The organism is Plantactinospora sp. BB1 (genome assembly GCF_003030385.1).
Classification (GTDB): domain Bacteria; phylum Actinomycetota; class Actinomycetes; order Mycobacteriales; family Micromonosporaceae; genus Plantactinospora.
The window spans coordinates 2,353,083-2,410,753 of the sequence record NZ_CP028159.1 but is presented as its reverse complement, the minus strand read 5'-3'; the positions used below and the strand labels follow the sequence as shown (position 1 = coordinate 2,410,753).

The window sequence follows — 57,671 nt, the reverse complement described above, 5'->3', positions numbered from 1 at the left end:
ACCTCCGGGTGGTCCCGGGCCACCCGCGCCGCCCGGGCGAGCTGGTCGCCGAAGTCCATCGCCTCGAAGTCGTCCTTGCGCTGGGCGTACGCCCGGACCAGCGGCAGCAGCCGGAGCCGGAGCTGCTGGACGTGCAGCGCCTTGCGTACGTCGGCGTAGACCCGGCCGGGCCGGGACTGCACCTCGGCGAAGAACCGTCCCGTCCAGGCGGCCAACTCGTCCGGGGTGACCAGGTGCTCGGCCAGGTCTGCGGCGAGCGCCAGTACGGCGTCGGTGACAGTGCTCGGCTGCCGCTCCACCTCGGACATGTCGCCGTCGTGGTTGCGGACGATCGAGTCGACGATCTGCCAGCGGGACGCCTCGGTGAGCAGCCGGGTCGACGGCTCGTACCCGCCACGCAGGCCGTGCTCGGTGACGATCCGGGCCGCGTACGAGTGGTACGTCGCCACCGTCGGCTCGCCGCCGAACGGGTCGTCGTCGCTGTTGCGGCTGTTCCGGCCGAGCCGACGGACGAGTTGACCGAGCCGGGTCCGGATCCGGGTGCCGAGTTCCCCGGCCGCCTTCCGGGTGAAGGTGAGGCCGAGGACGTGCCCCGGTTCGACGTACCCGTTGGCGACCAGCCAGACCACCCGGGCGGCCATCGTCTCGGTCTTGCCGGAACCGGCCCCGGCGACCACCAGCAGCGGCTCGACCGGCGCCGAGATGATCGCGGCCTGCTCCAGCGTCGGTGCCGGCAGCCGGAGCAGCTTGGCCAGCTCGACCGGGGTGTAGCGCGGCCCGGCGTCGGCGACCCGCTGGGTCGGCGCCGGGCTGAACAGCGAGGGCTGGGTCATCGGGCGCCCCCGCCGCCGCGCTGGCCGGGCGGTTTCGGCGGGCTGTCCGGGCGGCGCCGGGTCGGCGGCTCGACGACCTGCCGGCCCTGCCCGGAGATCGGGCAGCTGCTGCGTACCGGGCAGACCCGGCACTTCGAGTTGGCAACCGCGGAGAAGGTGGCCGCGGCCATCGTGTCGGCGGTACGCCGGACCATCGCCCGCGCCCAGCCACCCGCGTCCTCGGCCGCGCCGGCCGGCGGCTGGACCTGCTCCCGGGCGTCCTGGGTCGAGGTGCCGAGCTGCACCAGCGCCGCCCCGCCGGACTCCGATCCGGCGCCGAGGTCGGCGAACGCGCCCGCCTCCACCGCCGCCTGGTAGGCACCGAGCTGCGGATGCTCGGCCAGCTCCGACGCGGTCACCGCCGTCGACTTGCCGGTCTTGAGGTCGATCACCACGAGCCGGCCCTCGGCGTCCACCTCCAGCCGGTCGACCCGGCCGGTCAGCTCGATCGGCCGCCTCGGATCGTCGAGGCGTACCGCGAACTCGTGTTCGATGGCGAGCAGCCGGCGCGGGTTGCCGGCCAGCCAGCGCAGCAGCTTGTCGACCATCACCTCGGCGCGGGCCCGTTCGGTGCCGGCCATCCAGCGGGCGGCGAGTTCGATCACGTCGAACCGCGCCGTCACGTACTCCAGCAGTTTGCCCCGGTCGGCGCTGGCGTCCTCGGCGAGCATCGCGGCGGCGTGCACCAGGTTGCCGACCCCCTGCGCGGAGCTGGCCGGCGCCTTGCCGCCGTGCCGTTCCAGCAGCCAGCGCAGGCTGCACCGCAGCGCACTCTCCATCCCGGACGGGGTGACCCGGACCGGTTCGCCCTCGTCGACCAGGGGCCGGTCGTCGGAGAGCGGCCGCAGCCCCCACCAGTCGTCGGGATGCGCCCCCGGCACCCCGGCGACGGCCAGCCGGGCCAGCTCCTCCGCCGCCGCGCGCCGCCGGGCCGGCGACGCCTCCGGGTCGGTGACGGCGGTACGCAGCTCGGCGACCAGCGCCGACAGCGTCAGCGCCCGGGGCGGCCGGGCGACGGGCAGCGTCGGTACGTCGTCGGCCACCCCGTCGGCCTCCTCGGCCGGCACCCCGTCCGGGTCCGGGGTCGCCCCGCCCCCGCCGCCGGGCCCGCCGCCGTTCTCCGGTCCGCCGCCGCTCTCCGGTCCGCCCTGGCCGGTGCGGCCGTCGCCGTCGTCCGGGCGTTCGACGGTGGGGCCGAGTTCGTAGAGGAAGCGACTCGGCTGCTCCTCGTGGTCGGCGACACCGACCGCCGCCGAGGCGACCGCGCTGACCAGCAGCCTGCGCCGGGCCCGGGTGGCGGCGACGTAGAAGAGCCGGCGTTCCTCGTCCAGCATCGCCGAACTCTGCCCGACCAGGGTGGCCGCGACACCGGCGCCCTCGCCCCGGCCGGCGAGCAGGTCGACCAGCCGTTCCGAGCCGAGCAGGCTGCCGCGCAGCCGCAGGTCCGGCCAGATCCCCTCCTGTACGCCGGCCAGCGCGACCAGGTCCCACTCCAGCCCCTTGGCCGCGTGCGCGGTGAGCAGGCGTACCGCCTCGCCCCGGTCGGCGCTCGGCGCGAGGGTGTCGGCCGGCAACTGCTGCCCGAGCACGTGGTCGAGGAAGACCTCGGTACGCGCCCCCGGCAACCGGTCGACGAACCGGGCCGCCGCGTCGAAGAGTACGACGATCGCGTCCAGGTCCCGGTCGGCGGCGGCGGCCCGCCAGCGCAGCCCGCTGTCCTGCGCCCCGGCGGCGGTACGGGCCCGGGCCAGTGCGCCGGACCAGCGCTCGGCGAGCCCGCTGGCCCGCCACACCGCCCAGAGCACGTCCTCGGCGGTGGCGGCGGGCACCGCGGCCGCCTCCCTGGCGGCGGCCAGCAGGTTCGCGACCGCCTGGGCCGGTGCCGCCCAGCGGCGCTCGATGGTGAGCAGGTCGCGCGGGTCCCGCAACGCCTCCACCAGCAGGTCCCCGGAGGGGCGCCGGTCGCCGCCGGCCAGCGCCAGCGCGCGCAGCCCCTGCCGGAGCCGCCGCTCGGCCAGCGGGTCGGCGCCGCCCAGCGGGGAGTGCAGCAGCGTCACCGCCGCCTCCTCGTCGAGCCGGTCCGGTTCGAGCGCGCAGCGCAGCAGCAGCAGGAACGGGGCCACCGCCGGTTGCAGGTGCAGCGGCAGGTCCTCGGCGTGCACCACGGTCGGCACCCCGACGGTGTGCAGGGCGCGCTGCAACGGCGGCAGTTGCAGCGTGGTGGAGCGGAGCAGCACCGCCATCCGCGACCAGGGCACCCCGTCGAGCAGGTGTGCCGAGCGCAGCGCGTGCGCCAGATAGGCGGCCTCGCTGGTGCCGGAACGGAAGGTGCGGATCTCCACCGTCCCAGGCTCGGCGTCCGGCACCGGGCGCAGGTCACGGTGGGCCACCGGCCCGCGCAGCCGCCGCGCCAACCGCCGGGTCGCGTCCAGCAGCCCCGGCCCGGCCCGGTACGACGTGTGCAGCACCAGCGTCCGGGCCACCGCCCCGGAGACGGTACGGAACCGGTGCGCGAAGTGGTGCACGATCTCCGGGTCGGCGCCCCGGAAGGCGTACGTGGACGAGTCCGGGTCGGCGAACGCGACCAGTGACTTGCCGCCGCCGCTCACCAGGTGCAGCAGGTCCACCTGGGCCGGGTCGGTGTCGGCCAGCTCGTCGACGTAGACGTGCGCCAGCCGGGCCCGTTCGGCGTCGAGCAGGTCGGGGTCGTCGGTGAGCAGCCCGGAGGCGGCCCGGACGAGTTCGGCGGGGTCGTAGGCGACCGAGCCCCGGGTGGTGACGTCGCGCAGGGCGAGCACGGCGACGTACTGCCGGAGGAAGCGGGCCGCCGCCGGCCAGTCGGCCCGGCCGAGCTTCTCGCCGAGCCGGGCCAGCTCCACCGGCCCGATCCCGCGCTCGGCGGCCCGCATCAGCAGATCGCGGAGCTGTTCGGCGAAGGCCCGGGTACGCAGCGCCGGCCGCAACTCCGCCGGCCAGCCGACCGGGTCGTCGATCTCGTCCCCGTCACCGGGTTCGGTCTCCTCGACCCCGACCACGCCGAGCAGTTCCCGGATGATCAGATCCTGTTCGGGGCCGGTGAGCAGTCGGGGGGACGGCTCGCCGCGTTCCGCCGCCGACCTGCGCAGCAGCCCGAAGGCGTACGCCGGGAAGGTGCGGACCAGCGGCTCGTGCAGTACCCGGTTGGTGGCCTCGGCGATCCGGGCCTCGATCCGGTGTCGCAGCGCGGTGGCGGAGCGGCGGCTGAAGGCGAGCACCAGGATGCGTTCCGGGTCGACACCCTCGGCCACCCGGGCGACCACCGCCTCGACCAGGGTGCTGGTCTTGCCGGTACCCGGTCCACCCAGGACCAGCAGCGGGCCGTCGGTGTGTCCGACCACCTCCCGCTGCACGGGGTCGTCGTGTCGCGCCGGTCCGGCCTCGGCCGGCCGACGGACCAGCCGGTACGCCTGCACGCCGCCCATCACACCACGCCGCCCCGACGAGCCACCCTCAGGTACGCCCCGCGCCACGCTCCCGTCGCACTCCCGGTACACCCAGCGGCTCCGACGGGTCGCCTGAGGGGGCAGGCGTGAGCGACCGGCGGCGCCCCGGGGGTAGGCGGCGCGGAGACTGTCGAGCTGGGTGCACAGGCGGGGCACGGAAGCCGGGGTTGCCGACGGCGTGCTGCGGTTCAGGTCGACCTGCGGCGGGACCGGGGTCCGGCAGCCCGGGAGGTGGGCGCACAAGCGGGGCAGCTCGACAGTCTCCTCGGCGAGTATCGCCACCCCGCTCCCCATCCGACGTCAGGAGATCCCGGCTCGGAGACACCTGGAAGCACCGGGTTACCCGGTCAACCTTCCAAAGACAGGGCACTAGTGAGAGTCGATGCGGTGCTGGGCCTCGACCAGTCGGCCCATCAGCTCGACGAGCGTACGGACCTCCGCCCGCGACCAGTCGGCCGTCAGGGTACGCAGCATCTCGTCCTGCCAGGCGTACGCGGCACGCAGCAGTTCCCGCCCCTCCCCCGTGACCGAGATCGCCGTCGTACCGCCGACGACCGAGGGTCGCACCCGGGAGAGCAGCCCGAGCCGCTCGGCCCGGGACACCATCCGGCTGGCGCCGGACTGGTCGACGCCGAGTTCCCGGGCCACGTCGTTGACCGACGCCACCACGCCGCGGCTGGTCAGCGCCGCCACCGCCTCCACCACCATCACGTCCCGGCCCCGCTCGGCGTCGACGCCGAGGCCGGCACCGGTCCAGCGCCGGGACCAGTAGCGCACGAACGAGAAGAGCACCCGCCCGCCCGAAGCCATCCCCAGCCCCTCTCTTGCAGCACTTATGCGAATCGCATACGGTGCATGCGAATCGCATAGCAGGACGCCACCTGGCCCGAGCGCACGGCGGCGGACGCCGGCCGTACCGCGCCGACCAGGGTGGCGACGCTGTTCCGGGTACGCGACGGCGTGGTGACCCTGGCACACCGCCACGACGACCTGCACGCCGCCCTGCGCGCCGCCGCCAACCTGCCCCGCTGAGCAGGTGCGGCGCGCCTCCCGCCTACTGCTGGGCGCTTGACTGCTGGGCCGCCGCCTCCTGGGCCGCCGACTGCTGGGCCGCCTCGGCCTGGGCGATCGCGGTCTCCTGGAGCGCCTCCTGCTCGGCGGCGAGCGCCGCGTCCGCCTCGATGATGTGCCGGACGGCGGCGTTCACGTCGTCGGTCACGATGATCAGTTCGAGGTCGGCGAGGCCGATCTTTCCGTCGGCGGCGAGGGTGTCCCGGAGCCAGTCGAGCAGCCCGCTCCAGTACGCCGTACCCATCAGGACCACCGGGAACCGGGTCACCTTGCCGGTCTGCACCAGCGTCAACGCCTCGAAGAGTTCGTCCAGGGTGCCGAAGCCACCGGGCAGCACCACGAACGCCTGGGCGTACTTGACGAACATGGTCTTGCGGGCGAAGAAGTACCGGAAGTCGATCGCCATGTCGACCCAGTCGTTGATGCCCTGCTCGAACGGCAGCTCGATGCCGAGCCCGACCGAGAGCCCGCCCGCCTCGGTGGCGCCCCGGTTGGCCGCCTCCATCACGCCCGGCCCGCCCCCGGTGATCACCGCGTAGCCGGCGGCTGCCAGCGCCGCACCCAGCTCCTCGGCCAGCTCACACTCCGGGCTGTCCGGCTTGCTCCGGGCCGAGCCGAAGACGCTGACCGCCGGGGGCAGATCGGCCAGGGTGTCGAAGCCCTCCACGAACTCGGACAGGATGCGCAGTGCCCGCCAGGCGTCCTTGGTCTTCCAGTCGCCCCGGCTGCGGGAGTCGAGCAGCCGCTGGTCGGCCGTACTCATCGGAATCGCCTCGCGACGCAGGGTGACCGCACCCCGGTGCCGTTCCGGTCCCGGACCCCGGCCGCCGTTTCGCCCCTCGCTGTGGTTCATGGGGTCCACGGTAATCCGGTGGACCACGGCCGGGGTGGCGTGATCCGGTACCTCACAGGACAAACATCCAGCGCCGACGCAACCAAACGGTGCTGGCGGGCGTCTACCAATCACAAAGGGGGAAAGCGCGGCGCCCACACCACGGCCGCGCACCTTCGGGGGGCAATGGTGATGACCAGCGGGGAGATCATCCGACTTCGACGGCAGATGCAGCGCCGGATCCGGGCGGTGGTTGCGGAGCGCCGGATGGCGCGCAACGCCGCGCCGGCCGGCGCCATCGACGACCCGGGGCCGGACCAGGAATCGCGTACGCAGCAGCACGTCGACGGCTAGCAGTCCGCCGACCGAATATCACGGGGAAACCGGTGCCGGCCGGCGGCAAAGGGGCCACCGCCGGCCGGCACCGGGCCGAGATCAGCCCGACGGCCGGGCCGCGTTCTGCCTGACGGCTCAGTGCGAGGCGAGCCAGCGGTGCAGGGTGGCCGCGCCGTCCCGAATCTTGCCGATCTCCACGTGCTCGTCGGGGGCGTGCGCCAGGTTCGGGTCGCCCGGCCCGAAGTTGAGCGCCGGAATGCCCAGCGCGGCGAAGCGCGACACGTCCGTCCAGCCCAGCTTGCCGACCGGTTCCGCGCCGACCGCCGCCAGGAACTCCCGGGCCGGCGCCTCGGTCAGCCCCGGCAGCGCACCCGGCGCCGACTCGATCACCCGGACCAGGTAGCCGTCGAAGACCTCGCGTACGTGTGCCTCCGCCTCCTCGACCGTCCGGTCCGGCGCGAACCGGTAGTTCACCTGCATCTCGCAGAGGTCCGGTACCACGTTGCCGGCGACGCCGCCGCTGATCCGGACCGCGTTCATCCCCTCGCGGTACACGCAGCCGTCGATGGTGACCATCCGGGCCTGGTACCCGGCCAGTCGGTTGAGCGCGCCGCCGATCCCGTGGATCGCGTTCACCCCGTTCCACGAGCGGGCCGAGTGTGCCCGCCGGCCGGTCGCGCTGACGATCGCCCCCATCGTGCCCTGGCAGCCCGCCTCCACCACCCCGTGGGTGGGCTCCAGCAACACCGCGAAGTCGGCGGTCAGCCACTCCGGATGCGCCTGCGCGACCAGGGTCAGCCCGTTGTAGCGGGACTCGATCTCCTCGGCCTCGTAGAAGAAGTAGGTGACGTCGTACCGGGGCTCGGGCACGCTCACCGCCAGGTGCAGCGCGTACGCCACCCCGGACTTCATGTCCGAGGTGCCGCAGCCGTAGATCAGGTCACCCTGCACGCTCGACGGGAAGTTGTTGTTCAACGGCACGGTGTCCAGGTGCCCCGCCAACACCACCCGCTGGGCCCGCCCGAGGTCGGTACGAGCCATGATCGTGTTGCTGTGCCGGGCCACGGTCAGGTGCGGGACGTTCCTGAGCACCTCCTCGACGCAGTCCGCGATTTCCTTCTCGTTGCGCGAGACGGACTCGATGTCGACCAGGGCACGGGTCAACGCCACCGGATCGGCCAACACCTCGGGGGTGAGCGGGTTCTCCATGGTGGGAGACGGTACCGTCAAGGTCGTATCGGCGGGACGCGTCCAAGGCTCGGAAATGACGTTCCACACTCACGGCTGAGCCGAGGTGCCAGACGGATGACGGAGAGGTAAACCGGGTGACGACCGCACAGCCCGCCTGGGGGATCGGAGTAGCCACGCTCGCCGGGGACCAGGTGCTCGACACGTGGTATCCGACCGGCAAGCTCGGCCTGGGTTCGTCCCCGCTCGTCGCGGGCGAGGACGGCGACGTGCTCGACCTGCCGCCGGGCGCGATCGGCGAGCGGGCGCTGCCGGGGCTGCGTACCGCCGTGGTGGCGACCGAGATCGGCTCGCTGGCCGACCCGATCAAGGACGCCGCCGACGCGTACCTCCGGTTGCACCTCCTCTCCCACCGCCTGGTCCGGCCCAACGAGCTGAACCTCGACGGCATCTTCGGGGTGCTGGCGAACGTCGCCTGGACCTCGGCCGGCCCGTGCCCGCCGGAGCGGGTCGACGAGCTGCGGGTGATCGAGCGGGCCGCCGGCCGGCACCTGGCCGTCTACGGGGTCGACAAGTTCCCCCGGATGACCGACTACGTCGTCCCGTCCGGGGTCCGGATCGCCGACGCCGACCGGGTACGCCTCGGCGCCCACCTGGCCAGCGGCACCACCGTGATGCACGAGGGCTTCTGCAACTTCAACGCCGGCACCCTCGGCGCCTCCATGGTGGAGGGGCGGATCGTCGCCGGGGTGGTGGTCGGGGACGGCTCCGACGTCGGTGCCGGCGCCTCGATCATGGGTACCCTCTCCGGCGGCGGCAAGGAGAAGGTCCGGATCGGCGAGCGGAGCCTGCTCGGCGCCAACGCCGGGATCGGGATCTCCCTCGGCGACGACTGCGTGGTCGAGGCGGGCTGCTACATCACGGCCGGCTCGAAGGTGACCCTGCCGGACGGCCGGGTGGTCAAGGCCCGGGAACTCTCCGGCGTCGACGGGTTGCTGTTCTGGCGCAACTCGGTGACCGGCGCCCTGGAGGCGAAGCCGCGTACCGGCCGGGGCATCGAGCTGAACGCGGCCCTGCACGCCAACGACTGAGGAAGCAGGTGCGGCGAGATGGTCACCGACGCGGATCCGCGCTCGCCCCGGGAGCGGATGCTCGCCGGTGACCTCTACCGGGCCGACGACCCGGAACTGACCGCGCTGACCCAGCGGGCCGCCCTGCTCGTGCAGCGTTACAACTCGACGCCGGCCGACCGGCCGGAGCAGCACCGGGAACTGCTGCGCGAGCTGCTCGGTGCGGTCGGCGACGGGGTGGTGGTCCGGCCGCCGTTCTACTGCGACTACGGCAGCCAGATCCGGATCGGCGACGGGTCGTTCCTGAACTTCAACACCGTACTGCTGGACGTCGCGGTGATCGAGATCGGCGCCGCCGTGCAGGTCGGGCCGAACGTGCAACTGCTGACCCCGCACCACCCGCTCGACCCGGGGCAGCGGCGGGCCGGCTGGGAGGCGGCCCGGCCGATCACCATCGGCGACAACGTCTGGCTCGGCGGCGGGGTGATCGTGCTCGGCGGGGTCACCATCGGCCCGGACACCGTGGTCGGTGCCGGCAGCGTGGTCACCCGGGACCTGCCGGCCGGGGTACTCGCCGTCGGAAACCCGGCCCGGGTCGTCCGCCCGCTGGCCGGCTGACCGTCGCCTCCGGCCGCGCCCCCGAACCGCCCGCGTCCCTCGGCGGCCAGCCGACATCCCACGCTGACAAACGGCGTCCTCGCGAAGGACGGCTTCCCACGGCGGCCGGGCGGCGTCACTCGGCGGAGGGGCGGGGCTTCGGCAGGGTGCCGGGTGCGGGGGCGTCGCCGAGCCAGCGCAGCACGTCGTGGTCCTTCAACGGCCGGGCGAAGAGATAGCCCTGCCCGGAGGCGCAGCCCATGTCGAGCAGGATGGTCCGGACCGCCTCCGTCTCCACCCCCTCGGCGATGATGTCCAGGCCGAGGGTGCCGGCGAGCCGGACGATCCCCTCCACCAGCAGCCGCTGCCGCCGCGACGACGCCACCGTCTCGGTGAACGACCGGTCGATCTTGAGTACGTCGGCCGGCATCTGCTGGAGATAGCTCAACGACGAGAAGCCGGTGCCGAAGTCGTCGATGGCGACCCGCAGCCCCAGGGTGCGCAGCTCGGACAGCTCGGCCCAGACCGGCTCCTGGTCCCGCAGCAGCAGGCTCTCGGTGATCTCCAGCATCACCCGGTCGGGTGGTACGTCGGCGGCGGTCAGCGCGGCACGCACGGTACCGACGAAACCCGGGGTACGCAGCTGTCGGGCCGAGACGTTGATGCTGACGTACGGCACACCCTCGTCGCCCCGCTCCGCGCGCCACCGGGCCACCGCACCGGCCGCCTGGCGCAGCACGTAGTCCCCGATCGGCTCGATCAGCCCGGTCTCCTCGGCCAGCCCGATGAACAGCTCCGGCGGCACCGGCCCCCGCGCCGGATGGTGCCACCGGGCCAGCGCCTCGAAGCCGACCGCCGCCCCGGTCCGCATGTCGACGATCGGCTGGTAGTCGACCGAGAAGCTGAGCTTCTGCACCGCCTCGGTCAGCGCCGCCCGCAGCTCCAGCCGCTCCACGATCGCGGTGTGCAGCTCGGACTGGTAGCGGCACCAGCGCCCCTTGCCGGCCCCCTTGGCGACATAGAGCGCGAGGTCGGCCCGTTGCAGCAGCTCGCCCGCGTCGCTGGCGTCGGCCGTGGTGGCCACCCCGACGCTGACCGAGCCGTTGACCACGGTGTCGCCGACCTCCAGCGGCTCGGCGAGCGCCCGGACCAGGTGGTCGGCGACCTGCTCGACCTGCTCCGGGTCGTCGGCGTCCGGGATGAGTACGGCGAACTCGTCGCCGCCGAGCCGGGCCACCAGGTCGTTCGGCCCGACGATCTCCCGCAGCCGCTGACCGGCGGCGACCAGCAGTGCGTCCCCGATCGCGTGCCCGTGGGTGTCGTTGACCGCAGTGAACTCGTCGAGGTCGATGGAGAGCGTGCCGACGGTACGGTCGCCGTCCCGGGCCTTCTCCACCGCCTCGTACACCTGGTCCTGGTAGGAGGCCCGGTTGGCCAGCCCGGTCAACGAGTCGTGCACCGACCGGTGGGTCAGCTCCTGCTCCAGCCGGACCCGTTCGGTGATGTCCCGCAACGTCAGCACGAAGCCGCGTACGGCCCGGTCCCGGCGCAGGTCCCGACAGGTCACCTCCAGCTGCACCCACTGCCCGTCGGGGCGCCGTACGCTCCAGTCGACCCCTCGACGGTCCGACTCGACCAGCGCCGTGTCGAGCAGGGCCGGGACCGAGAGCTGGTCCTCGGGCGAGAGCACCGTACCCAGATCGGTGCAGTCGGCCGGCTCGACGCCGAGCACGGGTCGGACCGACGGGCTGGCGTACCGGACCCGGTGGTCGTCGTCGACGATCAGGATCACGTCGGCCGCGTTCTGCACCAGGCTGCGGAAGTACGCCTCGCTGTCCCGGCGGTTGATCTCCTGGTTCAGGCTGATCCGTTCCAGCGCCATCGCCGCCTGCGCGGCCAGTACCTCCAGCGAGTCCCGCAGGGTCGGCAGCAGCCGGCTGTCGGTGGCGACCAGCAGCGCGCCGACCCGGGGTGCGCCGCTGGCCCCGCCGTCGACCCGGCCGTCACCGACCAGCGGGCAGAGCGCGACGCTCTCGAATCCGCGAAGCTGCTCGGCCAGCGCCGGTTGCAGGGTCCGGACCCGGAGCAGCCGGCTGCGCCGGGCCGCGGCCGTGGTCGGGGCGGGATAGAAGGGTGACGGGGTGGCCATCCCCGGCCCCCAGATGCTCACCGTGGTCGCCGGAACCCCGTCGGTGTGGTTGATCGTGAATACCATCCGGTGCGAGGAGTGCCGGGGCACCAGCCGGGCCACCGCGGTCCGTACCGCCCGGCGTACCTCGGCGGTATCGGTCGCGGCCACCAGCTCGGCGCCGGACTGCCGCAGGCTCCGCTCCCGGGCCACCGCCTGCCGGTGCCCGTCCACCGCGTCACCGAGCCGGCTCAGCACCAGCGCGAAGACCACGCCGCCGACCACGGCGATCACCGCGCCGTCCCGGACGTCGCCGTTGACCACCTCCAGCAGCAGCACCGCCGGGGCGAGCGTCGCGGCGATGCCCAGCAGTACCAGCCGGGTCTTGTCGATCTCGCTGTCCGGGGGCGCGGCCGGTTCGGTCAGCGTCGCCATCGACGGGTGCAGCGCGGCGGCCCCCCAGGCGACGTAGAAGGCGAGCCAGCCCAGCTCGTCCGGGCCGCCCGGCTGCCACGCGCCGCGCAGCAACGCGGCGCCGTAGCTGATGTCGGAGACCAGCATCCCGGCCGCGCCGGCCGCCAGCAGCAACCCGGCGACGCTGCCCCGCGAGGTCACCGCGACCCGCACGGCGGTGGCCAGCAAGAGCACGTCGAGCAGCGCGTACGCGGCCAGCACCGACTGCTCGAAGGTGCTCGGCCCCGGACCGACGAGGTACGGCCGGATCACCATCACCCAGAGCAGGAAGGCACCGGCGGTGGTGAAGATGAGAAAGTCGAGGAGTCCGGACCGGTCCCGCGCTCCGGTGGTGGAGCGGGTCAGCCCGAGCAGCCCCGCGCCGATCAGCGGCACCATCACCAGATAGAAGAGGTCGGAGACGAGCCCCGAGTCGGCCGGGGAGTCGCCGAGTGGCAGGTTCGCGGCGAGCAGATAGACGGTGTCACCCGCCGCGAAGACCCCGAGCGCCGCGACGAAGAGCCACCAGGCGTACGCCCGCTGCGGCCGGTATCGCCGGATCCCGACCGCCACCGCCACCATGCTGGTCAACCCGAACGCGGCGGTCACCACCGGACGCGGCACCGGCAGGGCGAAGAAGCCGACCACCAGCGCGGCGTTCACCCCGGCGTACCCGGCCAACAGTTTCCGAACTGACACAGCTCTCCTGCCGATCGTCGCTCCTGCCGATCGTCGCCGACGGCTGCACCACCGGTCCAAACAGCTTCGCCGATGGGTCTACCAGTCCTCGATGCGCTTCGCCATCGCCCCGGCGGGTAGTGGTGGCGCCCGATGGGCAGTGAGCAACCCGGAACCTCCGGCGTCCGGCCTGATCGGACCTGCCGGGTCAGGTCGGACTGGACTGTGCCATCCGGACGATCAGGTCGGATTGGACTGTGCCATCCGGACGATCAGGTCGGCCCGGTCGACGGTGCCGGCGATCAACTCGGCGTTGCGCTGGTCGGTGCCCCGGGCCCGGGCCGCCGCCTCCCGCGGCTGCCGGCCGAACGCGATGTGCCGCTCGGTCAGCCGGTTCAGCCGTTCGGACTCGTCGAGTTCGAGGAACCACACCTCGTCGAGGAGATCGCGCACCTCGCCCCAGGGCTGGTCGGGTACCAGCAGGTAGTTGCCCTCGACCACCACCAGCGGCACCGACGGCGGGACCGGGATCGCCCCGGCGACCGCCTCCTCCAGCTCCCGGCGGAACTCGGGCGCGTACACCGTCTCCGTGCCGGCCCGCAGCCGGCGCAGCAGCGCGACGAAGCCGGCACCGTCGAAGGTGTCCGGCGCGCCCTTGCGGGCGTGCCGGCCGAGCCGGTGCAGTTCGGAGTCGGCCAGGTGGAAGCCGTCCATCGGTACCAGCTCGGCGACGCCGCCCAGCGCCGTCACCAGCAGCCCGGCCAGGGTCGACTTGCCCGCCGCCGGCGCGCCGGTGATGCCGAGCAGCCGGCGCGACCCGGTCGACGCCAACGCGCGGGCCCGGGCCACCAACTGGTCCAGGGTGTGGGGAGACGGATCGGGGCGCACCCGGGAACTATCCCACCCCGCCGGCCGGCCGGGGTTCGCCGGCCGCGAGCCGGGGGGAAGAGCGGCGCCGCCCTGGTGACCCCGACGCCGCCCGGATAGCCGCCCCAGGCCAGGTCGTCGGGCACCCGTGGGGCGTACCCGTCGAGCCCGATCTGCCGCCAGATCCGCCCGGCGGTCTCCGGTACCGCCGGTGCGGCCAGTACGGCGACGATGCGCAGCGCCTCCAGCGCGTCGCCGAGTACCGTGGCCGCCTCGGTCGAGCCGGCCGGCGACCGCCACGGCTGCGCCGAGACCAGGTAGGAGTTGGTTGCCGCCACCAGCCGCCAGGCGGCGGCCAGCGCCTCGGAGGGCGCCCCGGCCGACCACCCGGCCGCACCGGCCTCGGCCCAGCGGGCGGCGGCCGGGGCGAGCGGCGAGGACGGGTCCGGAGCCGGGCCGGTTCCGGCACACCGGGACACCACCAGCGCGGTCACCCGGGAGAGCAGGTTGCCGAGGGTGTTGGCCAGGTCGGCGTTGTAGCGCGCCTCCACCGAGGCGAGCGAGAACTCCCCGTCCGGGCCGACCGGGTTGTCCCGGAGCAGGTGGTAGCGGAGCCCCTCCGGACCGAACCGGTCGAGCAGGTCGTCCAGGGCGACGGCCCGCTCCCCGGACTTCGCGATCTTGCTGCCGCGTTGCAGCAGGAAGCCGTGCACGGTGATCCGCTCCGGCAGCGGCAGCTCGGCGGCGAGCAGGATCGCCGGCCAGTAGACCGCGTGGAACCGCAGGATGTCCTTGCCGATGACGTGGCGGGCCGGCCACCAGCGGGAGTACTCCGGTGCGGGCCAGCCGGCGGCGGTGAGATAGCTGCCGAGGGCGTCGAACCAGACGTACGTCACCTGGCTGGGCTCCCAGGGCAGCGGGATGCCCCAGTCCAGGCCGGCCCGGCTGATCGAGAAGTCGGTCAGTCCCCGGCGCAGCCAGCCGAGCGCCTCGTTGCGGCGGGCGGCCGGCCGGACCGCCTCCGGGCACCGGTCGAACCACTCGGCGAGCGGCCGGGCGAACTCGGAGAGCCGGAAGAACCAGTTCTCCTCGCCGACCAGCTCGGTCGGCCGGCCGTGCACCGCACAGACCAGCTCCGTCGCGTACGCCTCACAGCCGACGCAGTACCGCCCGTCGTACCGGCCGGGGCGGAGGTGACCCGCCTCGTACACCCGGGTCAGCAGCTCGGTCACCGTCTCCCGGTGCCGTGCCGAGGTGGTACGGACGAACTCGTCGTACCCGATGCCGAGCCGGTCCCAGGTGGCCCGGAACCGGCCGGCGGTGCGGTCGGCGAACGTGGCCGGCGCGATCCCGGCCTCGGCCGCCGCCCGGCGGACCTTGGCGCCGTGCTCGTCGGTGCCGGTGACCAGCCGGACCGGTCGCCCGCAGAGCCGCTCCCACCGGGCCAGCGCGTCGGCGAGCACCGTCGAGTACGCGTGACCGACGTGCGGCAGGTCGTTGACGTAGTAGATCGGCGTGGTCAGGTAGCTCATGGCGTCCTCCACGGAGGTGTCGGGAGGGGCCCTGACCTGCGCACACGAAACGGGCCCCTCGAAGGATCGAGAGGCCCGTTCGACGCGGGCGGTGTGCGCCGCGACCTAGCTCCGGCCCCTCGGGGGCCGGCGCATCAGGCGGGTCTGGGTCGCGGCACTCATCGACGTCATCCTAGGGCGGCACGTCGCCCCCACGCACCGGCATTCAGCCGGCCGGCAAGGCATTGAGCCGGTCGGCAGGGCATTGAGCCGGCTATCAGGGCATTCGGTCGGGCGGCCTGCGTTCAGCCGGTGGCCAGCGGTGGCGGGGTGATCGCGAACCGGGCCTCGACGGTGGCGTGCACGGTCTGCACCTGCGGGTCGAGGTCGAGTTCGGGCGGGGCTCCGCCGGCCGCCCGGTAGCCCATGGCATGCCCGGCCCGGGTCATCATCAGCGGCTGCTCGGTCAGCCCGGCGTCGGAGAGGTGCAGCAGCGCGGTCACCTCGGCGTCGAGCGCGTCGGCGTACTCCCGGGCCCGGGCGATCGCCTCCGCGACGGCGGCCCGCCGGGCCTCCCGGTGAACCGGGCTGCCGGGCCGCAGCGCCCACCACGGGCCGGCGACGGTCGTCTGGTCCTGGTCGGCGAGCCGGAGCATCAGCTCGCCGAGCATCCCGAAATCGGTCACCGTCACGGTGGTGGTGGCACTGCCGGCGTAGCCGGTCACCTTCTCCCCGGAGCGCTTCAGCTCGGGGCGTACCCACAGGTCGCCGGTCTCCCGGCGCTCGATCGCGTCGCCGTACCCGTCAATCAGCGCCCGGACCGCCGCGGACCGCTCCGCCAGCCGGGCCAGCGCCGCCGGGCGGTTCTTGTCCCGAGCGACGACCGTCACCGAGAACCGGGCTATCTCCGGAGGGACCTCCCGGGCCACCTCACCACGCACCAGCACGAAGGGTTGCTCCGTCATCCGCCCACCCTAGTCCGCCTGCGACGCTGCGGCAGATCTCCGGAGCCGGCCCGGGCGGCGGTGCCATGGTTCCGGCCGACCGGTCGGCTCAGGACGATCACTATGCTGTGCCGGCGCCCTCGACCGGCAGAGATGGGGATCCGATGCAGGACGAGCTGTTCACCCCGACGATCCAGGAGCGACCCGCGCCCGGCAAACCGCCGTGGCGGCCCGAGTCGATCCTGTACCCCGCCGCCTTCGGTGGCCCGCTGGCCGCGACCGCGCTGGGCCTCCTCAACGGCCGCCGGCTGGGACTGCCCGGCAACCGTCTGCTCGCCATCGGTGCGGCCGGGCTGGTGGGTCTCTGCGCGCGGCTCGTGGTCAGCGCGGCCATCGACGGCAACTCCGGGGTACGGGTGGCCGGCATGGTCACCGGCGCACTCGTCTGGCTGGTCGTACTCTTCTTCCAGCGTTCGCCGTTCCGGGTGTACACGTACGCCGGTGGCGAGCCGGCCAGCCTGGTCGGCCCCGGCTTCGCCGCGGCGATCGGCCTCGGCCTGCTGGAGGCCATGCTCATCCTGGTGCTGGTCCGATGAGCGCGCCGTCGTCCCTGCTGGCCCGGGCCGAGGCCCTGTTGCTGGCGGACCGGCCACAGGAAGCCCTGGCGGAACTCTCCAGGCTGCCGGCCGCCGAGGCGGTCGACGTGCCCGCGACCCGGCTGCGCTGCGCCGCACTGAGCCAGTTGGACCGCTGGCCCGAGGTGGTCGAGGCCGCGCGCGCCGGTCTGGCCGCCGCCGGGCCGCATCCCGACCTGCTCTGGCACCTGGGCCGGGCCGAGCACCGGCTCGGCCACTCGCAGGTCGCCGAGCGGGCCCTGCTCGACGGGCTGGCGCAGGCACCGCACGACGTCGACCTGCTCTGCACCTACGCCGACGTCTGCGCCAGCAACGGCCAGTTGGACAAGGCGGCGAAGCTCGTCGAGCGGGCGGCGGCGCTGGAGCCGGAGGCGCCGATCGTCTACGCCACCCGCATCCAGGTGGCTTTCAACAGCGGCGACGACCGCACCGCCGAGCGGATCAGCCGGGAGTTCGTCGGCGCCCACCCGGAGCATCCGGGCGCGCACGCGCTACTCGGCGAGACCAGTGCCGCCCGGGGCCGACTCGGCACCGCGTACGAGGGCTACCGGCAGGCCGCCGCCTCGATGCCCACCGAGCAGACGTTCGCCGAGTCCGCACTGGAGCTGAGGATCGCGCAGCACCCGCTGATGCTGCCGGTACGCCCGGTGCTGCGCTTCGGCCCGCTGAAGGTCTGGCTGGGCGCGATCGCCGTGATCTTCGGGTTACGCGCGGTCGGCCTGCCCGGGTTCGCGGCGGTGGTCGGGCTGCTGTGGCTGGTGTTCTGCGTCTACTCCTGGGTCGTGCCCCCGCTGGTACGCCGCTGGCTCCGCCGGAACTGGCACTGAGGACCGGGCCGAGCACGCCACGAGGCGATCGTGCCGGCAGTGCTCGGCGGCGTCAGTGCCACACGTCGGCGTCAGTCCGGTCGAGCCGTCCGTCGACGGCCGCGCCACCTGGCCGAGTATGGGAGCACGAACAGGTACAGGCCACTGAACAACAGCAGGACGAGCGGAAACAGCGGCAGGTAGAACACCCAGGCGGCGGGCTCCTCCTGGGTCAGCGCGACGAAGGTGGCGATCACGGTCACCGTGAAGGCAATGGACAGCCAACGGTGACTCTGCCGGATCACTCTGCTCCAGTTCACCGTAACTCCTCAGCGAGAACACCGGCCCGGATCCCGGCGACCTGCCGGGATCCGGCGGTACCGGATGGATGACGGTCACGCTAGTCACGGCGGGACGACGTGCGCTTCTCGAATCCTGATCGATACGCCGCCCCGCCCCGCCCCGCCCGTCCCGCCGAGCGGCATCGGCGCTCCGACCGGGCTGCGTGGCTGGTGTTCTGCGTCTACTCCCGGGTCGTGCCGCCGCTGGTACGCCGCTGGCTCCGCCGGAACTGGCGCTGAGGACCCGAGCCGACCGAGCCCGGTGAGGCTGGATGCTCGCGCCGGCCGGCGGGCTCGGTCAGCCGCACATCCGGGCTCGCAGTACGTCGACCTCGCAGCCCGACGAGAACGGGTCGAAGCCGTGCTCGACGAGCCAGCGGACCGCCAGCAGGCTGCGTACCGACCACCACGCGCGGATCACGTCGAGGTCGACGTCGGCGCCGTAGCCGGCGAGTACGTCGTCGAGGCGCTCCTCGTGCCCGAGTGTCAGGCTGGCGAGGTCGTACAGCGCATCGCCCCGGGCCGCCTCGGACCAGTCGACCACGCCGGTGACCTCGTCATCGTCGACGAACACGTGGGTGATCTGGAAATCGCCGTGTGTGAACACCGGTCTCCACGGCCGGAGCGCAGCCTCGGCGACCTGGCGGTTGCGGGTGACCAGGTCGGCGGGAAGGACGTTCTTCGCGACGAGCCACGCGCACTCGCCGTCGAGGTGCGCTGCGATCTCGTCGAGGCTCCGGCCCGGCCAGGGCGGCAGCGGCGCGTCGTGCAGCTTCCGTGCGGCGGCACCCGCTGCGGCCCACGCCGTCGACGAGGCGCTGGACGGCTCGCCGAGGCGGCCGAGTGCCGTACCCGGGAGGGCGGCGAGCGCGAGCACGGGCGGCTCCCGCCAGAGGACTTCCGGGGTCGGGATCGGCGCCATGGCCATCGCCTCGACCTCGACCTCGGTACGCGTCTGGTCAGAGTCGATCTTCAGGAACACGTCGCCGACGCGCAGGGTCGCGCGCTCGTTGTGGGCGACGACGACCTGGACCTGCGGCACCTCGGGATTATCGCGGGACGGTCACCGACGTCGCCACGAGTTTGTCGCGGACAAAGCCGGCGTGTGTGTCGCGGACAAAGCCGGCGTGTGTGTCGCGGACAAAGCCGGCGTGTGTGCCACGGACGAAGCCGGTATGCGGATCACGCCGTCCCCTTCCCAGGTCCACGCCGTTCGGCGCGTGCCACCGCAGGCGGGAACGCGGCTCAGGATGGCTGGCGTGCGGCGTGGGTCCGGATGAGTCCTTCGACGCCACGGAGGAAGGTCTCGCAGATCAGTACCGGGTCGAAGAGACAGCCGGCCGCCATGGCGCCGTCGCGGAGCATGACGAAGTGCTGCGCGGCGGGCTCGGCGTCGGTTTTCTGGATGCCCGCCATCAGGGTGTTGACCGTGTCGAGGAACCACTGCCGGTGCGCGAGGACGGCTTGGTGCACCGGGTGGTCGGGGTCGGGGTACTCGGCCACGGCGTTCAGGAAGGCGCAGCCACGGAAGCCGGTGGACCGGATGCCCTGGGCGATCGACTCGGCAACGGCCAAGAGGGTCTCGGGCGCCGGTAGGCCGGCGGCGAGGGCGGTCTCCACCTGGCTGCGGATGGCGTGGTCGGCCGCGTTCAGATAGGCGAGGACCAGATCCTCCTTGCTCGGGAAGTGCCGATAGAAGGTGGCCCGGGTCACCTTCGCCTCGGTGACGATCCGGTCGACGCCGACCGAGTGGATCCCCTCGCCGTAGAAAATCCTGGTCGCCGTGTCGAGGAGCCGTTGTCGCGCCTCGGAGGGCCGGATGTCGGTCTCGCTACCTGCCATGACCCCATGGTAGCGAGAGGTAGAACGTTCTGTCTTGCGATGCCGACCCGGAACCGCTACCTTTGCCGAGACAGAACGTTCGTTCTCCTGGCGCGGTTGCTCCGATCGCGTCCCGTTCGATCGCGGTCGTCCCTCAACTGCCGCCGAAAGGATCACCATGACCACCGTCACCGCACCCCGCAGCCCGGCGATCGCGTCCACCCTGCGGCGGCTGTACTTCGTCCGCTTCGCGTTCGCCATCGCCTGGGCCCTGGTGATGTTCACGATCGCCGGGCACCTCAACCCGCTCGTCGTGGCGCTGCTCGTGCTCTACCCCCTGTTCGACGTGGGCGCCGCCGTCGTCGACGCCCGCGCCTCGCGCGCCACCGGATCGCCCACCCTGCTGTACGTGAACGTCGCGGTCAGCCTGCTCGCCGCGGTCGGACTGGCCGTCGCCGGCACGTCCGGCATACCGGCGGTGCTGCGCGTCTGGGGTGCCTGGGCGGTCGTGGCCGGGCTGGTTCAGCTGATCGTGGCGGTCAACCGGCGCGGGATGGGTGGCCAGTGGCCGATGATCGTCAGCGGTGGCATCTCGGTACTCGCCGGCGGGTCCTTCATCGCCGCCGCCGCCGCGGACAACCCGGTGCTGACCAACGCGATCGGCTACGCCATTCCCGGCGCCGTCTTCTTCCTCCTCTCGGCCATCCGCCTCGGCCGCGCCGCCGGGGCGAACTGACCCGGAAGACGCCCTTCAGCGGCCGTCAGCAGGACGTTCGACCCTCAGCAGGACGGTTCGACCGTCAGCTCGGATACGCCTCCAGTTCCCAGAGTGAGTAGCCGTAGCCGGTACCCCGGGCGGTGCCGTTGATCCGCAGGTAGCGGCCGGTGGCGCCGAGCCCGGTGTGCTCGTCGGTGCCGCCGTCGCCGCCGGTCACCGACCGCACGGTGGTCCAGGCGGTGCCGTCGGCCGAGGTCTGGATCTGGTACGCGCTGCCGTACGCGGACTCCCAGACCAGCTTCACCCGGCCGATCGGCCGCGCCGACCCGAGGTCCACCCGGATCCACTGTGGATCGGTGAACGCCGACGACCAGCGGGTCGCCGGATTGCCGTCCACCGCCGCCGAGGCGGGCACGTCGGCGCCCTCCGAGCTGGACGCGGTGGCGGGCCGGTTCAGCAGCAGGTTGCCGCCACCGCCCGGCCCGGCCGGGGTGCCGTAGACCTCGAACTCCCAGAGCGAGTAGCCGAAACCGGTGCCCCGGGCGGTGCCGTTGATCCGGACGTACCGGCCGGCGCCGGTCAGCCCGGGGTGATCGTCGAGGCCGCCGTCGCCGCCGGTCACCGACTTCACGGTGGTCCAGGCGGTGCCGTCCGGCGAGGTCTGGATCTGGTACGCGCTGCCGTACGCCGCCTCCCAGTTCAGCCGTACCCGACTGAGCTGGTACGACGACCCGAGGTCGACGGTGATCCACTGCGGGTCGGCGAAGGCCGAGGACCAGCGGGTGGCCGGGTTGCCGTCCACCGCCGCCGAGGCGGGCACGTCGGCACCCTGCACGCTCGACGCGGTGGCCGGCCGGTTGCGCGCCAGGTTGCCGGTCGGCTCCGGATCCGGCCCCGGCCCGCCGCCCTCGCCGAGCAGGGTGAACTCGTCGATGTCGTAGAGCCCGCCGCCGGTGCCCCGGAACACCAGGTACAGCTCGTGGGTGCCGGCCGGCGCGGTGATGCCGCCGGTGACGTCCCGGAACTCGCCGTAGCCGCCGGTCGCCGGAACCGTCGCCGAGCCGATCAACTGTCCGGTCGGCGAGCCGACCCGGAACTCCAGGGTGTGCCCGCCGACGTTCGCGCCGACCCGGGCCGAGAACGACCGCACCCCGGTCAGGTTGTACGGGGTGAACGCTATCCAGTCCCCGTTGTCGACGTACCCGACCGCCCGGCCGCCGTGCGCCTGTCCCGGCGCGCTGGTCTGTACGCCGTTGCTCGACGAGTAGTGCTCGGCCTGGCGTACCCGCGGTTGCAGGATGCTCTGCGCGTGCGTGGTCAGCGGCGCCTGCCCGCCCCCACCGTTGTCGGTGTACTCGGCGTCGAAGACCCCGAAGACGTTCGCGGCGGCGCCGTGATCGGCCTCGGCGAGCGTCCGGAGCGTGCCGGTGCAGCCCTGCGCGCTGGCCAGCAGGTGCGAGTGCGCGTCGTGCCCGAGCAGATAGTTGACCTTCACCCGGGAGCAGTCGACGCTGCCGTCCTGCGGGTCGGTCACCACCACCCGGAACGGCACCGTGTCGCCGAAGGTGAAGGTCTGGCCGTTGGCCGGCAACTCCAGCCGGACCGTCGGGGCGGTGTTGCCGACCGTGATCACCACGCTGCCGGTGGCGGTCTTGCCGGTCGAGTCCCGGACGGTCAGCGTCGCACTCCGGGTGCCGTTGCTCGAATAGGTGAAGGTCGGGTTCGGGGCGGTGGAGTCGGTGCTGTCGTTGCCGTCGAAGTCCCAGGCGTAGCTGATCGGGTCGCCGTCCGGGTCGAGGGTGCCGGCCGAGGAGAAGCTGACGGTCAGCGGCGCCACCCCGGAGGTCGGGGTCGCCGCCACCACCGGCTTGGGGGCGCGGCCGCTGCGGGCGTACTCGATCCGGTAGACCGCCGAGTTCTCGTCGCCGTTGAAGAAGCCGGTGCCGTAGTCGAGCACGTAGAGCGCGCCGTCCGGGCCGAACTCCAGGTCCATCACCTGGGTACCGGACCACGGGAACGGGTTGATCTTGAACGGCTTCCCCGCCTCGTCGAGCACGATGTTCCGGATCCAGCGCCGGCCGAACTCACCGGCGAAGAACGTCCCGTGGTAGTACTCCGGGAAGGCCACCTCGGAGGTCGAGTTCGGGTCGTACCGGTAGACCGGGCCGGCCATCGGCGACAGCCCGCCGCCGGGGAACTCCGGCGGCTGCGACCCGGTGTACGGCAGCCAGGCCGGCACCGCCGCCGGCAGGTTCCGGATCCCGGTGTTGTTCGGCGAGTCGTTCACCGGCCCGCCCGCGCAGTTGTACTTCGGCCCGGACGGCCCGCTCGGGAAGGTGAACTCGTTGTACGCGTCGTTGTTGCCGGTGCAGTACGGCCAGCCGTAGAAGCCCGGCGCGGTGATCCGGGCGAACTCCACCTGCCCGGCCGGCCCACGGTTCGGGTCGGCGGTGCCGGCGTCCGGGCCGTAGTCGCCCAGGTAGACCACCCCGGTGGCCCGGTCCACGCTCATCCGGAACGGGTTGCGGAACCCCATCGCGTAGATCTCCGGCCGGGTGTTCGCCGTCCCCGGCGCGAACATGTTGCCGGCCGGCACGGTGTAGCCGCCGCCCGCGCTCGGCCTGATCCGCAGCACCTTGCCGCGCAGGTCGTTGCTGTTCGCCGAGGTCCGCTGGGCGTCGAACGCCGGGTTCCGGCCGGCCCGCTCGTCGAGCGGGCTGAACCCGGCCGAGTCGAACGGGTTGGTGTCGTCGCCGGTGGAGAGATAGAGGTTGCCGGCGGCGTCGAAGTCGATGTCCCCGCCGACGTGGCAGCACATCCCCCGGCTGGTCGGCACGTCCAGCACCAGCGTCTCGCTGGCCAGGTCGATTGTGTTGTCGGCCCGTACCGTGAACCGGGAGAGCCGGTTGACGCCGTTCCACGGGGCGAAGTCGGCCGGGGTACCGGTGGCCGGGGCGCCGCCGCCGGGGGTGTTCAGCGGTGGCGCGTAGTAGAGGTACACCCAGCGGTTGCTGGCGAAGTTCGGGTCGGCCTTGATCCCCTGCAAGCCCTCCTCGTCCGAGGTGTAGACCGGGAGCCGGCCGGCGAGCTTGGTGTTGCCGACCGCGTCGGTGTGCCGGATCGTGCCGTCCCGGGCGGTGTGCAGTACGCCCCGGTCCGGCAGCACGGTCAGGCTCATCGGCTCGCCCGTCTCGGCCACCCCCTTGGCGAGGGTCACCTGCTGGAAGCTGCTGTCGACGGTGCCGCCGCAGACCCCGGGCTCGACCCCGGCCGCGCTGCGCAGCCCGCCGAGCAGGTGGGCCCGGAAGAGCGGCTCGGCGAAGGACTCGTCGGTGTGCCCACCGCCGGTGTACCAGGACCGGCCGCCGTCGTAGTTGTGGCACCAGGCGATCGGGTGGTCGTGCCCGTTCCCCCCGCCGGTGTAGGTCGTCTCGTCCAGGGTGGCCAGCACGTGCACCCTGCCGCGCGGGTTGGTCCGGAAGTTGTACCACTCGTCGCTGCGGTTCCAGCGCAGCGGCAGCGTACGGGTCGACGGGTGCACCCGGTCGGCGACCTTGACCGTGGCCGGCTGCGGTGCCGGGTGCGAGGCGAAGTACGCCCCGACCAGCCCGCCGTACCACGGCCAGTCGTACTCGGTGTCGGAGGCGGCGTGCACTCCGACGTACCCGCCGCCGGCCTGGATGTAGCGCTGGAAGGCGCCCTGCTGCGCGGTGTCGAGTACGTCCCCGGTGGTGGAGAGCCAGACGACCGCGTCGAACCGGGCCAGGTTGGCGTCGGTGAACGCCGCGGCGTCCTCGGTCGCCTCGACGGCGAAGTTGTTGGCGGTGCCGAGCTGCTGGATGGCCGCCACGCCGGGGCCGATCGAGCCGTGCCGGAAGCCGGCTGTCTTGGAGAAGACCAGCACGCTGAAGGCGGGGGCGGCACTCGCCACCGGCGGTGTGACCGCCACCGCGACGAGTACGAGAAGCAGGCTCAGCGCAGCGCCGAGCCAGGATCGTGTTGTGCCACGCACGGACCGGTCCCTTCGTCGACCGGGCGGTCCGCCGTGTCACGCCCTCTGGGCCGCGCCACCGATGGTCACCGGGAGCGCGAGAGATGTGCATACATCGTTGCGAGCGTGTTGCCACGACGTCAAGCGGTAGCGACGAAATTTCCGAGAGCGCTCTCCGACGCCGTCACACCAACCTCGGCCCCGCCGCGCCGAGGGTCAGCCGGCCAGCCGGTCCGCGGCGGCAGCCACCCGCTCGTCGGTCGCGGTGAGCGCGACCCGGACGTGCCGGTTGCCGGTCGGACCGTAGAACTCGCCGGGCGCGACCAGGATGCCCCGCTCGGCGAACCACTGCACGGTGGTCCAGCAGTCCTCGTCCCGGCCGGCCCACAGATAGAGCCCGGCCGTGGAGTGCGCGATCCCGAAACCGGCCTTGACCAGCGCGTCGCGCAGCACCTCGCGGCGGGCGGCGTACCGGAGCCGCTGCTCGGCCACGTGTGCCTCGTCACCGAGCGCCGCGACCATCGCCGCCTGCACCGGCGCCGGTACGATCATCCCGGCGTGTTTCCGGACCGCCAGCAGGGCGCCGACGATGCTCCGGTCACCGGCAACGAAGCCGGCCCGGTAGCCCGCCAGGTTGGAGCGCTTGGAGAGCGAGTGCACGGCCAGCAGGTTGGCGTGGTCACCGCCGGAGACCGCCGGGTCGAGGATCGAGGTCGGCGTCTCCTCCCAGCCCAGCGAGAGGTAACACTCGTCACTGGCAACCACCACGCCGCGCTCGCGGGCCCAGTCCACCACCTTGCGGAGGTGCTCCGGCGGGAGTACCCGACCGGTCGGGTTGGACGGCGAGTTGACCCAGAGCAGCCGGACCCGGGGGTCGGGGCCGAGCGCGGTCAGGGCGTCGGCCCGGACCACCTCCGCGCCGGCCAGCCGGGCGCCGACCTCGTACGTCGGATAGCAGACCTGCGGGATCGCCACCACGTCGCCGGGGCCGAGCCCGAGCAGGGTGGGCAGCCAGCCGACCAGCTCCTTGGAGCCGATGGTCGGCAGCACGCCGACGGTCTCCGGATCGGCACCGCAGGACCGGGCGACCCACTCGGTGATCGCCGCGCGCAGCGCCGGGGAACCGGCGGTCAGCGGATAGCCGGGCGCGTCCGAGGCCGCCGCCAGGGCCGCCCGGATCGAGCCGGGCACCGGGTCGACCGGGGTACCGACGGAGAGGTCGACGATCCCGTCCGGGTGCCGCCCGGCCAGCGCCTTCGCCGGCTCGAGCAGGTCCCAGGGGAAGTCGGGCAGGTTGCCGGTACGGCCGGAGCGCCCCACCTCGGGCCTACGGCCGGCAGCCGGTGCCGGGCCGCTCAGTGCTCACCCCGAGGCGGCTGGGCCGCGACGAAGGAAGTGTCCTTCTCGATTTTGCCGATCTTGGAAGCTCCACCCGGCGACCCGAGATCCTCGAAGAACTCGTAGTTGGCGGTGGTGTAGTCCTTCCACTGCTCCGGCACGTCGTCCTCGTAGAAGATCGCCTCCACCGGGCAGACCGGCTCGCACGCCCCGCAGTCGACACACTCGTCGGGGTGGATGTAGAGCATCCGGTTGCCCTCGTAGATGCAGTCGACCGGGCACTCCTCGATGCACGCTTTGTCGAGCACATCCACGCACGGCTCGGCGATGATGTAGGTCACCGATCTTCTCCTCCGCAAGCCACGCCGCGATCGACCGCGACGGTAAGAGCCTAGTATGTCGCCGGGGAGGGGGTCGATCGTGCTCGGACGCCGCGATGTGGGACACCGGATAGTCGTTCGGCGGATTGTCGGAAATCAGAGCGGACGTACCCTCTTCAGCGACGCCCTCGGCGAGCTGGTCGACCTGACCGAGACCCATCTCACGCTGGCCACCGCGAGCGGGCCGCTCCGGGTCCCGCTGGGCGAGGTGCACCGGGCCAAGCGGGTGCCGCCGGCCCGGCGCCCGAACGCGACGGCGGTGGTCGAACTCGAACTCGCCTCGGACGAGGCCTGGCCGGCACCGGTACGCGAAAGGCTCGGCGACTGGCTGCTGCGTACCGCCGAGGGCTGGTCCGGACGGGCGAACAGCGCACTGCCGGTGGGTGACCCCGACCGGCCGCTCGACGAGGCGATCGACGCGGTCCAGCGCTGGTACGCCGAGCGCGGCCGGCCGGCGATGGTCAACGTGCCGCTGCCGCTGGCCGCCCCGCTCGGCGCGGCGCTGGACGAGCGCGGCTGGACGGCCCGGCCGCTGGTACTCGTGCAGACCGCGCCGCTGACGACGATCCTGGAGACCGTCCCCGCCCGGCCGGACCTGCCGGCGCCGGAGCTGGCCGAGACCGCCTCGCCGGAGTGGTTCGCCCTGGCCGCCCAGCGCAAGGCGAGGCAGACCCGGCGGTACGCCCGGCTCGACGCGGACGGCGCCGGCCCGGTCGTCGACGCCGAGCGGCCCGCCGATCCCGGGGCTCCGGCCGAGTTGCCGGCCGCCGCCCGGCACATCCTCACCGCCGTGCGGCAGGTCCGCTTCGTCCACCTCTACGCCACGCCGCCGACAGATGGGCCGGGCGACGGGCCGGAACTGGTCGCGGTGGCCCGGGGCACGGTCACCGGTCAGGACCGGTGGCTGGGACTGAGCCTGATCGAGGTGGTCCCGGCGGCCCGCCGCCGTGGGCTCGCCCAGCACATGATCCGGGCGCTGGCGGAATGGGCGGCGGGGCTCGGCGCGAGCCGGGCGTTCCTCCAGGTCGAGGAGCACAACGAGGCCGCTGTCTCGCTATATCGGCGGCTCGGCTTCACCACCCACCACACCTACCAGACCCGGGTCGCGCCGCAGTGACCCGACCCGGGGCGACGCGGGTCAGCGGCGTACGACCCGGCGGGGCTTGGACTGCTTCGCCTCGGCGTACCGCTTGAGCGACTGCGACCGGTAGTCCCGGCCGAACGCGGTGAGCAGCAGGTAGCCGACGAGTACCCCGCCGAAGGTGAAGCCGGCGTAGAGCCAGATCTGCGAGAAGAACGCCCCGGCCCCGGAGGCGAACGGCTGGCTGCCGCTGACGAACGGGCCGACGAGGACGGTCAGCAGCATCGCGATCAGTACGGCGAGCGCCATCTCGCCGCCCCACTCCGGCAGCGGACGGCGCTGCCCCCGGAGGAACGCGAGGGTCGCCAGGACCACCCCGATCGCGGCGAACATGCCCAGCGAGATCTGGTCCTGCACCTCGGTGTTGTCAGCGAAGCCGAACCGGGCCACCAGGCGGGCCGCGACGTTGATCCCGAACAGCACACCCGCGAGTACTCCGACCGGCAGCCAACGCTCCTTCATCGCACGTCCTCTTGCCTCGGGGCCCCTCCCATCCGGGGCTTCCTGCCACAGAGTTCTATCACCCGTGGCTGCCCGGATCCATGGTGCGAGCGGACCCGAACCGCAGCGGCGGCGGGCGCCGGGACGCGGGGGTCAGAGGCGCGGCCGGGACGACTCCGGGCCGCGCGGATTCATGATCACCCGGAAGCCCATGATCGCGAAGGTCACCGAACCGGCGAAGATCATCACAAGTCCGACCCAGTTGTCGGCGGCGATCAGCACGTCACCCTCCGAGGTGCCACCGGCGGCGACCACCATCAGGGCGAACCAGACGACGGCGGGCAGCGCCAGCGCCCAGCGCCGACCCACCACCCGGGGCGCGAACCAGCCCAGCGCCACGTTCGCCAGCACGGTGACCAGCACCGACACCCCGATCAACACCCCACCGACCCGGAGCATCGACAGGAGCAGCTCCAGCACCGCCGTGACCGCCGCGGCCACCACCGCGACCACGCCACCGACCACCCGCAGCACCAGATCGACCGCCCGGTGCGCCGCCGACGGCTCGGCGGGCGGCGGGACCGGCTCCAGCTCGGACGGGATGGACACGGTCGGACCCGGCAGGCTCACCGCGCGCCCGCCTCCGCCGGCGTACCGGACGGAGGCGTCGGGGCCACGGCGGCCGGGGCGTCACCGGCCGGTACCGGCCCGGACGGGTCGGCGTCCCCCACCGGCAGCCCGGCGAAGAGGTCGTCCTCCCAGCCGTACGGGCCGGCGCCCGGACCCCGGGAGCCGACGGCCAGGGTGTAGTACTCCACCCCCATGAACTCGCCGCCGAAGTTGCTGGCGATCGAGTAGAGCCAGGAGTTGTCCGGAATCTGCGTCGCGTGCGCCCGCATCGCCGCCTCCTTGGCGGCGTGCTGGTCGGTGCCGTCGATCCGGGCCGCGATCTCCTCGTCCGGGGTACCGAACGGGAGGTCGTCGGCCTGCTCGGTGCCGGCGAACGGGTTGTCGGCGGCATCGGCGAAGGCCACCAGACCCGCCTCCAGGACGCTCCTCGGCATCGCCGTCCAGTAGATCTTGTCGGGCCCGAAACCCTCGGCGGCGGCGAGTTCGGCCGCCCGCATCGCCACCCGGTGCGCCTGGATGTGGTCCGGGTGCCCGTAGAAGCCGTTCGGGTCGTAGGTGACCAGCACCTGCGGGCGTACCTCGCGCATGATCTCGACCAGGTGGCCGGCCGCCTCGTCGAGATCGGCCCGCCAGAAGGCCCTCGGGTGGTCGTTGGTGGGCAGCCCCATCATCCCCGAGTCGCGGTACCGCCCGGCGCCGCCGAGGAACCGGTGGTCGCGTACCCCGAGCGCGGCACAGGCGGCGGCCAGCTCCGCGATCCGGTACCCGCCGAGCTGGTCCGCCTCGGCGGCGGCCAACCCGTACAGCGCCGGTACGTGGATCTCGCCCTCCTCGCCGAGGGTGCAGGTGACCAGGGTGACCCCGGCGCCGGCCGCCGCGTAGTACGCCATGGTGGCGCCGGTGCCGATCGCCTCGTCGTCCGGATGCGCGTGCACCAGCAGCAGCCGTCGGGCCGGCCGGGCCGGATCGGCGGAACCGAACGGCTCGGCTTCCTCGGCCGGGACGGCCACCTCGCTCGGGTTCGTCACCCGGGCAACTCTACGCGGCCGGACCGGCTCACCCTACTCAGGAGCGGCCCGCCGCCTCCGCAGAGTGATCGGACCACCACCGGTACCCGACCGGGCGGCGATGCCCGGCTCGGCCACATCGCCGAGCGCCCGGCTCTACGATCACGGTGTGGAGTACCCGGAGTTGGCCGCCCGTACCCGCCGGTTCAGCCGCGGCGCGCCGCGCGCCGTGACGGTGGCGAGCGACGGCTCGCGGGTCGTCTTCCTCCGCTCCGGCGGCCCCACCGACCCGGTCGACGCGCTCTGGATGCTCGACGTCGCCGACGGCACCGAACGGCTCGTCGCCGACCCCGCCGACCTGCTCGCCGACCCGGCGGCCGACGCCGATCCGACGAGCACGCCCCCGGTCGCCGACCCCACCGACCTGGCGGCGGCCGCCGCCGGCGCCCAGCCGACCGGGTTCGGCGGACCCGGACCCGCCGTCGGCACCGACCTGGCCGGCACGCCGCACTCGACCGAGCGGGCACTGCGCGAACGGCTCCGGCTGAGCGCCTCCGGCATCGCCTCCTACGCCACCGACCCGGCCGCCCGGATCGCGGTCTTCACCCTCGACGGCCGGCTGTTCCGGGCCGACCTGGTGCACGGGGACGTCGTCGAGGTCGCCGTCACCGGCCCGGTGGTCGACCCGCGGCCCGATCCGACCGGCCAGCGGCTCGCCTACGTCACCGACGCGGCCGGGGACGGCGGCCGGGTCGGCCAACTGCGGGTGGTGGACTCCGACGGCACCGACACCCTGCTGGCCGGCGAGGACGCCGGGGTCACCTGGGGGCTCGCCGAGTTCGTCGCGGCCGAGGAGTTCGACCGGTTCCGGGGCTACTGGTGGGCGCCGGACGGGCGCTCCATCCTGGCCGCCCGGGTCGACGAGTCCCGGCTGCCCCGCTGGTACCTGCACGACCCCGGTGACCCGGCCAGTCCGCCGCGCTCGGTGGCGTACCCGCGCTCCGGCGGGCCGAACGCCGAGGTGAGCCTGCACCTGCTCGACCTCGACGGCGGCTGGGTCGACGTGCACTGGGACCGGGAGACCTACCCCTACCTGGTCTCGGTGGAGTGGGCCGAGACCGGGCCGCTGATCACCGTACTGCGCCGGTTGCAGCAGCACGGCCTGGTGCTGGCGGTCGACCCGCGTACCGGCGAGACGCAGGTGCACGCCGAACTCGCCGACCCGCGCTGGGTGGAGCCGGTCGCCGGTACCCCCCGACACCTGCCCGACGGCCGGGTACTCGTCGGCGGCGAACTCGCGCACGACGGCTACGACGCCCGCTGCCTCTTCGCCGACGGCACCCTGCTCACCCCGCCGTCGCTCTACGTCCGCCGGGTGGTCGGCTGGCTGCCGAACCGCAACGGCAGCCCCGACCTGCTGGTCGAGGGGAGCGACGGCGAGCCGAGCCAGCAGCACCTGTTCCGGGTGCGTACCGCGATCGGGGCCGGCGGGATCGACGCCCGGCGGCTGACCGGCGACCCGGGCTGGCACAGCGCGACGGTCGGCGGCGACGTACTCGTGGTGCAGTCCCGCTCGCTCGACGCGGCCGGCAGCACCTGGACGGTCTGGCAGGGTGACCGGGAGGTGGCCCCGCTCCGCTCGCTCGCCGCGACCCCGCCGTACGCGCCCCGGCCCGCGCTGGAACGCGTCACCGACCGCCGGCTGCCGGCCGCGGTGGTCTACCCCGGCAACCACGTGACCGGCCGGCGGCTGCCGGTGCTGCTCGACATCTACGGCGGACCCGGCCACCAGGAGGTGGTGGCCGCCCGGTCGGCGTGGCTGGAGCGGCAGTGGTGGGCCGACGCCGGCTACGCGGTGGTCACCATCGACAACCGGGGTACCCCCGGAGTGGCGCCGTCGTTCGAGAAGGTGGTGCACCGGCGGCTGGCCGACGTGATCCTGGCCGACCAGGCGGACGCGCTGACCGCGCTCGCCGGCAAGCACCCCGACCTCGACCTGGGCCGGGTGGCGATCCGGGGCTGGTCGTTCGGGGGCTGGCTGGCCGCGCTGGCCGCGCTGCGCCGGCCCGACCTGTTCCGGTGTGCCATCGCCGGTGCCCCGGTCACCGACTGGACGCTCTACGACACCGCCTACACCGAGCGCTATCTCGGGATGCCGGCCGACAGCCCCGAGGTGTACGCCCACCACTCGCTGCTGGAACTCGCCGCCGAACCGGTACGCGACCCCGACGAGGTCCGGCCGATCCTGCTGCTGCACGGGCTGGCCGACGACAACGTGGTGGCCGCGCACACCCTGCGGCTCTCCGCCGCGCTGCTGGCCGCCGGCCGTACCCACTCGGTGATCCCGCTGACCGGCGCCACCCACATGGCCGCCGGTGGCACCGCCGAACGGCTGCTCGCCCTCGAACTGCAGTTCCTCCGGCAGTACCTCTGACCCGTTCTGCGGCATGCTGGGGCGGATGGATGTCCAGAAGCGTCCGCCGGCCTCGACGTCTCCAGCGAGCGGGCACCGGAGGCGGTGCCGACCGGAGAGGGAGTCACCGTGAAATACATGATCATGATGAGCGGGTCCCAGCGCGACTACGACGCGATGGCCGGCAAGGGCAGCGACGACTCGCCGGCCTGGTCGCCGGAGGAGATGGCGGCGCTGCACGAGTTCATGGCGGCCTGGAACGACGACCTGGTGGAGTCGGGCGAGTTCGTCGACGCCCGGGGGCTGACCGCGCCGGTGCACGCCCGACGGATCCAGCTCTCCGACGGCGTACCGGTGGTGACCGACGGACCGTACCCGGAGACCCAGGAGGTGCTGGCCGGCTACACGATCGTGGAGTGCGACAGCTTCGACCGGGCGACCGAGATCGCGGCGAAGCTGGCCCGGACCCCGCATCCGGAGAACGCGACCCTGACCACCGACTGGTACGTCGACATCCGGCCGATCGCCGAGGGCATCGAGGACCTGTAGGACGCCGGGGACCGTAGGGCACCGGGGATCGACAGGGCGTCGCCAGCGTGCCGGAGAAGGACGTCGAGGACCTGCTGCGTCACCTGGCGCCGCAGGTCCTCGGCGCGCTCGTCCGCCGGTACGGGCACTTCGACACCGCCGAGGACGCGGTGCAGGAGGCCCTGCTCGCCGCCGCCACCCGGTGGCCGGCCGAGGGGCTTCCGGAGAACCCCCGGGCCTGGCTGATCACCGTCGCCTCCCGTCGGCTCACCGACCTGCTCCGGGCCGAGCAGGCGCGGCGGCGCCGGGAGGACGCCGTCGCCCGCTGGGCGCTGCCCGACCAGTGGCTGGCGCCGGCCGCCGACCGGGCGCCGCCGGACTCCGACGACACGCTGGTACTCCTCTTCCTCTGCTGCCATCCGGCGCTCTCGCCGGCCTCGCAGATCGCGCTGACCCTGCGGGCGGTCGGCGGCCTCGGCAGTACGGAGATCGCCCGGGCCTTCCTGGTGCCGGAGGCCACCATGACCCGGCGGATCAGCCGGGCCAAGCAGCGGATCAGGGAGAGCGGCGTCCCGTTCCGGATGCCGCCGCCCGCCGAGCGCGCCGGGCGGCTCGCCGCGGTCCTGCACGTGCTCTACCTGATCTTCAACGAGGGGTACGCCAGCACCACCGGCCCGGCCCTCTACCGCACCGAACTCTGCGCCGAGGCGATCCGGCTGGCCCGGATGCTGCACCGGCTGCTGCCGGACGACGCCGAGGTGACCGGACTGCTGGCGCTGATGCTGCTCACCGACGCCCGCCGCCCGGCGCGTACCGGGCCGGACGGCGCGCTGGTCCCGATGGCCGAGCAGGACCGGAGCCGCTGGGACGCCGGGCAGATCGCCGAGGGGGTGGCTCTGGTCAGCGCGGCGCTGCCGAGGGGACCGACCGGGCAATACCAGGTGCAGGCGGCGATCGCGGCCCTGCACGACGAGGCGCCGAGCGCCGAGGCGACCGACTGGCCGCAGATCGTCGCGCTCTACGAGGTGCTGCTGCGGATCGCCGCCAATCCGGTGGTGGCGCTCAACCACGCGGTGGCGGTGGCGATGGCCTCCGGCCCGCGCGCCGGCCTGCACCTGCTGGAGCGGCTCGCCACCGACGACCGGATCGCCGACGACCACCGCCTGCACGCGGTCCGGGCACACCTGCTGGAGTTGGCCGGAGACCGTCCCGCGGCCCGGGCGGCGTACGCCACCGCCGCCCGCCGCGCCACCGCCCTGCCCCAGCAGCGCTACCTGAACGCCCGCGCCGCCCGCCTCACCACCACCACCGAGCCGTGACGCTGTCTCAAGGCACGTTGGCCGGCCCGACCCGAGGAGGGCACTACGTCCCGGAGGTGACCCCCGTCCCCCAGGAGCGGACGCAGAGCACGAGGCGGTAGCCGTCGGGGTCGGCGAAGGTGACGGCCCAGCGGTCCCAGTACGGGCCCTGGGAGACGCGGCGGCCGCCGGCCGAGGCGAGGCGGGCGAGCAGGGCCTCGTCGAGCGGTCCGGAGAGATAGAGCACCAGCAGGTCCTCGGTGCTCGGCGCGGGCTCGGCGGCGAGGTGCGGGCCGCTGACGATCTCCAGGTGCCACCCCGCCCCGGGCCAGCCCAGCATCACCAGGTCGTGCTCCCCCGGAGCGTCGCCGGTGGCCCGGTGGAGCACCTCCAGGCCGAGCCCGGCGACATAGAAGCGTTCGATCGCGGCGGGGTCCCGGGTCGGTCGGGCCAGCCGGAGATGGGCCCTCGGATCGATCGTCAACGCCGGACTCCTCTCGATCGGAAGGACCAAGCCTGCGAGTTGAACCGCGCTTCAGGTCAAGACCCGGGCGGGTGCTGAGCGCCATCCCACACTGCGCGAAGGTTTCGGTCCCGCCGAGCCCTTTCCGGTATTCTCGATCCTCGGGTCGAGAGGCGCTGCAACGGGCAGAGATGCCCGCCACGCTCGACCCGAGGATTCGATCTTTCCAAGGGCGCCTCCGTTCCACGACGGAGGTGGCCAATGGGTACGGCTTCGAGCGGCACCGAGACGCGGGCGGCCCGCACCCGGGCGCTACGCGAGCTGCTCGCCGAGCGGATCGTGGTGCTGGACGGTGCCTGGGGCACGATGCTCCAGGGTGCCCAGCTCACTCCGGCCGACTACCGGGGCGACCTGCTGGCCGACCACCCGCAGGACGTGACCGGCAACCCGGATCTGCTCAACCTGACCCGGCCGGACGTCATCCTCGACGTACACCGGCGTTACCTGGCGGCCGGCGCGGACATCACCTCGACGAACACCTTCACCGCGACGAGCATCGCGCAGGCCGACTACGGGCTCCAGGCGCTGGTCCCGGAGATGAACCTGCGCGGCGCCCAACTCGCCCGGCAGGCCGCCGACTCCGCGGGCGGCCGGTTCGTCGCCGGCTCGGTCGGGCCGCTGAACGTGACCCTCTCGCTCTCGCCCCGGGTGGACGACCCGGCCTTCCGGACCGTCACCTTCGACCGGGTCCGCGAGGTGTACGCGGAGCAGATCCGGGCGCTGGCGGAAGGCGGCGTCGACATCCTGCTGATCGAGACGATCTTCGACACGCTGAACGCGAAGGCCGCCATCGCCGCCGCCCGGGAGGTCGCGCCGGATCTGCCGCTCTGGATCTCGGTGACCATCGTCGACCTGAGCGGCCGGACCCTCTCCGGGCAGACCGTCGAGGCGTTCTGGAGTTCGATCGCGCACGCCGAGCCGCTGGTCGTCGGGGTCAACTGCGCGCTCGGCGCCACCGAGGCGCGTCCGCACGTCGCCGACCTGGCCCGGCTCGCCGACACCTACGTCGCCTGCCACCCCAACGCCGGGCTGCCGAACGCGTTCGGCGGCTACGACGAGCAGCCCGAGGAGACCGGCCGGCTGCTCCGCGAGTTCGCCGACGCCGGCATGGTCAACATCGTCGGCGGCTGCTGCGGCACCGGCCCCGAGCACATCGCCCGGATCGCCGAGGCGGTCGCCGGCCGCGCGCCCCGACCGGTACCGACGGTGCCGGGCGCTACCCGGTTCAGCGGGCTGGAGCCGTTCGCCATCGGCCCCGACACCGGTTTCGTGATGATCGGCGAGCGGACCAACGTGACCGGCTCGGCGCGGTTCCGCCGGCTGATCGAGGCCGACGACTACCAGGCCGCCGTCGACGTGGCGCTGGAGCAGGTACGCGGCGGCGCCAACATCCTCGACGTGAACATGGACGCCGACCTGCTCGACAGCGAGCGGGCGATGACCACCTTCCTGAACCTGATCGCCACCGAGCCCGAGGTCGCCCGCATCCCGATCATGATCGACAGCTCGCGGTGGAGCGTGCTGGAGGCCGGGCTCAAGTGCGTACAGGGCAAGGGGATCGTCAACTCGATCAGCCTGAAGGAGGGTGAGGAGACCTTCCTGGAGCAGGCCCGGCGGATCCGGGACTACGGCGCCGGTGTGGTGGTGATGGCCTTCGACGAACTCGGCCAGGCGGACACCACCGAACGCAAGGTCTCGATCTGCGCCCGGGCGTACGACCTGCTCACCCAGCGGGCCGGGTTCGCACCCACCGACATCGTCTTCGACCCGAACGTGCTCGCCGTGGCGACCGGGATCAGCGAGCACAACGGGTACGCGAAGGCGTTCATCGAGGCGCTCCCGCTGATCAAGGAGCGCTGCCCGGGGGCGAGGACCAGCGGCGGCATCTCCAACCTGTCGTTCTCGTTCCGGGGCAACGACGTCGTACGCGAGGCGATGCACTCGGCCTTCCTGCTGCACGCCGTACGGGCCGGGCTGGACATGGGGATCGTCAACGCCGGTCAGCTCGCCGTCTATCAGGACATCCCCGCCGACCTGCTGGAACTCGTCGAGGACGTACTCTTCGACCGGCGTCCGGACGCCACCGACCGGCTGGTCAGCTTCGCCTCCACGGTCAGCGGCTCCGGCACCCGGCGCACCGTCGACCTCGGCTGGCGGGAGACGCCGGTCGCCGAGCGTCTCTCCTACGCGCTCGTGCACGGGATCGTCGACTTCATCGAGGCCGACACCGAGGAGGCGCGCAAGCAGGCCGACCGCCCGCTCGACGTGATCGAGGGGCCGCTGATGGACGGCATGAAGGTCGTCGGCGACCTCTTCGGCTCCGGCAAGATGTTCCTGCCCCAGGTGGTCAAGAGCGCCCGGGTGATGAAGCGTTCGGTCGCCTACCTGGAGCCGTACATGGAGGCGGAGAAGGAGCAGGCCCGGGCGGAGGGCCGGCTGGAGAGCAACCGGGGCCAGGGCAAGGTGGTGCTGGCGACGGTCAAGGGCGACGTGCACGACATCGGCAAGAACATCGTCGGCGTGGTGCTCGGCTGCAACAACTACGACGTGGTCGACCTCGGCGTGATGGTGCCGGCCGCGAAGATCCTGGACACCGCGATCGCCGAGGGCGCCGACGCGATCGGGCTCTCCGGGCTGATCACCCCGTCCCTGGACGAGATGGTCGCGGTCGCCACCGAGATGCGGCGGCGCGGGATGAGCCTGCCGCTGCTGATCGGCGGGGCCACCACCTCCCGGCAGCACACCGCGGTCCGGATCGCCCCGGCGTACGACGGCAGCACCGTGCACGTGCTCGACGCGTCCCGGGTGGTCGGGGTCGTCTCCGACCTGCTGAACCCGGAGCGGGCCGCCGAACTGGACGTGCGCAACCGGGCCGAGCAGCAGCGGCTGCGCGAGCAGCACGAGGGGCGGGACCGGGTTCCGCTGCTCACCCTCGACCAGGCCCGGGAGAACCGGGAAGAGGTCGACCACGCGGAGCCGCCGGTGCCGGCCTTCACCGGCGTACGCGTCGTGCGGCCCGAGCTGACCGCGCTGCGCGAGATGATCGACTGGCAGTTCCTCTTCCTCGCCTGGGAGCTGAAGGGGAAGTTCCCGGCGATCCTCGACCAGCCGGTGGCCCGGGAACTCTACGACGACGCCAACACCATGCTCGACCAGATCATCGCGGACGGCTCGCTTCGCGCCGTCGGGTCGTACGCCTTCTGGCCGGCGCACGCCGAGGGTGACGACATCGTGCTGACCGGTGAGGCCGACACCCGTTTCCCGATGCTGCGCCAGCAGACCGCCAAGCCGGCCGGCCGGCCGAACCGCTGCCTCGCCGACTACGTCGCACCGGCCGGTGACCACCTCGGCGGCTTCGCGGTGGCGATCCACGGCGCCGAGGAGCTGGCCGCCGGCTTCGAGGCGCGACACGACGACTACCGGGCGATCATGGTCAAGGCGCTGGCCGACCGGCTCGCCGAGGCGTTCGCGGAGTACCTGCACCTACAGGCCCGGCGGGACTGGTACGAGCCGGACGCCGACCCGGCGATCGAGGATCTGCACGCCGAACGGTTCCGGGGCATCCGTCCCGCCCTCGGCTACCCGGCCAGCCCCGACCACAGCCTCAAGCGGCGGCTCTTCGAGCTGCTCGACGCCGAGGCGCTCGGGATGGGCCTGACCGAGTCGTACGCGATGACGCCGGCCGCCAGCGTCAGCGGGTTGCTCTTCGCGCACCCGTCGTCGCGGTACTTCACCGTCGGCCGGCTCGGCCGGGACCAGGTCGAGGACTACGCGGCCCGGCGGGGTCTGCCGGTCGCCGAGATCGAGCGCTGGCTCCGCCCCAACCTGGGGTACGACCCCGAACAGTGACCGACATCGCCCGATCGGTTAGCCAGCTATCCACCCTTTTGTCTCCGCATGTCCTCCGTTCGGCTCATTACCCTGGTCAGTGGGGGCCTAGGGGAGGAGACGCCTGGTCAGTGGGGGCCTAGGGGAGGAGACGCCGGTGGAACCGCGAGGCCCGCTCTCCTGGCGGATCGGCATCCGCAGGTGGGACCATCTGGTCGACTGCGCACTGTGGATCCGGGCGAGCGAGTGCATCGAGGTGCCGGCGCACCGTCTGGTACCCGGTCCGCTGGACCTCGACGAACTTCCGGCCCCGACCCGGCCGCTCGGCACCGTGCCCGGCGCCGAGTGGCTCGGCTGGTGGCTCTCGCTGGTCGACCCGGCGGGACGGCGTCCCCGTCCGCGCGCCGGCCTGGAGCCCGCCGACGACACCCCGGATCCACTCGGCCTGGCACCCTGGCCGGCGCTGCGCCGGGTGGTCGCGGAACGCTGGCCGGAGGCCCGGGACTGGCACCTCGCCCGGCAGGGCGATTCCCTCACCCGGCCGGCTCCGGGTAACTCGGCCGCCACCGGTCTGGTACGCCAGGTCGAACGGTCGCTGGGCCGGTCGGTACGCCCGTTCAGCGTCGAGATCACGCTGCTGCCGGTACGCGACGAGGTGATCCGCCGGGTGGACCACGAGCGCTACCTCGTCCCGGAGCGGGTGCACGACAGTCCACGCTGGTCGGTCTGGCTCCGCGACCTGGTGCTCCGGATCGGCTGACCACGCACCCGTCGGCCGGTTTCCGGCCCGGACTGTCGGTGCCGGTGGGTAGTCTCCCGGACGGTCGGTCCGACCTCGGTCCGACCTCGGTCCGGCCTCGGTCCGACCTCGGTCCGACCCGAACCGACCCGTCGGACGCGGGCCGGTTCGGCCGGTCCGTGACGTACCCACCGGCACGCCACTGCGGCACGTCCCGTCGGTCGACGGGTCGAGCCCGACGTGCCCACGCACACCAGTCGTCGAAGGGAGACGCGGATGCTCGACCTGGGTCCTGCCGCACAGGAGGTGATCCGCCTGGTCGGCGGCGTGACCGACGACCAGTTGACCGATCCGACGCCGAGCACCGACACCTCGGTGGCCGCCCTGTTGGACCACCTGATGGGTCTCTCGCTCGCCTTCACCTGGGCGGCGCGGAAGTCCGGCGGGGACGGCCCCGGCGCCTCCGCGCCGCCACCGCCGGCCAGTCCCGACAACCTCGATCCGCAGTGGCGCACCGTCCTGCCGGCGAGGCTGACCGAGCTGGTCGAGTCCTGGCGGCAGCCGGCGGCCTGGGCCGGGATGACCACGGCCGGCGGGGTGACGATGCCGGCCGAGGTGATGGGCATGGTCGCGCTGGACGAGCTGGTGCTGCACGGCTGGGATCTGGCCAAGGCGACCGGCCAGCCGTTCCACTGCGATCCGGCCAGCACCGAGGCGGTGCTGGAGTTCACCGCCGAGTCGGCCCGCCCCGAGCAGGCCGCCGGCCGCGAGGGGCTGTTCGGGCCGGTGGTGCCGGTGCCGGCGGACGCGCCGCCGTTCGACCGGGCGTTGGGCTTCGCCGGCCGGGACCCCGGCTGGACACCGCCGACCCGCTGAACCGCCGCCCCCGCGCTGGTACCGCCCGGTTCCTTCCGGTCCGGCTCCGATCGATCGAGCCGGGCCGGATCGGCGCGATCGAGCCGGGCCGGATCGGCGCGACGGCGACGGGTAGGGTTCCGCCGTGGCGAATCTCTGGAAGGGCGTGACCGCGACCGTCAGCCGGGTGACCCGGCGTGCCCCCGCTCGCAGCGCCGGACCCGTCCCCGCCCAGCTCGCACGGCGACGCCAGGTCTCCGCGTTGCAGCGCCGGGAGCTGGTCTACGCCCCCGAGCTGGACGGACAGGCCGACCCGGGCGAGATCGTCTGGACCTGGGTGTCCTACGAGGACGATCCGCGCCAGGGCAAGGACCGTCCGGTGCTGGTGGTCGGGCGGGTCAGCCGGACCCTCTTCGGGTTGATGCTCTCCAGCAAGAGCGACCGGGACGGTCAGCGGCACTGGCTCGCCCTCGGCCCCGGCGAGTGGGACCGGGACAACCGGCCGAGTTGGATCCGGCTCGACCGGGTGCTGACGATGCGCGAGGACAGCATCCGGCGGGAGGGCGCGGTGTTGGACCGGGCCCGCTTCGACCTGGTCGGCCGGGCGCTGCGCACCGGGTACGGCTGGCGCTGAGCCGGGCCGGGTACGGCTGGCGCTGAGCCGAGCCGGGGCCCCTCCGGATGCACCGGAGAGGCCCCGCCCGGACCCGGACTACTGCTTGATGTGGGCGTTGTAGAAGACCGGGGTGCCGAACTGCTCGGAGATGATCAGGCCACCGACCTTGCTGCCGGTCACCAGGAAGGTGTTGTCCTGGTAGATCGGCACGACCGGGACGTACTTCTCCATGATCATCTGATCGAGCTTGGCCCACTCCGGTCCCGCCTCGCCGGCCGGTAGGTTGCTCACCCGGTCGATCTCGGCGTTCACGTCGTCGGCGTTGAAGTACGACACGTTGGAGTTGCCCTGCGGCCCGAGCTTGCGGCCGTCCCAGAGCACCGGGATCGTCGAGACCGCGCTCGGCCAGTCCGCCGCCCAGTTCGACAGGTAGATGTCGTACGGGTTGCCCCGGGTTCGGGCGGTCGGGTTGTGGGTCGGCTGGTCGACGTACTGCACGGTGACGTCGAAGCCGGCCCGCTCCAGGCTCTGCTCCACGATCGGCGCGGTCTGCTGGCCGAAGGCACTGTTCCGGGACATGAAGACCAGCTTGGGCTTCTGCCCGCCGAGCAACTCCTTGGCCTTCTCCGGGTTGCCGGTCGGCCCGCCGTCGTATGGGTTCGGGTACGCCGTCCGGCCGATGGTGGTGTCGGCCAGCAGGGTGTGGGTCAGCTTGCCGGAGGCGTCGCCGCCCTGGGTGGCGAGGATGCCCTGCTTGTCGATGGCGTACGCGATCGCCTGACGGATCTTCACGTCCTTGATCCGCTCGTTGTTGATGCTCAGGTACCAGACCGACGGGGCGGTCTTGCGCAGCGCCCGCTCACCGAGCGAGGTGTCGCCGAGCACCTGGTTGACCAGCGCCTGCGGGACCTCGTCCCAGGCGACGGCGAACTGGTCGGCGCCCTGGCTGGCGAGCGCCCGCTCGGTCGCGGCGGTGTCGTTCGGGCCGATCTCGACCTCGATGGCGTCCGGGTAGGCGTGCCGCAGCGGGTCGGTCTTCGGGTCCCAGTTCGGGTTGCGCTCCAGCATGAACCGGGTGTCCTTGATGTACTCCTTGATCTTGTACGGCCCGGAGGAGACGACCCGGCGGTCGTACTCGGTCCGGGTGTCCTGGGCCTTCGGCACCGGCACCGAGGTCGGCAGCGAGAGCGCGAACGGCAGGTCGCAGTGCGGCTTGGCGAAGTTGAAGATCAGCGTACGGTCGCCGCGCACGACCAGCCCGGGGACGTCGTCGATGCCCGAGGTGTACGGCCCCTTGTAGTTCGCGTTGTACGTCGCGTTGTCGGCCAGCCACTCCTGGATGTACGTCGGCCCGCCGTCGATGCTCTCCTCGAAGGAGCGGGCGATCCCGTACGCCACGTCGGCCGCCCTGATCGGGGTACCGTCCTCGAACTTCACCCCCTCCTTGAGGGTGTACTCCCAGGTCTTGCAGTCCTTGTTGACGTCCTTGCCGGGGTCGGTGGCGAGGTCACCGACGAGCAGTACGTTGCCGTTGCCGTCCTCCTTGAAGACGGTCAGCGTCCGGAGGAACATCTGCTGGATCGACATCCCGAAGAAGGTGTAGGTCCGCTGCGGGTCCAGGTGCTCGAAGTCCTCCTCCTGGATCAGCTTCAGCGTGCCGCCGGGCTTCGCCCCGGACACCTCGGCCGCCGGCCCCTGTGAGTCCTTCGGGTCGGTCGCGATCGAGCTGGTGAACTGCTTGCCGCCGCCGTTGTCGGAGTCACCGTTCTCGCCGGTGTTCTCCGAGCAGGCGGCCAGCGCACTGGTCGCGAGTACGAGCGCGGCGCTCGTCGCGGCCACCGCGAGCCTGGGTCGCATAGGAAGTCCTCCTGGTCTCGTTCCCGCAGGTCGGATCGGCATCGATCTGTTGAAGGAAATATTCACTCAAAGGAACTTGAAGGTAAGTTTCATAGCAGTAACGATGGGACAACGTTTCCGCACCCGCCACCGGACGGTCATCCGAGCCGGACCCGGGGGTCGACCACCGCGTAGAGCACGTCGACCAGGACGTTGGCGGCGACCACGAAGACGGCGGCGAGCAGCACCGTCGCCATCACGATCGGCATGTCCAGGTTGAGCGCCGCATTCAGCGCCGTCTTGCCGAGCCCGGTGAACCCGAAGACCGTCTCGGTGATGACCGTGCCGCCGAGGTAGGCGCCGAGGTCCAGACCGGCGATCGTGATGATCGGGGTGATCGCGGCGCGCAGCGCGTGCCGGCCGTACACGGTGATTTTGCTCAGTCCCTTGGCCCGCGCGGTCCGGACGAAGTCCTCGGAGAGGGTCTCCAGCATCTGCGCCCGGGCCAGCCGGGCGTAGGTCGCGGAGTTGAGGAAGCCGAGTGCGAACCAGGGCAGGATCATCGCCGACGCCCAGGCCAGCGGATTCTCGGTCAACGGGGTGTAGCGCGGATAGCCCAGCAGGCCGGTCTCGTAGACCAGGCCGATCAGCAGCAGCGGCCCGAAGAGCAGGATCGGCATGGAGGCGCCGACCAGCGAGGTGCCGACCGCCAGCCGGTCGAAGGCGGTCCCCCGGCGCAACGCCGAGACCATCCCGATCGAGATGCCGAGCAGCAGCCAGACCACGGCCGCGCCGAAGACGATGCTCAGGGTCACCGGCAGGGTACGCCCGACGATCCCGGTCACCGGCTCGTCGTTGCGGAACGAGAAGCCGAGGCAGGGCGCCGGGCAGTCCCGGGCGGTCTCACCGGAGCCGATGGTACGGCCGACGAAGATGCCGCGCATGAAGTCGCCGTACTGCACCGGAATCGGCTTGTCCAGCCCCATCCGGCGCTCGATCATCTCGATCCGCTCCGGGCTGCACACGTTCTTGCTGTCCCCGCACATCAGTTCGGCCGGGTTGTTGGGCACCGCGAAGAACATCCCGAAGGTGATCACGCTGACCGCGAACAGGGTGCTCAGCGCCAGCAGTACCTTCTTGACCACGAATCGCAGCACGGACGCCTCCTCCTACCTGCTCGACTTCGGGTCGAGCGCGTCGCGCAGCGAGTCGCCGAAGAGGTTGAACGCCAGCACCAGCAGGAACAGCGTGGTCCCGCCCACGATGGTGAAACTCGGTACGTCCCGGATGTAGCGCACGCTGTCGTTGATCAGCCGGCCGAGGTCGGGCGTCGGCTCCAGCACCCCGATACCGAGGAACGACAGCGCCGCCTCGGCCGTGATCAGGGCCGGTACGTTCAGCGAGAAGGTCACCAGGATCGGCGCCCAGAGGTTCGGCAGGAGCTGCCGGAACAGGATGTGCCCCAGCCCCGCCCCGGAGGCCCGGGCCGCCTCGACGAACTCGCGCTCGCGCAACGAGAGCACCTGTCCCCGGACCAGCCGGGCGGAGATGGTCCAGTTGAAGAGTACGAAGATCAACACCAGCAGCGCCGGCCTGAACCAGGACGCCACCTCGTCGCGCGGCCCGTAGAACTGGTTGACCGCGAGCGGCACGAACGCGAAGCAGAAGATGTAGAACGGGAAGGCCAGCGCCAGGTCGATGACCCAGGTGATCACCGCGTCGACCCAGCCGCCGACGTACCCGGCGACGATGCCGATCACCACGCCGAGCGCGATGGTCAGCACGGCGGCGGTGAAGGCGATCATCAGCGAGGTACGCAGCCCGTAGACCACCTGGATGAAGATGTCCCGGCCGATCCCGGGTTGGATGCCGAACCAGTGCTCGCCGGAGACCCCGGCGTAGCCGAGCGGGAAACCGTTGCGGTCCAGCCGTTCCGGGAACCGGTCCTCCGGGCCCTTGCCGTAGAGCCGGGCCACCAGTGGCGCGGCCGCTGCCAGCAGGACGAAGAAGACCAGTACCGCGCCGCTGACCAGCGCCACCCGGTCCCGGCGCAACCGCCGCCAGGCGAGCTGCCCCGGCGACCGCCCGACGAACCCGCCCGGCTCGACCGCCTTGCTGACACTCCCGTCGGGCGGCGTGCCGTCCGGTACGCCCTCCGGCACCGGCGTCACCGGGTCGACGCCGGCCGCCGCGACCGCCCCGACCTGCGCCGCGATCTGCTGCTCACTCATCGCAGCACGCCTCACTCACGACAGCTCGCCCTCCTCTGGGAAGTGGCAGGCCACCGCGCCGCCCCCGCCCGGGTACCCGGTGAGGGCCGGCTCCTGGGCCGCGCAGATCTCCTGGGCCTTCCAGCAGCGGGTCCGGAACCGGCAGCCGGCCGGCGGGTCGAGTGGCGTCGGTACGTCCCCGGTCAGCCGGATCCGCCCCGCCGGCCCCAGCCTCGTCACGTCCGGTACGGCGGAGAGCAGCGCCCGGGTGTACGGATGCCGTGGCCGCTGGTAGATCTCCACCCGGTCCCCGGTCTCCACGATCTTCCCGAGGTACATCACCGCGATCCGCTGGCAGAAGTGCCGGACCACGGCGAGGTCGTGGGCGATGAAGACGAAGGCGAGATCCAGCTCCCGTTGCAGGTCGCGGAGGAGGTTGACCACCTGCGCCTGGATCGACACGTCCAGCGCGGAGACCGGCTCGTCGGCGACCACGAGCTTCGGCCGCAGGGCCAGCGCGCGGGCGATCCCGATCCGCTGCCGCTGGCCGCCGGAGAACTCGTGCGGATAGCGGTTGTAGTGCTCGGGGTTCAGCCCGACGAGTTCGAGTAGTTCCCGCACCCGCTGCTTCACCCCGCCGGGCGGGATGATCCCGTTGACCTGCAACGGCATCGCCACGATTCGCCCGACGGTGTGCCGGGGGTTCAGCGAGGCGTACGGGTCCTGGAAGATGATCTGGAGGTCCTGGCGGAGCGGCCGCAGCTCGCCCCGGGAGGCGTGCGTGATGTCCCGCCCCTCGAAGACGATCCGGCCGGCGGTCGGCTCCAGCAGGCGTACCAGCAGCCGGCCGGTGGTCGTCTTGCCGCAGCCCGACTCGCCGACCAGGCCCAGGGTTTCCCCCGCCCGGACCTCGAAGTCCAGCCCGTCGACCGCGCGCACCAGGCCACGACGGCGCAACCCGGAGCGCACCGGGAAGTGCTTGGTCAGCCCGGTCACGGTCAGCAGCGGCTCATCCCCGCCGGCCGGTCGCTCGGCTGCCTCGGTCCGCTCGTCCACCATCACCGTGCCACCCCCACCTGGGCGATCTCGTCGGCGTAGTAGCGCTGCCGGTCGGCCTCGGGCAGGTGGCAGGCGACCAGGTGCCCGGCCTCGGCCACCGGCAGCAGCTCGGGTACCTCCGTCGAGGAGCGACCGCCGTTGCGGTCGGCGTACCGGCAGCGGGGGTGGAAGGCGCAGCCGGGCGGCAGGTGGATCAGGCTCGGCGGGTTGCCCCGGATCGGCACCAGGTCCGCGTCCGCGTCGCCGTGCAACGACGGCACGCTGGAGAGCAACCCCCAGGTGTACGGGTGCTGCGGCCGGCGGAGCACCTGCTCGACGCTGCCGTGCTCGACGGCCCGGCCGGCATACATCACGAGTACGTCGTCGGCGACCTGGCTGACCACCCCGAGGTCGTGGGTGATCAGCACGATCGCCGAGTTGAACTCCGACTGGAGGTCGGCGAGGAGGTCGAGGATCTGCGCCTGCACGGTGACGTCCAGCGCGGTGGTCGGCTCGTCGGCGACCAGCAGGTCGGGATCGTTGACCAGCGCCATGGCGATCATCACCCGCTGCCGCATCCCGCCGGAGAACTCGTGCGGGTAGTCGTCGACCCGGCGCTCCGGCTGTGGGATGCCGACCCGGCCCAACATGTCGACGGCACGTCGTCGGGCGGCCTGGCGACCGGCACCGGGATGGTGCACCCGGTATGCCTCGGCGATCTGCCGCCCGACGGGATAGTAGGGATGCAGTGCGGAAAGCGGATCCTGGAAGACCATCGCCATGTCCCGGCCGCGCAGTTTGCGACACTCGGCGTCGGGCAGCCGGACGACGTCCCGCCCACCGACCAGGATTTCGCCGCTGATCTCCGTACGCCTCGGGTCGTGCAGCCCGAGCACGGCCAGGCTGGTGACGCTCTTGCCCGAGCCCGACTCGCCGACGATGCCGAGGGTGCGACCGCGCTGCACGGCGAACGAGAGCCCGTCGACCGCCCGCACCACCCCGTCCTCGGTACGGAACCGCACCCGCAGGTCCCGCACCCGCAGGTACGCCTCGTCCGTCGGGGACGCGGACGACGCTGTCGATGCCGGCGTTCCCACCAGCGCCCTCCCTCTTCCTGCTCCGTCACCCGTTCCGCCGCTCGCCCGGCTGATCTGCGCCAACTCGAGGGGAGCGTGAAGGTAACTTACAGCAGAGTTGAGAGGGTGAAAATAAGCTACAGGTGCCGATCTTCCCGGTCCGCCGGGCTCCCCCGGCCGGAGGACCGGCGCATCGCCCTATTCAAATGGGTCCGGTCCAGCCCTGTCGACCCCGCCCGCCATCTCGGCACGGTCGATGCCGCTCCGGATCCGGTCCGCGATCCGGCGTACGTCGTCAAGGGTCTTCGACCCGCGCGGTGCCGCCGCCACCGCATCCTCGAACAGCGTCACCGCCGCCCACTCGTCCGCCGGGCATCCGTCCGGAGTGCAGGCGGGACAGGTCGCTTCCTGGTGCGCCCGAATGACCCGCCGCGCGGCATTCAGGATGTCGGACGGCGACGGCCGTTCACCGGGCATGTCGGCGCAGCACGTCGAGGCGGACCATCAACTCGAGCAGGGCGCGTGCGGCTCTACCGACGACCACGAGCAGGTCGGGTGGTCGTGACCGGTGACCCAGACCCAGAGGTGACCACCGTGCCGCCGACTGGCGCTCCGGTGGTTCCGGCCGGTGCGCCGGCATCACAGAGCAGTCCCCACCGCAACTACTCGGGTATCTGGCTGAGCCGGTACGAGTACCTCTCCAGCGGGCGGGACGAGGCGTTCGTCGGCCAGCATTACGTGGTCGTGTTGCAGCACGGCGACCGGCTGACGGTACGCAGCCTGCCGAATACCGCGGAGGGTTTGCTCACCATCGACATGACGATCGACGGCAGCGTCGTCACCGGCACCTGGATCGAGCAGACCGATCCGAGCGGCTACTACCGTGGCGGGCGCTATCACGGGGCGATCCAGATGCTGGTCGAGCCGACCGGTCGGCGGATGGCCGGCAAGTGGGTCGGGTTCGGCAAGGACATGGACATCAACACCGGCCCCTGGGAGCTGGTCTTCCGGGACGCCTCGACCAACAAGGCCACGACGGACCGGTACAACCGGGTTCCGGAATGACGGCTTCGCCATAGCCCTCGCAGTCGTCACGACCGCTGGTGCGCCCGCACAATCGATGAGTAGGGCTGATCCTTACTGCATGGATATGCCCGCCATCGCACCCCACCAGCCCTGGAAACCGAAGCCGGCCTACCGACTGAGCATTACTCGCTGGATGGAGGTTCCGGCAGATACAGCGAGTATTTCTGCTTTATCAAGGAATTGAAAGCATAACCCCAGATCCTGGTACCACGAAAGGTCCAGACCTTTCCGGCTTTGACATCCACTACTGCCGGATGGACAAAAACTGCAAAGCCCCCGATGTTCAGGCGGTACGCTCGATCCATCAGGGCAACGGCATCAGAGGTGGCCGCGCTCACGACCAGAATCGGCAATACGATTACGCCGGATTGCAGCCCTCGCCACTGTCCCTTACGCCCTACCGCCAAATTCACCGCGGCGTCGACAAAGTCATGCACTTCGGCCTCGGTAGCGCGATCCAGCTTAGCAACAGCCGTAAAGATATGCATCTTCGACAGCGCTCGCATCTGAGCTTTATAGCCGAGCGAAACAGTCATCAGCCCGACGGCCTCGTCAGTTACCACACACCCGTCATTAAGCAATCGCGATCGGACTTCGTTCACGTAAACATCCATCGAAGACATGATCTCGATGCTCCTTGAGTAATCCCGTCCTGGAATTGACCATCTTAGCAGAAGGGCCAAGCCACAAGAAGCTCGAGAGTCGAATTGCGGACGAACCTCGAGCGTTAGGATCTACCAGGCATAGAGGAAATCGCAAGATACCGTCACCGACAGACACTAGACACTGATTCCCATACGACGCAAAAGCGCGAGGTATCGCGGGACACCAAAGATCGCCCTAACGAGGAATATGCAGGCACAGAGGATCGACGCAATCATCAACAACCGAAAGACGACGTAAATGCTACCGTAATAGACTTGCCACCAAAAGCCGGTCGGCTTGCCGTAGCTGCAATCCGACGATGATGTCCCAGAACAGGCCTGACGCAGCTCGATGACAGTACCAACATCATCCGGCCTCACAATGGATCCACTAACAACCCCTTCAGTTTCATGGCCCCCTGATGGCTCCCGCACCCTGCACACCCACCAATTGCCCAATCCGTACTTACTTATTGGACCCACGCGGTGACAACTCTCAACCACCACCTGAACCGTTCGTTCAGATGGCCCGTACGGGCGAATTGATCCAGTCCCGGGATAAATACTGATAAGGGTCGCGAACGTCAGCTGCGCAAAGCAAGCCAAGAGAACAAGGCCAAGCACGACGACCATCAACCGGAGCCGATAGACGATAGGACCGTAGCGCACCCAGGCCAATTTCTCATTCGAGAGCCTTCCGGAATCAGATTCTTCCATCACGTGAACGCACTACCAACCCAGCCGCCAACGAATTGAACAGGCGCCGTGACAGGATTCACCGAGAATCCGCTTTCAAAAAGACCAACTGCGTCCTCTCTCGTGGACGGCAGAGCCGCCCCCATCGTACCGGCACCGATCCCTTCCGGCGTCTGACTCAACGCGGCCCTCCCTATCATTTTGGCCGTGTCACCAGCGACCTTCAGGTGGCCGCCCATTGTGCGCGCATCAGAACGCCAATGCCCGACACTACTCTTGACAACTCTCGAAACGCTTTGCTGCCCCGTGCCACCCATGACCCTACTGACTTTATCTGGCACAAACTGCCGTGCGGCTGGGACCAAGCCACGAAGCGCACCAGATGCTGCGGTAGCGCCACCCCGCCCAGCAGACCGTAGCGATCCCCCAACGGCGCCTCGTAATGTTCCCCCCACAACTGCGCCACCAAACCCGCCGAGTGCTCCCAGACCGGCACCGGCGAGCGTATCGACAAGAAGTCCAGTTCCGCAATGGCTCTTATCGCCACCGTGACACTGGAGAGCGCCAGCCACGAAGCCGCCAATCGCACCGCCCAACGCGCCGCAAACGACAGCACCAGTTCCGCCCGTTACCGCCGTGCAGGCGAGGCCGGCAACAACACCTGCGATCACCCCGACCACATCGGCATGCTTCACAGCAAAGTCCTCGATTGCGCCGCCCATACTCTTGAGTTTCTGGCCGTTGCGACACCAGAAGCTGGCCTGACACTCGCGCTTCTTGCGTTCCGCTATCGCCTGCGCGCGCAGTTTCGCGGCGTACTCGTCAGAAACAGCGGTGTTCTTTCGCCTGCTGTCGGGCCAGTTGCCCTTGTTGACCTCGGGGTTGGCCTTCGGGAAGTCGTTGCTGCAGTTGTAAGTGCCGGTGCCGCCGCCGCAGTCGGGTCGCAGGCCGGTCGGGTCGGAATGGGTGATCGGGCTGTTGTGGCTGTAGGCGTACGCGTTCCACTGTTGCGGATCGGTCAGATCCATCACCGGGTCGACGGAGATGAACCGACCCAGGACCTTGTCGTACTGCCGAGCCCCGATGTTGACCAGGCCCGTCGGATCGATGTCGCCACCGACGAAGCCCTTGTTGTTGACCCAGACCGGATTCTCGCCCCGGGCGTCGCCGTAAGGCGTCTGCCGGCGAATCGTGACCGCTTGGGTGCCGGCGTTGATCGCGGTCTGCTGGGTGCCCTGGTGATCCGGATACAGCCAGGTCAGATCGGTGATGCTGGAGGCACCCTTGCGGCTGGCGCAGATGGTGCCGGCGAAGCTGTAGTACCGGGTCCCGGTGTTGACGCCACCCTCGCGACGGATCTCCTGCCCCGGCAGATACAGCGTCGTCCCGGTCGCGTCACGACGGATCAGCCGCACGCCTTCGGCGTCGTAGATGTTGGTCTCGATCGTCTGCCCGCCGGCCGCGACGGTGGCGAGCTTGCCCTCGGCGTCCCAGCCCAGCGTCTGACTGTTCGCCGCGGTGGCACAGTTGTTCGCGGCGTTCCCCGCCGGCCGGCAGGTGGTGTTACCCGCCTAGTCGTAGCCGTACCTCGAAACCACATTCGGTTGCCCCGGAGCGGCGGTGGTCATCGAGGTGATCGCGTGCGGCCGGACCACACCCTGCCCACCGTTCGGCAGAGCGTAGGTACGGGTGGTGTCGCCGCTGGTGGTGTGACTGGTCTCGGTCAGCCGGGAACCGGTCGAGTCGAACGTCCAGTCGTGCCAGTACGGTGCCGGCCCGCCCAGGTCGGCAACCGTCGGATCGGCCTCGCAACTCACCCCACTCTTCGGCGTCCAAGCGGTCGTGAGCCGGCCGAGGGCGTCCTGCCGGAAGCACTGGGTGTCGGCCTCGCCGTCGGTCGGAGTGTCGGCGATGGAGATGATGTTGCCGGCTTCGTCGTAGTCGTAGCTCCGATCCGAGACCATCCCGTCGACGGTTTCGCGCTCGACGGTGGTGCGCTTGACGCGTCGGGTCGCCTCCTCCCGGTGGATGACCTCCTGAGTGAACTTGCCGCCGGGCATCTTGTAGACGGAGCCCGAGCGCTCGCCGTACGCGGTGTAGGAGGCGGTGGCCATGGTGCCCGCCGAGCCGGTGAGACTGGTGTCCAGCCGGGTCGGCATGCCGGTCGTCGAGTCGTAGTCGGTTGTCAACTGCTCGGTGACCAGCCCACCGGCTCCGGGATACGAGATCGACGTCTGGGTGCCGGTGTATTCCGAGTAGCCGTACGCGTAGATGTACGTAGCAGCCAGGCCCGTCTCCACCGCCGGAATGACGTAGTCGACCCCGGTCGGCTGGTAGCGGTTGTTGAACTGGGCCACCCGCCACCGGTAGGCGTTGGTCGAACCGGCCGGCTCGTACCGGATGGCCTGGGTCAGGTGACCCTTGAAGCCGGACTGGCCAGTGAACAGGCTGTCGTACTTCCACTCCGCGCGCAGCGGCCCGGTAGCGGAGTCGTCACGCAGCTGCGTCTTGCGACCGATCTGGTCGTAGACGTACCACAGCGATTCGCCACGGGCGTCGGTCGTCTTGACCAGCTCGTCGTAGTCGTTGTACGTGCTGGTGGTGACGCCCTTGTCGGGGTCGGTGACCCGCCAGAGCCGGCCCTGGACGTCGTACTCGTTGATCCACTCGTTTCCGGCCGTGTCGATGGTCTTGACCATCTGGTCTTTGCGGTTGAAGACGTACCTGGTCTCCTGATAGGCCCCCGTGACGCCCGCTGGTGTGGTGTGCTGCCGCACGGCGACGGTCCGGTCCTGGCTGTCCGTCACAGTCGTGGTAGGGGTTGCGCCGGCCGGTGGGGTGACCTTGGTGAGGTCACCTTCGTGGCTGGTAGTGGTACGCCACTTCTCGACCAGGTTGGTAACCCCGTCACCGGCCAGGAAGATCTCCGCTGTCGGCCGCGACGCACGGTCGAAGAGAGTCTTCGTCACCGCCGCAACGGACCATTCCGGTTCCCACCACAACGCGCCCGCAGGCGCTCCCGGCTCGGCGTGCGCTCCGTAGGAGACCGCCGCTCGCCCGAACTCGTCGTAGATGGTGTCAGTGACCACCCGGTCACCGCTGCCACCGAGGGAGATGGACTGGGTCTGCCGAGGACGCAACAGGCCGTCGAGGATCTCGAACGAGGAGATGTAGTTGCCGTCCGGATTCAGCGTCAGCGAATGGACGTACGGGTAGGCGTTACGGCCCGACGCGTACGTGTAGCTGTACTGGGCAGATGGCCTGTTCGGGTTGGCGGATTTCGACCAGCCCAAGCCCCACACCTTTGCGACCCGCCCGAACGCGTCATACTCGGCCTCCGACGTGGTCTTCCCGTTCTGGTCGGTGCCCTTTACGGCAGAACCCCAGTACGGGTTGTAGTCCTCGCTGGTGACCCAGTTGTACGGTGCCGGGCCGGTGGTGGTGGTCTTGGTGACCGGTCCGCCGACGGTCGGGGTGTAGGCGGTGGTGGTGACGTTGCCCTTGACGTCGGTGTTGGTGAGCTGTCGACCCGTGCTGTCGTAGCTGGCCTGGGAGGTGGTGTGCCACGCCGTTCCGGTGGCGCGGGCCCAGTCCTTCAGTTCCTCGGTCTTCGTCACGGATCCGAACCGGGGGGCGGTGTCGACGTTGGTAGCGCCGTCGTAGTAGTCGCGCGAGTCGGTGATCACGTCGCGGACGCTGGTCGGCAGCTCGTCGCATGGCAGCGCGGTGGTGGTGGTCTGCTTGACGAGTTGGGTGAGGTTCTTGGTGAGGTTGCGGTTGTAGCTGTAGGTGACGCACTTCTCGTCGCCGGTGGTAGCGATGTCGCCATCGTCCTGGGACCAGTTTATGGTGCCGTAGCGGTGGTCGAAGTCCTGGTGACCTCGTGAGACGCGCCAGCCGCGGTTGCCATCGACGCCGAGTGCGGTGGCAGTGTAGGTGGTTTGCGTGTCGGTGAAGCGCGCCTCGACCAGGTCACCGTTGATGGTGCGGCTGGCGGTCGGTTCGGAGCGCCACGGGACGTGCACGGTTTTGGAGACTGGTTTGCTCTCCACGCCGTTGTAGACGATCTGTTCGCGGATCTGTCCGGCGAACTGGTCCTCGTCGTAGACGGTCTCCGAGCCCAGCGACGCAGGCACCGGTACATTGCGGGTGCCACCGGACGGGCTGGCCTTGTCGCCGTGCATGCCACGCATAAACCTGGTCACGGCCAGGGTCTGGGTGGCGGCCTCGTCACCGACCTGGGTGTTGACCTGGGCATAGCCGCGCCATTGGCTCCACGTCTTGCGGTCGGGCTTGGACAGGCCGTCGTCGTCGGCGTAGTGCCACGCCGGATCGCCATCGTAGTCGTACCAGGTGTGCTTCGTCGGCGCATGGTGGCCGTCTTTGAGCTGCACGTCGTCTTCGGCGACGTGCTCGACCCGGTACTTGTGCCACCACTCGGTGACCAGCTTCTTGCCGGTCAGGTCGGCGGGGTCGGGCACCTTGACCGGGTAGCAGAGTTTGGTGTTGGTGTGCGGCTGCAGCGTCTCGACCATCGCCTCGGTGCACTCGGGCTCCGAGTAGTCGACCTTGATCCGTGAGCCGGTCTCGGTGACGATGCTGGAGATCCGCAGCCAGTTGTCGGTGGTGCCGTGCTCGGTCAACACCCGGTTTGCCAGCGACTCGGCCTCGAATGTCACTGGCGGCAGGTTCACCGTGCCACCGACGAGGCCGGCGTGGTCGATGCGGTCGAGCCACAGGCCCTCGTGGGTAGAGTCTGCGGTCGCGGCGTAGGTGTGCGACAGGGTCCAAGACTCGACGTCCTGCCAGCCCGGGGTCGGCCTGGTCGTGTCCCATACCCGCGTGGTGATCTTCTTCAGTCGCTTCGAGGTCCAGAACGTCGGCGTGTACTGCTGCGGGCAGGAGGTCGCGGTTTCCTTGCACTCCTGGTCCCAGGGTGTGTCTTTCCAGTTCTCCTTGACCGGGGCGGATTCGGTGCCACAGTTGGAAGTGCAGCGCATGTCGGGTTCGAACACCACCCGGGCGTACGGGTTGACGCTGCGCTCGGTCACGTCGTGGGTCGCGGCGGTGCGGTCGTAGGTGCCGTAGTCGATTCGGGTGAGGTACCCGGCCCGGTCGTAGGGCACGTCGTCGGAGTCGGTGGCATTGCGGGCGTACTTGTTGGTCTCCTTGCCGTACCAGAACGACATGGTGTTGCCGCGCACGTCGACGACGTAGTCGAGGTTCCACCGCCACGCCTGGACGCAGTCGGAGCCGGCGAAGGTGGTTTTGCGGCACGGTTCGCCGGAGTGGTTGCCGAAGACCGGGACGGTCAGGGTCGAGTTCGTCTTGTCGCTGTGACCCGGCAGGCTGTGTAGGCCGAAGAAGTACTGGGTGCCGTCGGTGGTCGTCACCTTCCAGTACTCGCCGACGTCCCCGTAGGTGGGGTCGCCCGCGTCTCCGTTCGATGCGCCGGTCAGCTTTTCGATTTTCGATCCGTCCTCGCTGCGGGAATGCCACCCCCTCCCCGACTGGAAGATCAGTTCACCGCCGCGACCGTTGAGGCTCATCGTCGCGTTGTCCGACCGCCAGCACTGGTCACCGCTCGAGGTGGTGCTGTTCGCCCCGTTCTTCGAATCCTCCGCACAGGGGACGTACCGGCGCTCGATGTAGCCGGGCGAGTAGTCGAATCCCTCCCCGATCCACGACGGCTGGTTGTTGGTGACCTCGGACCGACCGTCGACGCTCGAGGAGGAGTAGGCCAGCGAGATGTCCGGTGCCGGGCCGGTCGCCGGCGGCGTCCGCAACGGGTAGCTCCAGGAGAAGTCACCCGAGGAGCCGCCGGCCGACCACGTCGACGAGGGCGCCAGGCTGGTGGCGGCGAAGTCACCGTCGCCGCCGGACGAACCGGCGGCGAGGACCACGAGCGAGGCCGTCTCTGCGGTGGGCTGCTGCGTCGTCCCGGCGGCGGCCGTCGACGGCGGTGCGGGCACGGTCACCTGCGCCGACGCCACGCCTGCCGCGAGGTCGTTGGCGGTACGCAACGGTACCGATCGGCACTGCGGCGCCTCGGGTGTGGCGAGCGCGCAGACCGGTACCTGCCACAGCCGAAGCCGGGAAGCCCATGACCCGCCGGACGCGTACCGGAACTGGTTGTAGTCCACCGACAGCGTCGCGGTGCCGCCGGCGTCCCCGTTCCGGGCGGCAACCTTCAGCACCAAGCCGTCCCGCCACGCCGGTGGGACGGTCTCCCGATCCATCAGTTCCAGATCCAGAGCGGATAGTCGCTTGCCGGCGTCACCGGCGGCGCGCCCCACCCATACCGGCATCTTCCCGGCCTGGATTCCCCGGCCCGCAACCGTGCGCGCGGTCGTCGTCGGCAGGTCGACCCGGGCGGTCGCCGCCGCCGGCCAGACCGGGGTCGGTGCCGGCTGGGAAGTGACCCGCTTCTGCGCCCACGCCTTGCCGGTCACCGGCCCGCCGTCAGCATCGAGTTCCTCTACCGGAGGTGCCCCGGGCTTCTTCGGCGGGGTATCCGGCGCGGCGTACCCGGGATTGCCCGGCAGCAGCGACAGCAGTAACGCCACGACCACGCCGCTGACGACTGCGCACCGGATACCAGTGGCCGTTAACCGCCGATGTCCGCGCCGCGAACCGCCTGCCGACCCTGCGAACATCAGCGTTCCTCCCCCGAACAAATTTCGCCACCACGTCTTGAGAGCAAATCGAGTTTGCACCTGGTCATCGCCGCCATATGACCTGCCCGTTCGTGTCGAGCATGACGAGGTCCCCGTTATCGCGCAGCACAAGACGGTCGGCGGTGCTTCCCCAGGTTTCGGTGTCCCACAGCGGAACGTTGTCGCCGCTGTAGAGCACCAGGTTCCCATCGACCTGGAAGAGCAGGTTCGCGCCGGGATTGCCCCAGGTCGCGGTGTTCCACAGTGGATAGCCGGCTTGATAGAGCACCAAGTTACCGTCGCGCTGCATCAAAAGCTGATAATTGCCGATATCCGAGCGGATATACTGGCCCTCGTTCAGCTCTTTCCCGCGCGTGAGCACATTTGTCCCCGGGGTCACCGGGATCTGTGCGTTGTACCACTCGAACATCGCGGCATCACTCATCGCGCCCTGGAACGTCGCCACATCGTCGATGCCGCCGAACCACTGGTCGACAATCTCGTCGTGCCGCAGAACCCGACCCACGAGCAAGGGGCCGGATGAACTCATGAGCCTGAACGAAATTGTCCGCTGGCTCTCCAGCTCGCCATTCACATAGAGGCGAATCTCACTGCGGGACGCGTCGTACACACCCGCCAGATGCGTCCACACCCCTTTTTCCGGAACAGATATGGAACTGACTCCCGTTGAGACAGAGGTGTTGTCGTCCTCAACGCTAACGCTGAACTGCCATCTGCCGTCCGCCGAAGAGTAGTTCAGCCAGGCCGCACTCTCGTGCGCCCCTCGCTGCGTCACGGCGGTACTCATCCTGTCCAGGCGGTCTAACGTCACCCAGGCGGACATTGTAAAGGAGTCGTCGGTACGCAGCACCGGCGTGTCCTGCCACGTAGTGAACTCCCGACCCTCGCCGTCAGGAGGCGTCAGGCCCGTCTTGACCGCACTACGGCCATACTCCTCAGTCGGCTCGGTATATCCTTCCTCCGGGAAGTACTCGTCGTCCAGCCAGAGGCCGGAACCGCTGGTCGATCGCCCCGCCCCGACAGCGGAACCTCTTGTCAGCGCCAGCCACCGGCCCCACCCCGTCACTGTCTCCGGCACCTGACAGGTGTCCCTCAAATTGGCCAGATAACAAGGTCTCGCAGCCTCGAAGTCCCAGTGCCCCACCTGGACCGGCGCCAGGATCCCTGGTTCGTTGAATCCGCCCGAGAGGGGGTCTATCGCCAACTGGCCGGTGAAATCATGTCGCACGAGCACCCGGTCGAAGACCTGCACGTCGGCGATAGCCCCGTTCCACCAGAGCCCGGCCGCGCCGGAATTGAAGCTGTGGCCCACCACGAACCGACCTGACGCCATCCACGGCGGCACGCTGCGCTCTGCCTCACCCGCCTGCTGGCCGTTGACATACAGGCGGAGCTTTTTCTCTGCCGCGTCGTAAACGCCAGCGAGGTGGATCCAGCGCCCCACGTCCGCCGTCGTGATCGCCGTCGTCGAGACCGCCGCCCGGGTGGTGCTCGACTGGGCGGAAGTATCTTTCATCACGAATGACCAGTACGGCGCGGACGGGGTTCCCGTGCGGCGTACCCCCAACTCGAACCCTGCCGCCTCGACACCCGCCTGGGCAACGACCTTGACGTCAGCGGCGGTAGGGACAGCGCCGAGACGGACCCAGGCAGCGACGCTGAAGGAACGGGTGGTGTCCGCCACCCCGCCGGTGGTGGCCGCAGCGGAGGAAGAGCCGTTGAAGGTGGCAGTCTGACCGCCGACCATTCGGACACCGTTGGCCCAGGCAACGTTCCTGGTCGTCAGTGGGGAATTGTTCGGCGCGGGCTGCCCGTCAGCCAGCGCCGCCGCCTGATCGACACCGGGATAGGTCTGCAACCCCCACTTGGCAACCGGTGGCGCCGGACGTCCGACGGTGAACTCGACCGACGCGTTTCCCTCGTTCAAGGTGGCGTCGATGGCCTTGACCAGCAACACGTTGCGACCGAAGCTCGGTACGGTTAGATCGACCTCCGCGTACTTCGGATTCGTACCCTGGGCCGGAACCTCCTTTGTCGCGGCGTCCCAGCCGTACCTGAACTTGGTCACGTCATGGGCGGTCGACTCGAACCGCACCCTGCCCGTCAGGCCGGGGCCTACCGGCTCGATCACCACCGTCGGCTTGACCGGCGGCACCGAAGTGTCCGCCGTGAACTGGCACCATGCCGACCATAAACTGGGCAACGAATACGGCGGCTTGTCGGTGCCCCTGGCCCGGAACGCATACGTCTTGTTGGTAACGATCGACACCGCGTTACTCGTCGCTCGCGCGTTCGGGGTAATACCCGCCTTGGCCGGTGGAGGGGACTTC

At 71.1% G+C, this 57,671-nt stretch carries 42 protein-coding genes, 3 pseudogenes and 1 riboswitch (2 of these 46 cut by a window edge); of the genes and pseudogenes, 16 read left to right on the top strand and 29 right to left on the bottom strand.

Annotation, left to right across the window (positions count from 1 at the left end; genetic code table 11):
• The 4 genes from C6W10_RS10380 to C6W10_RS10365 all read right to left on the bottom strand — a co-directional run.
• Nucleotides 1-833: the 5' portion of an ATP-dependent DNA helicase gene (locus tag C6W10_RS10380; protein WP_107263822.1), read on the bottom strand. The gene continues 2,659 nt to the left of window position 1, outside the view; 833 of the gene's 3,492 nt are visible here — the first part of the coding sequence; it begins with the start codon at nt 831-833; its stop codon lies off the left edge, out of view.
• Nucleotides 830-4,324 carry an ATP-dependent helicase gene (locus tag C6W10_RS10375; RefSeq protein ID WP_369938672.1) on the bottom strand — a complete coding sequence of 1,165 codons (3,495 nt, stop codon included), beginning with the start codon at nt 4,322-4,324 and terminating at the stop codon, nt 830-832. Before C6W10_RS10375 ends, C6W10_RS10380 begins: the two co-directional genes overlap by 4 nt.
• A gap of 399 nt (nt 4,325-4,723) precedes the next feature.
• A complete protein-coding gene (locus tag C6W10_RS10370; RefSeq protein WP_107257889.1) occupies nt 4,724-5,164 on the bottom strand; it encodes a MarR family winged helix-turn-helix transcriptional regulator in 441 nt (146 codons plus the stop codon).
• Between the two features lie 244 nt (nt 5,165-5,408).
• Nucleotides 5,409-6,278: a TIGR00730 family Rossman fold protein gene (locus C6W10_RS10365; protein ID WP_107257888.1), complete on the bottom strand. Its 870-nt coding sequence runs from the start codon at nt 6,276-6,278 to the stop codon at nt 5,409-5,411.
• A 171-nt stretch (nt 6,279-6,449) separates the two neighbouring features.
• On the opposite strand from C6W10_RS10365, the gene C6W10_RS37225 reads away from it, so the two are divergent.
• Nucleotides 6,450-6,611: a hypothetical protein gene (locus C6W10_RS37225; protein ID WP_199853617.1), complete on the top strand. Its 162-nt coding sequence runs from the start codon at nt 6,450-6,452 to the stop codon at nt 6,609-6,611.
• A 117-nt stretch (nt 6,612-6,728) separates the two neighbouring features.
• On the opposite strand, the gene dapE is transcribed toward C6W10_RS37225, so the two are convergent.
• Entirely contained in the window at nt 6,729-7,802 is a 1,074-nt protein-coding gene (gene dapE, locus C6W10_RS10360; protein WP_107257887.1) for a succinyl-diaminopimelate desuccinylase, read from the bottom strand.
• 116 nt (nt 7,803-7,918) lie between these two features.
• Between dapE and dapD the strand changes: the two genes are divergently transcribed.
• Nucleotides 7,919-8,872: a 2,3,4,5-tetrahydropyridine-2,6-dicarboxylate N-succinyltransferase gene (dapD, locus tag C6W10_RS10355; protein WP_107257886.1), complete on the top strand. Its 954-nt coding sequence runs from the start codon at nt 7,919-7,921 to the stop codon at nt 8,870-8,872.
• 18 nt (nt 8,873-8,890) lie between these two features.
• The gene (locus C6W10_RS10350) at nt 8,891-9,469 is read left to right on the top strand and encodes a sugar O-acetyltransferase (RefSeq protein WP_107257885.1); all 579 of its coding nucleotides are present in this window, start codon (nt 8,891-8,893) and stop codon (nt 9,467-9,469) included.
• A gap of 115 nt (nt 9,470-9,584) precedes the next feature.
• Here the strand turns inward: C6W10_RS10350 and C6W10_RS10345 are convergent, their stop codons facing one another.
• The 4 genes from C6W10_RS10345 to C6W10_RS10330 form a co-directional block, all read right to left on the bottom strand.
• Nucleotides 9,585-12,728, bottom strand: a complete 3,144-nt coding sequence (locus tag C6W10_RS10345; RefSeq protein ID WP_159104537.1) for a bifunctional diguanylate cyclase/phosphodiesterase — start codon at nt 12,726-12,728, stop codon at nt 9,585-9,587.
• Nucleotides 12,729-12,947: 219 nt separating this feature from the next.
• On the bottom strand, nt 12,948-13,568 hold the full coding sequence (locus C6W10_RS10340; protein ID WP_234361890.1) for a nucleoside/nucleotide kinase family protein: 621 nt from the start codon (nt 13,566-13,568) through the stop codon (nt 12,948-12,950).
• Nucleotides 13,454-15,106, bottom strand: coding sequence for a class I tRNA ligase family protein (locus C6W10_RS38465; RefSeq protein ID WP_234361686.1), 1,653 nt, complete (start codon nt 15,104-15,106; stop codon nt 13,454-13,456). The genes C6W10_RS10340 and C6W10_RS38465 overlap by 115 nt, the downstream gene beginning before the upstream one ends.
• Nucleotides 15,107-15,390: 284 nt before the next feature.
• Nucleotides 15,391-16,050, bottom strand: a complete 660-nt coding sequence (locus C6W10_RS10330; protein WP_107257882.1) for an SIMPL domain-containing protein — start codon at nt 16,048-16,050, stop codon at nt 15,391-15,393.
• Nucleotides 16,051-16,193: 143 nt separating this feature from the next.
• On the opposite strand from C6W10_RS10330, the gene C6W10_RS10325 reads away from it, so the two are divergent.
• Both C6W10_RS10325 and C6W10_RS10320 read left to right on the top strand, forming a co-directional pair.
• Complete coding sequence (locus tag C6W10_RS10325) at nt 16,194-16,625, top strand: hypothetical protein (RefSeq protein WP_107257881.1); 432 nt, start codon at nt 16,194-16,196, stop codon at nt 16,623-16,625.
• Nucleotides 16,622-17,491 carry a M48 family metallopeptidase gene (locus C6W10_RS10320; RefSeq protein WP_107257880.1) on the top strand — a complete coding sequence of 290 codons (870 nt, stop codon included), beginning with the start codon at nt 16,622-16,624 and terminating at the stop codon, nt 17,489-17,491. Before C6W10_RS10325 ends, C6W10_RS10320 begins: the two co-directional genes overlap by 4 nt.
• Nucleotides 17,492-17,562: 71 nt before the next feature.
• Here C6W10_RS10320 and C6W10_RS10315 read toward each other — a convergent pair whose 3' ends face one another.
• Complete coding sequence (locus C6W10_RS10315; protein ID WP_107257879.1) at nt 17,563-17,790, bottom strand: hypothetical protein; 228 nt, start codon at nt 17,788-17,790, stop codon at nt 17,563-17,565.
• Nucleotides 17,791-17,889: 99 nt separating this feature from the next.
• Between C6W10_RS10315 and C6W10_RS37220 the strand changes: the two genes are divergently transcribed.
• A complete protein-coding gene (locus C6W10_RS37220; RefSeq protein WP_159104536.1) occupies nt 17,890-18,051 on the top strand; it encodes a hypothetical protein in 162 nt (53 codons plus the stop codon).
• Nucleotides 18,052-18,109: 58 nt separating this feature from the next.
• Here the strand turns inward: C6W10_RS37220 and C6W10_RS10310 are convergent, their stop codons facing one another.
• Nucleotides 18,110-18,853, bottom strand: coding sequence for a phosphotransferase family protein (locus C6W10_RS10310; RefSeq protein WP_107257878.1), 744 nt, complete (start codon nt 18,851-18,853; stop codon nt 18,110-18,112).
• 203 nt (nt 18,854-19,056) lie between these two features.
• Complete coding sequence (locus C6W10_RS10305) at nt 19,057-19,653, bottom strand: TetR/AcrR family transcriptional regulator (RefSeq protein ID WP_107257877.1); 597 nt, start codon at nt 19,651-19,653, stop codon at nt 19,057-19,059.
• Between the two features lie 157 nt (nt 19,654-19,810).
• On the opposite strand from C6W10_RS10305, the gene C6W10_RS10300 reads away from it, so the two are divergent.
• A complete protein-coding gene (locus C6W10_RS10300; RefSeq protein ID WP_107257876.1) occupies nt 19,811-20,368 on the top strand; it encodes a hypothetical protein in 558 nt (185 codons plus the stop codon).
• 64 nt (nt 20,369-20,432) lie between these two features.
• On the opposite strand, the gene C6W10_RS10295 is transcribed toward C6W10_RS10300, so the two are convergent.
• From C6W10_RS10295 to fdxA, 3 genes are all read right to left on the bottom strand, one after another.
• On the bottom strand, nt 20,433-24,362 hold the full coding sequence (locus C6W10_RS10295) for a ThuA domain-containing protein (protein ID WP_107257875.1): 3,930 nt from the start codon (nt 24,360-24,362) through the stop codon (nt 20,433-20,435).
• 195 nt (nt 24,363-24,557) lie between these two features.
• On the bottom strand, nt 24,558-25,661 hold the full coding sequence (gene dapC, locus C6W10_RS10290; RefSeq protein ID WP_107257874.1) for a succinyldiaminopimelate transaminase: 1,104 nt from the start codon (nt 25,659-25,661) through the stop codon (nt 24,558-24,560).
• A gap of 35 nt (nt 25,662-25,696) precedes the next feature.
• Nucleotides 25,697-26,020, bottom strand: coding sequence for a ferredoxin (fdxA, locus tag C6W10_RS10285; protein ID WP_107257873.1), 324 nt, complete (start codon nt 26,018-26,020; stop codon nt 25,697-25,699).
• Between the two features lie 79 nt (nt 26,021-26,099).
• On the opposite strand from fdxA, the gene C6W10_RS10280 reads away from it, so the two are divergent.
• Entirely contained in the window at nt 26,100-27,176 is a 1,077-nt protein-coding gene (locus C6W10_RS10280; protein WP_107257872.1) for a GNAT family N-acetyltransferase, read from the top strand.
• A 21-nt stretch (nt 27,177-27,197) separates the two neighbouring features.
• Here C6W10_RS10280 and C6W10_RS10275 read toward each other — a convergent pair whose 3' ends face one another.
• From C6W10_RS10275 to mshB, 3 genes are all read right to left on the bottom strand, one after another.
• Nucleotides 27,198-27,662: a hypothetical protein gene (locus tag C6W10_RS10275; RefSeq protein ID WP_107257871.1), complete on the bottom strand. Its 465-nt coding sequence runs from the start codon at nt 27,660-27,662 to the stop codon at nt 27,198-27,200.
• A 132-nt stretch (nt 27,663-27,794) separates the two neighbouring features.
• Complete coding sequence (locus tag C6W10_RS10270) at nt 27,795-28,250, bottom strand: hypothetical protein (RefSeq protein WP_107263821.1); 456 nt, start codon at nt 28,248-28,250, stop codon at nt 27,795-27,797.
• Between the two features lie 17 nt (nt 28,251-28,267).
• The gene (gene mshB, locus C6W10_RS10265) at nt 28,268-29,281 is read right to left on the bottom strand and encodes an N-acetyl-1-D-myo-inositol-2-amino-2-deoxy-alpha-D-glucopyranoside deacetylase (protein ID WP_107263820.1); all 1,014 of its coding nucleotides are present in this window, start codon (nt 29,279-29,281) and stop codon (nt 28,268-28,270) included.
• A gap of 166 nt (nt 29,282-29,447) precedes the next feature.
• On the opposite strand from mshB, the gene C6W10_RS10260 reads away from it, so the two are divergent.
• The 3 genes from C6W10_RS10260 (at nt 29,448) to C6W10_RS10250 (ending at nt 33,538) form a co-directional block, all read left to right on the top strand.
• A complete protein-coding gene (locus C6W10_RS10260) occupies nt 29,448-31,712 on the top strand; it encodes a prolyl oligopeptidase family serine peptidase (protein WP_107263819.1) in 2,265 nt (754 codons plus the stop codon).
• 117 nt (nt 31,713-31,829) lie between these two features.
• Nucleotides 31,830-32,240 carry a YciI family protein gene (locus C6W10_RS10255; RefSeq protein WP_234361889.1) on the top strand — a complete coding sequence of 137 codons (411 nt, stop codon included), beginning with the start codon at nt 31,830-31,832 and terminating at the stop codon, nt 32,238-32,240.
• A gap of 47 nt (nt 32,241-32,287) precedes the next feature.
• Nucleotides 32,288-33,538 (top strand): RNA polymerase sigma factor, encoded by a 1,251-nt coding sequence (locus C6W10_RS10250; protein ID WP_107257869.1) that lies wholly within the window; start codon nt 32,288-32,290, stop codon nt 33,536-33,538.
• A gap of 43 nt (nt 33,539-33,581) precedes the next feature.
• On the opposite strand, the gene C6W10_RS10245 is transcribed toward C6W10_RS10250, so the two are convergent.
• Nucleotides 33,582-33,995, bottom strand: a complete 414-nt coding sequence (locus C6W10_RS10245; protein ID WP_199854008.1) for a VOC family protein — start codon at nt 33,993-33,995, stop codon at nt 33,582-33,584.
• 147 nt (nt 33,996-34,142) lie between these two features.
• Nucleotides 34,143-34,225, top strand: a riboswitch (S-adenosyl-L-homocysteine riboswitch).
• Nucleotides 34,226-34,241: 16 nt separating this feature from the next.
• Between C6W10_RS10245 and metH the strand changes: the two genes are divergently transcribed.
• From metH to C6W10_RS10225, 4 genes are all read left to right on the top strand, one after another.
• Nucleotides 34,242-37,889: a methionine synthase gene (gene metH, locus C6W10_RS10240; protein ID WP_107257867.1), complete on the top strand. Its 3,648-nt coding sequence runs from the start codon at nt 34,242-34,244 to the stop codon at nt 37,887-37,889.
• Nucleotides 37,890-38,025: 136 nt separating this feature from the next.
• The gene (locus C6W10_RS10235) at nt 38,026-38,628 is read left to right on the top strand and encodes a hypothetical protein (RefSeq protein ID WP_107257866.1); all 603 of its coding nucleotides are present in this window, start codon (nt 38,026-38,028) and stop codon (nt 38,626-38,628) included.
• 255 nt (nt 38,629-38,883) lie between these two features.
• Nucleotides 38,884-39,483, top strand: a complete 600-nt coding sequence (locus C6W10_RS10230) for a TIGR03086 family metal-binding protein (protein WP_107257865.1) — start codon at nt 38,884-38,886, stop codon at nt 39,481-39,483.
• A 124-nt stretch (nt 39,484-39,607) separates the two neighbouring features.
• On the top strand, nt 39,608-40,096 hold the full coding sequence (locus C6W10_RS10225) for a type II toxin-antitoxin system PemK/MazF family toxin (protein WP_107257864.1): 489 nt from the start codon (nt 39,608-39,610) through the stop codon (nt 40,094-40,096).
• A 78-nt stretch (nt 40,097-40,174) separates the two neighbouring features.
• On the opposite strand, the gene C6W10_RS10220 is transcribed toward C6W10_RS10225, so the two are convergent.
• The 6 genes from C6W10_RS10220 to C6W10_RS37215 all read right to left on the bottom strand — a co-directional run bounded on the left by C6W10_RS10220 (nt 40,175) and on the right by C6W10_RS37215 (nt 46,715).
• A complete protein-coding gene (locus C6W10_RS10220; protein ID WP_107257863.1) occupies nt 40,175-41,935 on the bottom strand; it encodes an ABC transporter substrate-binding protein in 1,761 nt (586 codons plus the stop codon).
• A gap of 137 nt (nt 41,936-42,072) precedes the next feature.
• Complete coding sequence (locus tag C6W10_RS10215) at nt 42,073-43,071, bottom strand: ABC transporter permease (RefSeq protein WP_107257862.1); 999 nt, start codon at nt 43,069-43,071, stop codon at nt 42,073-42,075.
• Between the two features lie 12 nt (nt 43,072-43,083).
• Nucleotides 43,084-44,145, bottom strand: coding sequence for an ABC transporter permease (locus tag C6W10_RS10210; RefSeq protein WP_107257861.1), 1,062 nt, complete (start codon nt 44,143-44,145; stop codon nt 43,084-43,086).
• Nucleotides 44,146-44,160: 15 nt separating this feature from the next.
• Nucleotides 44,161-45,183: an ABC transporter ATP-binding protein gene (locus C6W10_RS10205; RefSeq protein WP_107257860.1), complete on the bottom strand. Its 1,023-nt coding sequence runs from the start codon at nt 45,181-45,183 to the stop codon at nt 44,161-44,163.
• Nucleotides 45,183-46,259, bottom strand: a complete 1,077-nt coding sequence (locus C6W10_RS10200) for an ABC transporter ATP-binding protein (protein WP_199853906.1) — start codon at nt 46,257-46,259, stop codon at nt 45,183-45,185. Before C6W10_RS10200 ends, C6W10_RS10205 begins: the two co-directional genes overlap by 1 nt.
• A 177-nt stretch (nt 46,260-46,436) precedes the next feature.
• Entirely contained in the window at nt 46,437-46,715 is a 279-nt protein-coding gene (locus C6W10_RS37215; RefSeq protein ID WP_159104535.1) for a hypothetical protein, read from the bottom strand.
• 159 nt (nt 46,716-46,874) lie between these two features.
• On the opposite strand from C6W10_RS37215, the pseudogene C6W10_RS10190 reads away from it, so the two are divergent.
• Nucleotides 46,875-47,303, top strand: a pseudogene (locus tag C6W10_RS10190) (XRE family transcriptional regulator); the annotation flags it as partial.
• A 143-nt stretch (nt 47,304-47,446) separates the two neighbouring features.
• Here C6W10_RS10190 and C6W10_RS10185 read toward each other — a convergent pair.
• The 4 genes and pseudogenes from C6W10_RS10185 to C6W10_RS10175 all read right to left on the bottom strand — a co-directional run.
• Nucleotides 47,447-47,947, bottom strand: a complete 501-nt coding sequence (locus tag C6W10_RS10185; RefSeq protein ID WP_107257858.1) for a hypothetical protein — start codon at nt 47,945-47,947, stop codon at nt 47,447-47,449.
• Nucleotides 47,948-48,103: 156 nt separating this feature from the next.
• On the bottom strand, nt 48,104-48,601 hold the full coding sequence (locus C6W10_RS39675) for a DUF6346 domain-containing protein (protein WP_369938670.1): 498 nt from the start codon (nt 48,599-48,601) through the stop codon (nt 48,104-48,106).
• 83 nt (nt 48,602-48,684) lie between these two features.
• A pseudogene (locus C6W10_RS10180) lies at nt 48,685-55,260 on the bottom strand (RHS repeat-associated core domain-containing protein).
• Nucleotides 55,261-55,384: 124 nt separating this feature from the next.
• Nucleotides 55,385-57,671, bottom strand: a pseudogene (locus C6W10_RS10175) (LamG-like jellyroll fold domain-containing protein); it runs 1,647 nt beyond the window's last position.

Excerpts from the sequence above, each read along its gene's own strand:
- C6W10_RS10370 (WP_107257889.1), bottom strand. The coding sequence starts at position 5,164 with ATGGCTTCGGGCGGGCGGGTGCTCTTCTCGTTCGTGCGCTACTGGTCC.
- C6W10_RS10365 (WP_107257888.1), bottom strand. The coding sequence starts at position 6,278 with ATGAACCACAGCGAGGGGCGAAACGGCGGCCGGGGTCCGGGACCGGAA.
- C6W10_RS37225 (WP_199853617.1), top strand. The coding sequence starts at position 6,450 with ATGACCAGCGGGGAGATCATCCGACTTCGACGGCAGATGCAGCGCCGG.
- dapE (WP_107257887.1), bottom strand. The coding sequence starts at position 7,802 with ATGGAGAACCCGCTCACCCCCGAGGTGTTGGCCGATCCGGTGGCGTTG.
- C6W10_RS10350 (WP_107257885.1), top strand. The coding sequence starts at position 8,891 with ATGGTCACCGACGCGGATCCGCGCTCGCCCCGGGAGCGGATGCTCGCC.
- C6W10_RS38465 (WP_234361686.1), bottom strand. The coding sequence starts at position 15,106 with ATGAGCTACCTGACCACGCCGATCTACTACGTCAACGACCTGCCGCAC.
- C6W10_RS10330 (WP_107257882.1), bottom strand. The coding sequence starts at position 16,050 with ATGACGGAGCAACCCTTCGTGCTGGTGCGTGGTGAGGTGGCCCGGGAG.
- C6W10_RS10325 (WP_107257881.1), top strand. The coding sequence starts at position 16,194 with ATGCAGGACGAGCTGTTCACCCCGACGATCCAGGAGCGACCCGCGCCC.
- C6W10_RS10320 (WP_107257880.1), top strand. The coding sequence starts at position 16,622 with ATGAGCGCGCCGTCGTCCCTGCTGGCCCGGGCCGAGGCCCTGTTGCTG.
- C6W10_RS10305 (WP_107257877.1), bottom strand. The coding sequence starts at position 19,653 with ATGGCAGGTAGCGAGACCGACATCCGGCCCTCCGAGGCGCGACAACGG.
- C6W10_RS10300 (WP_107257876.1), top strand. The coding sequence starts at position 19,811 with ATGACCACCGTCACCGCACCCCGCAGCCCGGCGATCGCGTCCACCCTG.
- C6W10_RS10275 (WP_107257871.1), bottom strand. The coding sequence starts at position 27,662 with ATGAAGGAGCGTTGGCTGCCGGTCGGAGTACTCGCGGGTGTGCTGTTC.
- C6W10_RS10255 (WP_234361889.1), top strand. The coding sequence starts at position 31,830 with ATGATCATGATGAGCGGGTCCCAGCGCGACTACGACGCGATGGCCGGC.
- metH (WP_107257867.1), top strand. The coding sequence starts at position 34,242 with ATGGGTACGGCTTCGAGCGGCACCGAGACGCGGGCGGCCCGCACCCGG.
- C6W10_RS10230 (WP_107257865.1), top strand. The coding sequence starts at position 38,884 with ATGCTCGACCTGGGTCCTGCCGCACAGGAGGTGATCCGCCTGGTCGGC.
- C6W10_RS10220 (WP_107257863.1), bottom strand. The coding sequence starts at position 41,935 with ATGCGACCCAGGCTCGCGGTGGCCGCGACGAGCGCCGCGCTCGTACTC.
- C6W10_RS10210 (WP_107257861.1), bottom strand. The coding sequence starts at position 44,145 with ATGAGTGAGCAGCAGATCGCGGCGCAGGTCGGGGCGGTCGCGGCGGCC.
- C6W10_RS10205 (WP_107257860.1), bottom strand. The coding sequence starts at position 45,183 with ATGGTGGACGAGCGGACCGAGGCAGCCGAGCGACCGGCCGGCGGGGAT.
- C6W10_RS37215 (WP_159104535.1), bottom strand. The coding sequence starts at position 46,715 with ATGCCCGGTGAACGGCCGTCGCCGTCCGACATCCTGAATGCCGCGCGG.
- C6W10_RS10185 (WP_107257858.1), bottom strand. The coding sequence starts at position 47,947 with ATGTCTTCGATGGATGTTTACGTGAACGAAGTCCGATCGCGATTGCTT.
- C6W10_RS39675 (WP_369938670.1), bottom strand. The coding sequence starts at position 48,601 with ATGGTCGTCGTGCTTGGCCTTGTTCTCTTGGCTTGCTTTGCGCAGCTG.